At 46.2% G+C, this 57671-nt stretch carries 49 protein-coding genes, 2 tRNA genes and 1 other annotated feature (2 of these 52 cut by a window edge); of the genes, 14 read left to right on the top strand and 37 right to left on the bottom strand.

What is annotated here, in order from left to right:
• The 5 genes in view from QUB25_RS00435 to QUB25_RS00415 are tightly spaced (at most 57 nt apart) and all read right to left on the bottom strand, a layout consistent with a single transcriptional unit that may run on beyond the window.
• On the bottom strand, window positions 1–49 hold the start of the coding sequence (locus tag QUB25_RS00435) for an adenylate/guanylate cyclase domain-containing protein (protein ID WP_333181466.1). Its footprint begins 2774 nt before the window's first position; only the first 49 of its 2823 coding nucleotides appear in the window; its start codon is at window positions 47–49; its stop codon lies beyond the left edge, outside the window.
• A gap of 57 nt (window positions 50–106) precedes the next feature.
• Window positions 107–1663, bottom strand: coding sequence for a PAS domain-containing sensor histidine kinase (locus QUB25_RS00430; protein WP_333181464.1), 1557 nt, complete (start codon window positions 1661–1663; stop codon window positions 107–109).
• A complete protein-coding gene (locus QUB25_RS00425) occupies window positions 1660–2196 on the bottom strand; it encodes a Rab family GTPase (protein ID WP_333181462.1) in 537 nt (178 codons plus the stop codon). Before QUB25_RS00425 ends, QUB25_RS00430 begins: the two co-directional genes overlap by 4 nt.
• A gap of 2 nt (window positions 2197–2198) precedes the next feature.
• The gene (locus QUB25_RS00420; protein ID WP_333181461.1) at window positions 2199–4913 is read right to left on the bottom strand and encodes an OmpA family protein; all 2715 of its coding nucleotides are present in this window, start codon (window positions 4911–4913) and stop codon (window positions 2199–2201) included.
• A gap of 6 nt (window positions 4914–4919) precedes the next feature.
• Window positions 4920–5528: a hypothetical protein gene (locus tag QUB25_RS00415; protein WP_333062315.1), complete on the bottom strand. Its 609-nt coding sequence runs from the start codon at window positions 5526–5528 to the stop codon at window positions 4920–4922.
• A 1131-nt stretch (window positions 5529–6659) separates the two neighbouring features.
• On the opposite strand from QUB25_RS00415, the gene alaS reads away from it, so the two are divergent.
• On the top strand, window positions 6660–9311 hold the full coding sequence (gene alaS, locus QUB25_RS00410; protein WP_333181459.1) for an alanine--tRNA ligase: 2652 nt from the start codon (window positions 6660–6662) through the stop codon (window positions 9309–9311).
• 211 nt (window positions 9312–9522) lie between these two features.
• Here alaS and moeB read toward each other — a convergent pair whose 3' ends face one another.
• The 9 genes from moeB to QUB25_RS00365 form a co-directional block, all read right to left on the bottom strand.
• Entirely contained in the window at window positions 9523–10695 is a 1173-nt protein-coding gene (gene moeB / locus QUB25_RS00405; protein ID WP_333040839.1) for a molybdopterin-synthase adenylyltransferase MoeB, read from the bottom strand.
• A gap of 79 nt (window positions 10696–10774) precedes the next feature.
• Complete coding sequence (locus QUB25_RS00400) at window positions 10775–11254, bottom strand: M67 family metallopeptidase (protein WP_333181457.1); 480 nt, start codon at window positions 11252–11254, stop codon at window positions 10775–10777.
• Window positions 11255–11389: 135 nt separating this feature from the next.
• Window positions 11390–12001: a Uma2 family endonuclease gene (locus QUB25_RS00395; RefSeq protein WP_333181455.1), complete on the bottom strand. Its 612-nt coding sequence runs from the start codon at window positions 11999–12001 to the stop codon at window positions 11390–11392.
• A 148-nt stretch (window positions 12002–12149) separates the two neighbouring features.
• Window positions 12150–12377, bottom strand: a complete 228-nt coding sequence (locus QUB25_RS00390; protein ID WP_333054336.1) for a ferredoxin family protein — start codon at window positions 12375–12377, stop codon at window positions 12150–12152.
• A 144-nt stretch (window positions 12378–12521) separates the two neighbouring features.
• The gene (locus QUB25_RS00385) at window positions 12522–13757 is read right to left on the bottom strand and encodes an ATP phosphoribosyltransferase regulatory subunit (RefSeq protein ID WP_333181453.1); all 1236 of its coding nucleotides are present in this window, start codon (window positions 13755–13757) and stop codon (window positions 12522–12524) included.
• Window positions 13758–14215: 458 nt separating this feature from the next.
• Window positions 14216–15112 carry a DnaJ domain-containing protein gene (locus QUB25_RS00380; RefSeq protein WP_333040833.1) on the bottom strand — a complete coding sequence of 299 codons (897 nt, stop codon included), beginning with the start codon at window positions 15110–15112 and terminating at the stop codon, window positions 14216–14218.
• 101 nt (window positions 15113–15213) lie between these two features.
• Window positions 15214–16029: an inositol monophosphatase family protein gene (locus tag QUB25_RS00375; protein ID WP_333181451.1), complete on the bottom strand. Its 816-nt coding sequence runs from the start codon at window positions 16027–16029 to the stop codon at window positions 15214–15216.
• A 173-nt stretch (window positions 16030–16202) separates the two neighbouring features.
• A complete protein-coding gene (locus tag QUB25_RS00370) occupies window positions 16203–16718 on the bottom strand; it encodes a thermonuclease family protein (protein ID WP_333181449.1) in 516 nt (171 codons plus the stop codon).
• 34 nt (window positions 16719–16752) lie between these two features.
• The gene (locus tag QUB25_RS00365; protein ID WP_333040827.1) at window positions 16753–17121 is read right to left on the bottom strand and encodes a 2Fe-2S iron-sulfur cluster-binding protein; all 369 of its coding nucleotides are present in this window, start codon (window positions 17119–17121) and stop codon (window positions 16753–16755) included.
• Between the two features lie 213 nt (window positions 17122–17334).
• On the opposite strand from QUB25_RS00365, the gene QUB25_RS00360 reads away from it, so the two are divergent.
• A tRNA-Ser gene (locus QUB25_RS00360) sits at window positions 17335–17419 on the top strand.
• Between the two features lie 469 nt (window positions 17420–17888).
• Here QUB25_RS00360 and QUB25_RS00355 read toward each other — a convergent pair.
• The 3 genes from QUB25_RS00355 to QUB25_RS00345 all read right to left on the bottom strand — a co-directional run bounded on the left by QUB25_RS00355 (window position 17889) and on the right by QUB25_RS00345 (window position 19990).
• Complete coding sequence (locus QUB25_RS00355) at window positions 17889–18287, bottom strand: transcriptional regulator (protein WP_333181447.1); 399 nt, start codon at window positions 18285–18287, stop codon at window positions 17889–17891.
• Window positions 18271–19044, bottom strand: a complete 774-nt coding sequence (locus QUB25_RS00350) for a type II toxin-antitoxin system HigB family toxin (RefSeq protein ID WP_333181445.1) — start codon at window positions 19042–19044, stop codon at window positions 18271–18273. The genes QUB25_RS00355 and QUB25_RS00350 overlap by 17 nt, the downstream gene beginning before the upstream one ends.
• Window positions 19045–19126: 82 nt before the next feature.
• On the bottom strand, window positions 19127–19990 hold the full coding sequence (locus QUB25_RS00345) for a pentapeptide repeat-containing protein (protein WP_333181444.1): 864 nt from the start codon (window positions 19988–19990) through the stop codon (window positions 19127–19129).
• A 17-nt stretch (window positions 19991–20007) separates the two neighbouring features.
• On the opposite strand from QUB25_RS00345, the gene QUB25_RS00340 reads away from it, so the two are divergent.
• The 5 genes from QUB25_RS00340 (at window position 20008) to QUB25_RS00320 (ending at window position 25897) form a co-directional block, all read left to right on the top strand.
• Window positions 20008–20937 (top strand): phosphodiester glycosidase family protein, encoded by a 930-nt coding sequence (locus QUB25_RS00340; RefSeq protein WP_333181442.1) that lies wholly within the window; start codon window positions 20008–20010, stop codon window positions 20935–20937.
• Between the two features lie 153 nt (window positions 20938–21090).
• On the top strand, window positions 21091–21747 hold the full coding sequence (locus tag QUB25_RS00335) for a HEAT repeat domain-containing protein (protein ID WP_333181440.1): 657 nt from the start codon (window positions 21091–21093) through the stop codon (window positions 21745–21747).
• Between the two features lie 222 nt (window positions 21748–21969).
• Window positions 21970–22332: a hypothetical protein gene (locus QUB25_RS00330; protein WP_333181439.1), complete on the top strand. Its 363-nt coding sequence runs from the start codon at window positions 21970–21972 to the stop codon at window positions 22330–22332.
• 220 nt (window positions 22333–22552) lie between these two features.
• On the top strand, window positions 22553–24097 hold the full coding sequence (locus QUB25_RS00325; protein ID WP_333181437.1) for a ribbon-helix-helix protein, CopG family: 1545 nt from the start codon (window positions 22553–22555) through the stop codon (window positions 24095–24097).
• A gap of 183 nt (window positions 24098–24280) precedes the next feature.
• The gene (locus QUB25_RS00320; protein WP_333181435.1) at window positions 24281–25897 is read left to right on the top strand and encodes an FAD-dependent oxidoreductase; all 1617 of its coding nucleotides are present in this window, start codon (window positions 24281–24283) and stop codon (window positions 25895–25897) included.
• Window positions 25898–26048: 151 nt separating this feature from the next.
• On the opposite strand, the gene rplL is transcribed toward QUB25_RS00320, so the two are convergent.
• From rplL to rplS, 9 genes are all read right to left on the bottom strand, one after another.
• Window positions 26049–26441, bottom strand: coding sequence for a 50S ribosomal protein L7/L12 (rplL, locus tag QUB25_RS00315; RefSeq protein WP_333037133.1), 393 nt, complete (start codon window positions 26439–26441; stop codon window positions 26049–26051).
• Window positions 26442–26579: 138 nt separating this feature from the next.
• Window positions 26580–27188 carry a 50S ribosomal protein L10 gene (rplJ, locus tag QUB25_RS00310; protein ID WP_333065033.1) on the bottom strand — a complete coding sequence of 203 codons (609 nt, stop codon included), beginning with the start codon at window positions 27186–27188 and terminating at the stop codon, window positions 26580–26582.
• 29 nt (window positions 27189–27217) lie between these two features.
• Window positions 27218–27390, bottom strand: a sequence feature (ribosomal protein L10 leader region).
• 110 nt (window positions 27391–27500) lie between these two features.
• The gene (gene rplA, locus QUB25_RS00305) at window positions 27501–28214 is read right to left on the bottom strand and encodes a 50S ribosomal protein L1 (protein WP_190663916.1); all 714 of its coding nucleotides are present in this window, start codon (window positions 28212–28214) and stop codon (window positions 27501–27503) included.
• Window positions 28215–28413: 199 nt separating this feature from the next.
• Window positions 28414–28839 carry a 50S ribosomal protein L11 gene (gene rplK / locus QUB25_RS00300; RefSeq protein WP_006635588.1) on the bottom strand — a complete coding sequence of 142 codons (426 nt, stop codon included), beginning with the start codon at window positions 28837–28839 and terminating at the stop codon, window positions 28414–28416.
• Window positions 28840–28842: 3 nt separating this feature from the next.
• The gene (gene nusG / locus QUB25_RS00295) at window positions 28843–29481 is read right to left on the bottom strand and encodes a transcription termination/antitermination protein NusG (RefSeq protein WP_242721257.1); all 639 of its coding nucleotides are present in this window, start codon (window positions 29479–29481) and stop codon (window positions 28843–28845) included.
• Entirely contained in the window at window positions 29478–29711 is a 234-nt protein-coding gene (gene secE / locus QUB25_RS00290) for a preprotein translocase subunit SecE (RefSeq protein ID WP_172186534.1), read from the bottom strand. The genes nusG and secE overlap by 4 nt, the downstream gene beginning before the upstream one ends.
• A 143-nt stretch (window positions 29712–29854) precedes the next feature.
• A complete protein-coding gene (locus QUB25_RS00285) occupies window positions 29855–30064 on the bottom strand; it encodes a hypothetical protein (protein ID WP_333037135.1) in 210 nt (69 codons plus the stop codon).
• Window positions 30035–30107: transfer RNA gene (locus tag QUB25_RS00280), tRNA-Trp, on the bottom strand. The genes QUB25_RS00285 and QUB25_RS00280 overlap by 30 nt, the downstream gene beginning before the upstream one ends.
• Before the next feature lie 133 nt (window positions 30108–30240).
• Window positions 30241–30624, bottom strand: a complete 384-nt coding sequence (rplS, locus tag QUB25_RS00275; protein WP_333037136.1) for a 50S ribosomal protein L19 — start codon at window positions 30622–30624, stop codon at window positions 30241–30243.
• Window positions 30625–30691: 67 nt separating this feature from the next.
• On the opposite strand from rplS, the gene QUB25_RS00270 reads away from it, so the two are divergent.
• Entirely contained in the window at window positions 30692–32065 is a 1374-nt protein-coding gene (locus QUB25_RS00270) for an inorganic phosphate transporter (RefSeq protein WP_333181432.1), read from the top strand.
• Window positions 32066–32110: 45 nt separating this feature from the next.
• Here QUB25_RS00270 and QUB25_RS00265 read toward each other — a convergent pair whose 3' ends face one another.
• The 3 genes from QUB25_RS00265 to QUB25_RS00255 form a co-directional block, all read right to left on the bottom strand.
• Window positions 32111–32347, bottom strand: coding sequence for a hypothetical protein (locus QUB25_RS00265; RefSeq protein ID WP_333181431.1), 237 nt, complete (start codon window positions 32345–32347; stop codon window positions 32111–32113).
• Window positions 32348–32494: 147 nt separating this feature from the next.
• Entirely contained in the window at window positions 32495–36544 is a 4050-nt protein-coding gene (locus tag QUB25_RS00260; RefSeq protein ID WP_445251921.1) for a non-ribosomal peptide synthetase, read from the bottom strand.
• A gap of 151 nt (window positions 36545–36695) precedes the next feature.
• Window positions 36696–41684, bottom strand: a complete 4989-nt coding sequence (locus tag QUB25_RS00255; RefSeq protein ID WP_333181427.1) for an amino acid adenylation domain-containing protein — start codon at window positions 41682–41684, stop codon at window positions 36696–36698.
• Window positions 41685–41847: 163 nt separating this feature from the next.
• Between QUB25_RS00255 and QUB25_RS00250 the strand changes: the two genes are divergently transcribed.
• The gene (locus QUB25_RS00250) at window positions 41848–42948 is read left to right on the top strand and encodes an alpha/beta hydrolase (protein WP_333181426.1); all 1101 of its coding nucleotides are present in this window, start codon (window positions 41848–41850) and stop codon (window positions 42946–42948) included.
• A gap of 76 nt (window positions 42949–43024) precedes the next feature.
• Here the strand turns inward: QUB25_RS00250 and QUB25_RS00245 are convergent, their stop codons facing one another.
• Together QUB25_RS00245 and QUB25_RS00240 are read right to left on the bottom strand one after the other, a co-directional pair.
• A complete protein-coding gene (locus QUB25_RS00245; RefSeq protein WP_333181424.1) occupies window positions 43025–44122 on the bottom strand; it encodes a HAMP domain-containing sensor histidine kinase in 1098 nt (365 codons plus the stop codon).
• A 237-nt stretch (window positions 44123–44359) separates the two neighbouring features.
• Window positions 44360–47695 (bottom strand): non-ribosomal peptide synthetase, encoded by a 3336-nt coding sequence (locus tag QUB25_RS00240; protein WP_445251920.1) that lies wholly within the window; start codon window positions 47693–47695, stop codon window positions 44360–44362.
• 538 nt (window positions 47696–48233) lie between these two features.
• Here QUB25_RS00240 and QUB25_RS00235 point away from each other — a divergent pair.
• Both QUB25_RS00235 and QUB25_RS00230 read left to right on the top strand, forming a co-directional pair.
• Window positions 48234–50021 (top strand): EamA family transporter, encoded by a 1788-nt coding sequence (locus QUB25_RS00235; RefSeq protein WP_333063528.1) that lies wholly within the window; start codon window positions 48234–48236, stop codon window positions 50019–50021.
• A gap of 107 nt (window positions 50022–50128) precedes the next feature.
• Entirely contained in the window at window positions 50129–50689 is a 561-nt protein-coding gene (locus tag QUB25_RS00230; protein WP_333037147.1) for a Uma2 family endonuclease, read from the top strand.
• A 46-nt stretch (window positions 50690–50735) separates the two neighbouring features.
• Here the strand turns inward: QUB25_RS00230 and QUB25_RS00225 are convergent, their stop codons facing one another.
• The 4 genes from QUB25_RS00225 to QUB25_RS00210 all read right to left on the bottom strand — a co-directional run bounded on the left by QUB25_RS00225 (window position 50736) and on the right by QUB25_RS00210 (window position 54911).
• Complete coding sequence (locus tag QUB25_RS00225) at window positions 50736–52766, bottom strand: bifunctional serine/threonine-protein kinase/formylglycine-generating enzyme family protein (RefSeq protein ID WP_333181419.1); 2031 nt, start codon at window positions 52764–52766, stop codon at window positions 50736–50738.
• A gap of 409 nt (window positions 52767–53175) precedes the next feature.
• A complete protein-coding gene (locus tag QUB25_RS00220) occupies window positions 53176–53802 on the bottom strand; it encodes an FMN-binding negative transcriptional regulator (RefSeq protein WP_333181417.1) in 627 nt (208 codons plus the stop codon).
• A 236-nt stretch (window positions 53803–54038) separates the two neighbouring features.
• The gene (locus QUB25_RS00215; RefSeq protein ID WP_333181415.1) at window positions 54039–54473 is read right to left on the bottom strand and encodes an MAPEG family protein; all 435 of its coding nucleotides are present in this window, start codon (window positions 54471–54473) and stop codon (window positions 54039–54041) included.
• 9 nt (window positions 54474–54482) lie between these two features.
• Window positions 54483–54911 (bottom strand): DUF6220 domain-containing protein, encoded by a 429-nt coding sequence (locus tag QUB25_RS00210; protein WP_333181413.1) that lies wholly within the window; start codon window positions 54909–54911, stop codon window positions 54483–54485.
• A 92-nt stretch (window positions 54912–55003) separates the two neighbouring features.
• On the opposite strand from QUB25_RS00210, the gene QUB25_RS00205 reads away from it, so the two are divergent.
• The gene (locus QUB25_RS00205; RefSeq protein WP_333181411.1) at window positions 55004–55747 is read left to right on the top strand and encodes a LuxR C-terminal-related transcriptional regulator; all 744 of its coding nucleotides are present in this window, start codon (window positions 55004–55006) and stop codon (window positions 55745–55747) included.
• A 150-nt stretch (window positions 55748–55897) separates the two neighbouring features.
• Here QUB25_RS00205 and QUB25_RS00200 read toward each other — a convergent pair whose 3' ends face one another.
• Both QUB25_RS00200 and QUB25_RS00195 read right to left on the bottom strand, forming a co-directional pair.
• Window positions 55898–56221 (bottom strand): hypothetical protein, encoded by a 324-nt coding sequence (locus QUB25_RS00200; RefSeq protein WP_333181409.1) that lies wholly within the window; start codon window positions 56219–56221, stop codon window positions 55898–55900.
• A gap of 575 nt (window positions 56222–56796) precedes the next feature.
• Complete coding sequence (locus QUB25_RS00195; protein ID WP_333181407.1) at window positions 56797–57018, bottom strand: hypothetical protein; 222 nt, start codon at window positions 57016–57018, stop codon at window positions 56797–56799.
• A gap of 88 nt (window positions 57019–57106) precedes the next feature.
• Here QUB25_RS00195 and QUB25_RS00190 point away from each other — a divergent pair, with 88 nt between their 5' ends.
• Window positions 57107–57280: a hypothetical protein gene (locus tag QUB25_RS00190; RefSeq protein WP_333181405.1), complete on the top strand. Its 174-nt coding sequence runs from the start codon at window positions 57107–57109 to the stop codon at window positions 57278–57280.
• Window positions 57281–57454: 174 nt separating this feature from the next.
• Window positions 57455–57671, top strand: the beginning of a protein-coding gene (locus QUB25_RS00185; protein ID WP_333181404.1) for an AAA family ATPase. Its footprint extends 5492 nt past the window's final position; the window shows 217 of its 5709 coding nt (coding positions 1–217); its start codon is at window positions 57455–57457; its stop codon lies beyond the right edge, outside the window.

The raw sequence follows: 57671 nt of genomic DNA, 5'->3' as shown, positions 1-57671 counted from the left end.
GGTACTCCAAGTTGTGGGGAACTAACAGTTTTTTTAACAAGGTTTTCATGTGAGGTTTTTAGTATTGAAGGCGCCCTCTGGATCTAATTATATAAAATTAATTTATTTATCTCTGTTTCTCAAATGGAATTCTGACTATAAAGGTAGTGCCTAGCCCTATCTCACTCGAAAATTCGATTTGACCTCCGTGCAAGTCTACACACTGCTTGACTATGGATAAACCCAGTCCTGTACCGGGTATTTTTCCGACATTTTTGGCTCGATAATAAGATTCAAAGAGTTGTTCTTGGTCTTCGAGAGGAATGCCAATACCTGCGTCTTTAATTTTAAATGTAGCTTCTTCATTATTGTGACAATTTAATTCAAAATAAATATGGCTATTGAGGGGCGAATATTTGACAGCATTTGACAGCAAATTTGTCAAGATGTGCCGCAGCAATTTTGGATCTAGTGCGGGCCACTGTTGCGTTTCCTGCGAGTCGGTATCATTTTGTTTCGCGGGCGTAACTAATTCTTGATAAATAAAGTTAATTGTATGATTTTTTCCAGAACTAATTTTAATTGATTCTACTAACTCGCTGCAAAATTTTTTTAAGTCAACTGGTGCGGGATAAAATTCGAGTTTTCCTGCTTCGGCGCTGCTTAGCAACCGCACGTCATCTAATAGCTGAGCCATCTGTTGAGATGCTGATTTAACGTGTTGCAGGTATTGTTGTTTTTCCGCGTGGGTGATATCGTCGCCGTAGTCTTGGAGGATTTTAGTAGCAAATAATACTGTACTTAAAGGATTGCCGAATTCGTGAGCAATCATCGAGAAAAAACGAGATTTTACCTGTCTGAGTTCTTGCTCTTTTGCTAAAGAACGACGAATTTCTATTTCTTGTTGTTTGCGTTCTGTGATGTCCCTACCTATATAAATGAAATCGTAAAGTCCCTCTAGTTCTGTCTGAATTGCCGAACAGGAAAATTCTACCCAAATTTCTTCTCCTGCTTTTGTAGTGCAGACTATTTCTAGTTCTCTCCGCAGCTCTTTTTGAGACAAAATATAGCGGTGGCGAGCTTGGTAAATTAATGTTTCTTCTACTACTATTAAAGACAGGGGGTTGCCGATCAATTCTGCTTCGCTATACCCAAATAACCATTGTGCAGATTGATTGATTGTTTTGATAGTTCCTAATGTTGTTGTCACCAACAAAGCATCGCCCATCGAACGAATAACTTTATCTATATAATCTTTAGAAGCGGCTAAGGCACTAACCAAAAGATTAGCTTCATTCGCCCTCTGAATCAAGGATTGCTTCATTACCATCTTTTCGGTGGTATCTTCAATCAAAATTAGCAATTTACTTGGCACATCTTCTTGTTCTTCTTCATATTTGATAGCCAACATATCAAAGTATAAAGGGCGGTTCGGGTCGGCAAACCGAGCGATACCTTTGACTTCAAAACCCGGCAACCGTCCCATAATGATAGACATGAGGATATTTTCAATGCCAATCAGTTCGGGAAAACTTAGGCGCGCATCTGCACCGGGTATCGCCTCGCCCGGAGTATCGGCATAATGCTGCACTTCGGCGGAGGTTGCCTGAATGATAAAATGGTGATTAACTACAAAATACTGTGTTTGTCGCGGGCCTAACAGTTTTCTTAACAGTGGATTCATAATTGTTCTACCATTGTGTAAGCTAGTTTGTAGAAAATTTCATCAACGTCTTTGCCTGTTTTAGCAGATGTCGTGCACACTGCTATTACTTTGTCTTTACTTATGGAATGGGATATTTCCACTAGCAGCGCCAATTTTTCCTCGTCAATCAAGTCTACTTTGTTCAAAGCGACGATAATTGAGCCTTTAGGGTTGACTGAAGAAAAAAGCTGAATGTGTTCGGAGATTCGCTCAACTGTTTCGGATCGGCTGACATCGGCAACGATTAAAACGCCGCTAGCTCCCTGCAAGTAAGTCGGTGCTATTCCTTTGAATTTTGTATGGCCTTCTAAGTCCCAAATCAGCAACTGTGCAGTCACGTTTTCCCGCTGTTTTACGCCTTCTAATTCTACGTTTTTGCGAGAAATTTTTACTCCCACGGTGGAGAGGTATTGGTCGCTGAATTGCCGATCGACAAAACGGCGGATCAGGCTGGTTTTGCCCACGCCAAAATCGCCGATCATACACATTTTTTTAGCTATAGTAACTGACATAATTATTTAGTGTTTATGGTCTTAGTTATGGGTTCAAATAGCACGCACCTGCTTAAAATTCGCGGTTGATTAGGTTCCACGTCGGCAGGAGGATGGGGGATGCCAACCGTTTGGAGGCGCTTTGGATCAGCACCTTGCCGCACTAAAGCATCTCGCACGGCTGCGGCACGCCTGAGCGACAACTGTTGATTTGTAGCAAGTTCTCCTCTTCGATCGCTGTGCCCAATTATCTTAATCTGTTTTTGAGGATATTGATCCATGAATTTTTTGACACTGGCGATGATTTCTTCATCTGTTGAGTCTAATTTTGTCGTTCCTTGCTCGAAGTAGATGCGGGTTGTAATCTTCAGCGGCTCTAATTTAATCGTACTGATGACCGACTGAACACCGGGAATTTGCTTCAGGGACTGAGCTATTTTCTGTGCCTCTGCACCGTCTCTAACTCGGCCCTCTACTGTAAGTTTGCGATCGCCATACCGCGTAGAAATAGAAACGCCCTCTCTCTGGTTCAAAACGGCGGTAATCCGCTGCACCTCAGCCGCCGTCAAAACTGGATCTGGGGGGACATCTACAGCTATAATTCTATTATCTAATTGCAATTTTGGTGCAGTTGATGCGGCTATTTTTTCTGCTTGTGCCCGCAATTCTTGATTTGGCAACTTACCGCTTAGCTTTAAAGTTTTGCCATCAACTGCCACATCTAAGCGGTAAACTGCTAATTCGGGAGTGGATGCTAAAGCTGCGATGGCATTTGCTTCGAGGCGGCGCTCAACACTGCTGCGGTACTGATAAATTCCCCAAGGTACTAAGATTAAGCTCAAGGTGGCTAAACTGATAGCAGCTAGGGCGATCGGGGGTTTTGTTGATTTTTCCGTTTGTAGCGGGTCGAATAAAGTTTTTATACAGGGGTGCAGCGAGTCCGGTATAGTACCCGGATCGCCGTTAAACTCGTGAATTACTTGACCATAATTAAGGATGAGATTACTAACGGTTTGTCGTATTTTTTGGATGAACAAGTTTGGCGGTTCTCCTTTAATCACGACGGCTATGTAGCAATATCCCGCTACTTCTAGCAGAATTTTTGAGGCGCCGTATTCAATTTGATTTAGTTCGGAAGATTCTCCCGGCTGCACGATGCACTCGTTGACAAAGCTGCGAATAGCTGTGAGCATTCCTGCTACCATTTCTGATTCTAACTGGTAGCTTTCTGAGTTTTGAACTTCAGAAATTATTAAGCCTGATGCTTTTTGAATTAAGAATGCTGCTTGGACGGTGAAGGGTACTGATTCTTGGAGGATTAATTCAGCTTCGGAAACTCCTTGTACTTTGGAGCGAATTTTTCTTTTGAATCCTTCAACGCTGATGGCATTTGACACTTTTTCATTGATTGTCTTAATAGCTTCTGCCATGTATCGGGCAATTGTACTGCCAATTACGGGATAGAGCGCATCCACCATAGAGTCGCGTTCAAGTTTTATTTGGGCTGTAATCGCTTTGCCCATTTCGGGGGCGAGGGCTTGGGCGATCGACTCTTGGTCGAGGCGAATTTGCTCTTTAATCGCCAGACCGATTTCTGGGGCGATCGCCTTGGCAATTTCCGCTGGCGAATTCACTATTTGTTGAGCAAGTGCGTCGGGAAGCAGCTCAGCTATTGCCGCACTCATTGCCGACTTGTTTTCGTGAGTTTTTGCCCTAATCACTTCGTCAATAATTGGGACGATCGCCTTGACAACTTCTTCTCTGGAATCGGCAATTTTACGGCTGAGAATTTCTGCGATCCAAGGCAACATCAACTCAATCAACTCTTGGGGCTCGTAGATTTGGTGCTCCAATTTTCCTAATTTATCGTCGATTGTTGCCATCAGGTGGCGCACCCCCGGCAAATCGTTTTCTGCCAGCAGACTTTTTACTTGCTCGATATCCGAGATTTGCGCTCCGAACATCAGATTTTGCAGCCTTTCCATCGCGCTGTCGGCTTCATTTAAATCCTGTTTAATTTGGCCTAATATTTCTCCTGGCTGCGATATCGGTGTCGGCTGTTCTACCAAGTTTGGCATCGATTGAAGCGAAGCAACCACCGGATCTAAATCTGCAGTTTCGGGTGGCTCTGAGACTGTGGAAACTATGGGATTATCGGGAATTTCCGAGGATTTTGACTCGGTTTCGGGAGGGGAAATATCTTGTTGCCGATCGAACTTGTGGGATTCTTGAGCCTGTACTTCCTGTAGAGAATCTTTCATTGTCAAGTTAGACAATTCCTCGACAGGCTTTGATGCCTCCTCCAAATCCGGCTGGGCGATCGCGGAAACATCTATAGTTTTAGCTGAGGAATAGTCTTTTTCCAGTTCTGAAGTGTTGAGTTTGTGAGTAGCGAATAGCAAACTTTTGAACTCGTCTGCAACAGGCGGGGAATCGCCCGACTCAGGTGTGCGAGATCCAGTTTCGGTTACACTCGCTGCAACTTCCTCTGGCGCTTGTTCAGAAATACCTAACAAATCCATCAACCCGCCGAGGGCCCCAGCTTGATTATTTTCGCCACTGCTATCATCTTCGGGCTCTGCATTTTGCTGGTTGGAACCTGCAATAATTTTGAGATCGACTAACAGATTCAGCAAGGGTTCTAGCTGGGTTGCTGCATCGGCAGCAGACTCGTCAGGTTGAGAAACAAAACCCTCTAACTCATTTTCGTCAGCCGGATTTTCTTTCGGTAAAGCCATGCGTTATTATCCGTTATGGTGGCGCTCCGGCAACAGAAATTCGGTATTTAACTTATTATCCGCAACGCCTTTAAGTTCGGGTACAAATTCTGTTCCTTTGAGCCTCATACCGAGTTCAAACAGAATTTCTGCCATGTCGTCTCTAGAAACTTTAACATCTCTGAGCATAGAAAAGCGACGATCTAGTTCTTCAAAAACCTGTGTTTTCAAAGTGCGGGTTTCTTCAGATAGTCGCTCTCTGGTTTGGGAGAGTTCGTCGCGAAGCGAACGGGTTTGATTGTCAATAGCCTCGTCGAGGGCTTCAATGCTGCTGGAGAATTTTCGGTTAACGCGATCGACTTGCTGACGGATGTCTGCGCTTTCTTCTTGGGTGTTTGAGCTGAGCGATTTAACTTTCTTTTCTAACGAATCAACCGCAGCCCTCATTTCTCCTGAAAGAACTGTTTTTACTTGTTCGATGCGAGCTTGCATATCTTGCTGCATCATCGACAAGTCGGAATCTATTTTATCGAAGCGATTGTCGTATTCTCTAAGCTGCGCTCCAAAAATTATATCCCGGATCTGGTCAATATTTCCCAGCCGTTCGCGCATTTCTTCTTTAGTTATTTCGGCCATGCTTGTACCTAGAATTTCCGCAGATTGTGAGTTTAAGAAGTGTGCTAGTGATTTACTACCGTTGTTGGTGGCACTAGCTTTTTTGAGTGGGCGGGCTTTTATTTTTTGAACTCTTACCCCTGCCTCGGGGATGGGATTTTTTAGAGTCTTGACTCTAAATATCCTGAGATTCAAATTTTTGAGCCTGGTCTTGTCACCAAAAATGGCGGTTGGCTATCCTTGGCTTGCAGCAAGCTCAGAGAAGCGTAGATTTGCTGCTATACAGGACAGCGGGGTAGATTTTAATGTCTTGTACTGACATATTCAATCATATCGCATCTTGACCGTGCCTCATACCACAGCCCTTGATCCCAGGCAAAAAGCGGGCGGGGGCGGGCGCCCACGTCCTATTATATATAATATATAACTCAAAAGCTGCACCGATCGCTCGCCGATCGGCTCCCAGGGATTTAGCCTTTGAGCAGAAAGCACTTATACAGTCAAACTCTGCCCCTCTCTCTCACTCCCCCTCAAACCCTCTCCTCCTGCGATCGCCCAAAAATTCATAGGGCCCGATCGACAGCGATCAGACCCAATAATATGAGAACTTTGTTTTTTCTAACAAACGAGATGTGTTTCCGATTGAGAACTGTTACTTACTAGGGTTTACAACTTGTGCAGCTTTAGTTTTAATCAGCAACGACAACTAAGTCTTACTTGACTGCGGTTTGGCTTGACTGCTCGATCGGCAGTTCGCCACTATTCCAAGTTGTGTTCGGTTAATTTCTGCTGCGCCTGGGAATCTAGACCGGAGACACCATGCCTATATCCTTGAACTTTCTTTCTAAATATAGCGACCTCCTTTCTCTTTCTGTCCCGGTGTCTATTATTAAGTTAGCATGGCCTTTCGGAGGAGTAAAGCACTATTTGCAAAACTTGATAGGTCTTTACATTACTAAGTATAATGATATGAATCTCCAAATAGATGTAAGTTAGCACTCACGCACTCGTAACGAAGAAACCGGGTTTTTCTACCCAGATTGAGGATTTTAAGCAAGTATTTTGGTTGGAAAAGCGGGTTTCTGGACACCCGTGCGTAAGTCCTATAAATTCTATTGTTGCTACATCTTTACATACTTAAGTGTTTTTGTCATGTCTATTTCTCCTAAGTTTCTCAGTGGCAGCCAAATCCGCCAAACCTTCCTCGACTTTTATGCTCAGCGGGGACATAAGATATTGCCGAGTGCTTCTTTGGTGCCCGAAGATCCGACAGTGTTGCTGACGATCGCCGGAATGCTACAATTCAAGCCGATATTTCTCGGACAGCGCGCCGCCGAATCACCGCGCGCCACGACTTCTCAAAAGTGCATCCGCACCAACGACATCGAAAACGTCGGCCGCACCGCCCGCCACCACACGTTTTTTGAGATGTTGGGTAACTTCAGTTTCGGGGATTATTTCAAGAAACAGGCGATCGCCTGGGCGTGGGAACTTTCCACGGAAGTTTTCGGTTTACCAGCGTCGAATTTGGTTGTTAGCGTTTTCCGAGAAGATGACGAAGCTTTTGCGATTTGGCGCGATGAAATTGGCATTCCGGGCGATCGCATTCAGCGCATGGGAGAAGAGGACAATTTCTGGCAATCCGGCCCGACTGGCCCCTGCGGCCCGTGTTCGGAGATTTACTATGATTTCCACCCAGAGAGAGGTGACAATATTGACCTCGAAGATGATACCAGGTTTATTGAATTCTACAACCTGGTTTTCATGCAGTACAATAAAGATGCAGAGGGCAATTTAACACCGCTGCAAAATCAAAATATTGATACTGGCTTGGGACTGGAACGGATGGCGCAAATCCTCCAGAAAGTCCCCAATAATTACGAAACAGATTTGATTTTTCCGATCATTCAATCGGCCGCAGAAATTGCCGGAATTGATTACCACAATAGCGATGAAAAAGTCAAGGTTTCGCTGAAAGTAATTGGCGATCACATTCGGGCTGTGGTGCACATGATTGCGGACGAAATTCGCGCGTCGAATGTTGGTCGCGGTTACATTTTGCGCCGGTTGATTCGCCGGGTGGTACGCCACGGGCGACTGATTGGAATTCAGGGCGAATTTACGGTGCGGGTGGCTGAAAGTGCGATCGCCCTTTCGGAAGCTGCTTATCCGAACGTGCGGCAGCGGGAAGCTCAAATTAAGGCGGAATTGGCAAGGGAAGAGGCGCAGTTTCTCAAGACTTTGGAACGCGGAGAGAAGCTGCTGGAGGAAATTGTCGATCGCACAAAACAGCAAGCAAACCAACAAATCAGCGGTCAAGATGCTTTCACTCTTTACGATACCTACGGTTTCCCCTTAGAACTGACTCAAGAAATTGCTGAGGAACAGGGAATAACTGTGGATTTGGACGGCTTTGAAGCGGCGATGAAAGCACAGCAAACTCGCGCTAAAGATGCTCGCCAAACAATCGATTTAACCGTGCAGGGTTCTTTGGATAAGTTGGCTGAAACAATCCAAGGAACTGAGTTTGTCGGTTATGCTGAATTGTCGAGTTTAGCTGAGGTGGAAGTTATCTTGGTTGACGGCAAATCTGTGGAGGAAGCAGCCGCGGGTACCGAGGTACAAGTTGTTTTGAACCAAACGCCGTTTTATGCAGAATCCGGCGGACAAATTGGGGATAAAGGTTATTTGAAAAGTGGAGATAATGGTGATGGTTTGTTAGTAAGAGTTGATGATGTGAAGAAGGAATCGGATTTCTTCGTGCATTTCGGCTTTGTGGAACGGGGAACGCTGAGAGTTGGCGATAGTATTACGGCGAAGATTGACAATAGCGGTCGCCGCCGAATTCAGGCTAACCACACAGCAACTCACTTATTACAATCAGCTTTGCGGAAAATTGTGGACGATTCGATTTCGCAAGCTGGTTCGCTGGTATCGTCAGAGAGATTGCGGTTTGATTTCAATTCTCCGCGCGCTGTCACAGCAGAAGAGTTGCAGAAAATTGAGGATTTAGTTAATAGTTGGATTGCTGAGGCGCACGCTGCGGTCGTTGCAGAAATGCCGATCGCCGTTGCGAGGGAAAAAGGCGCGACTGCGATGTTTGGCGAGAAGTACGGCGACGTGGTGCGGGTGATCGATTTTCCCGGCGTTTCGATGGAATTGTGCGGGGGGACTCACGTCAGCAATACCGCAGAAATCGGGCTGTTTAAGATTGTTTCCGAAGCGGGCGTAGCGGCGGGAACTCGCCGGATTGAAGCGGTTTCGGGTCAAGCTGTTTTGGACTATTTGAACGTGCGGGATAAGGTAGTGCGCGATTTGGGCGATCGATTTAAGGCGAAGCCTGAAGAATTGCCGAACCGGATTACTAATTTGCAGAATGAGTTGAAGGATACTCAGAAACATTTGGCTGCTGTGAAGTCGGAATTGGCGATCGCGAAATCCGACCAGTTGCTGAGTGCCGCTGAGGATGTCGGCGAATTCAAAATCATTGTATCTCAATTGGGAGATGTGGATACAGAAGCGCTGAAAACTGCGGCGGAAAGATTGCAGCAGAAGTTAGGAAATGCTGCGGTTGTTTTGGCATCAATTCCTGAACCCGATAAGGTAAGTTTGGTGGCTGCTTTTAGTCCAGAAGTCAATAAAAAAGGATTGCAAGCTGGCAAGTTTATCGGGGGAATTGCTCAAATTTGCGGCGGAAAAGGCGGCGGGCGGCCTAATTTGGCGCAAGCTGGGGGACGCGATGCAAGTAAGTTGCAGGAAGCGTTGGAAAGTGCTCGGAATTTGTTAGTTGAAGGGTTGGGTTAATCTGCGTTTTTTGTAGGGACACGGCATTGCCGTGTCCTGCTTCACTACTAAAGGTCAAATTCCCCTTAAAAAAGGGGAATTTAGAGGTTTCTCGACTCGGCTGTGAACGAAAGATACAAAGGTTGTTCAGCGTAAGTTGACACTAATGACCACAGTTTACTCGCTTGTATCTCGTGATATTAGCTAAACCCGCCCCAGAAAAAGATTGAGCTTAATATTGAGGTACAGATGGGTCTACTTCTTCACTCCAAGCAGTAATCCCGCCCTTAACATTAATCCCCTCAATTCCCGCTTCCTTCAAAATCCCCAAAGCCTTCGCAGAACGTCCGCCCATTTTGCAGTGTGCAATCAAGCGGTGGCCGTTCAACAATTCCTTGACCTTGGCGACACCTGCGCCGTGTTCGATATCCGGCAAAGGAACCAAAACCGACCCAGGAATTTGACAAATTTGATACTCATTGGGATTGCGAACATCCAACAAGACAAAATCTTTCGCACCGCTGTCGATTAACTCCTTAAGTTGCGTGACAGTCATCTCAGGAATTTGCGTTTGCTGACTTGCTTCCTGCGCTTTTGCTTGAGGAATGCCACAGAATTGTTCGTAATCGATTAACTTTTCAATTACCGGGCGCACTGGATTCGGCCGCAGTTTCAATTGCCGGAAAGTCATATCTAGGGCATTGTAAAGCAACAATCTGCCGCTCAAAGTAGTGCCTTGACCCAAGATAATTTTGATAGCTTCCGTTGCTTGGATAGACCCGACAACTCCGCACAAAACGCCTAAAACGCCGCCTTCTGCACAAGAAGGAACCATCCCAGGAGGCGGGGGTTCTGGGTACAAATCGCGATAATTCGGGCCGCCTTCGTAGTTGAAAACTGTTGCTTGCCCTTCAAATCGGAAGATAGAACCGTAGACGTTGGGCTTGTTTAAAAGCACGCAAACGTCGTTCATCAAATAGCGAGTCGGGAAGTTGTCCGTACCGTCGATAATGATATCGTAAGGAGTGGCAATGTCGATCGCATTTTCCGAACTAACGCGAGTTTCGTACAAATCAACTTGACAAAAAGGATTAATTTCTAAAATCCGATTTTTAGCCGACTCAATCTTCGGTTTCCCAACCCAAGAAGTGCCGTGAATTACTTGCCGCTGCAAATTGGAATGGTCTACAACATCAAAGTCTACAATCCCAATGCGGCCAACACCGGCGGCGGCTAAATACAGCAGCAGCGGCGAACCGAGACCTCCCGTACCGATGCAGAGCACGCTGGCAGCTTTGAGACGCTTCTGCCCTTCCAATCCAACTTCTGGGAGGATGAGGTGGCGAGAGTAGCGTTCGTATTCTTGTTTGTTGAGCTGGATCTCGTCCAGATTAGGATTTAGCATGATATTGTGTGTAGCGCAGATTTTGAATTATATCCTATCTGAATCTTTCGCATTTTTACGTGTTTGTTATTTTTACTAATTATTTCTTAATCTCAGTCGGTTCCAGTGCGAGAATTTCCTCTGCTTGAAAGTTCCCCTCTCCGTCAAGACTCCAACTGCGGAGGTCTTCTGAACAGCCTTGTCGGACGGACACAATGATGTAAGAGTATTCGGCCCACGCCAATGTCCGATCGCACTCTGAGGGCACTGCGGGACAATCCGTGTGAGAATGATATATACCGATAATATCCAGAGTGCGATCGCGCCCATGTTTCATCGCCCGCAACATATCTTCGGGTCGGATAGCATATCTGCGTCTTTCTGTCAATCCTTTTTGTTCAGGCCAATTCTCCTCAGCTTCCGCACTCCAAGCATTGTCAGTTGGCCAAACTTCTACCACAGTTTTAACATCGCTAGTAACTCGACCGAGCAACAAACCGCAGCATTCTTCAGGATAAGCGCTTTCGGCGTGGGTACGCATGGATAAAATGTGAGAGTCGGAAAGTGCGATCAATGGCATAGGATTTTATTGTAGATTTTATTGTAGTTTTTTTTGTAAAGTGCGATTCCCTGCGGGATAGCTACGCTTCACGGGCTTTTTTTTAATTGTGGAACAGGCATCTTGCCTGTTCAATACTGGCTTTTCTAGAGCTCTCTATTGATTTGACATTCCTGTAGCTGTTTGCAAAACAGTTCTATAAGCAATAACAGCTTCAGTCTGGTTAACATATCCTACATATTGACTCAATACAGAAAAGTCTAACTCAGGCAAAAATTCACTCCTCGAAATTAACTCATAACCAGACTCCCGCAAGTGGTAAAGAGAAAATTGCTCGTTAGCCCAAAACCAGACTTCAGGAACCTGCAAACCGCGATACACATCCAGCTTGTCAATACCGCCGCTAGTTAGAGAAATTTCTATCACAATATCCGGGACTTCTGCAAGTAAACCTAAACAGTAACACTCATCTGGTTCAGCACCCCGTCTCACAGCTTCGCGGCGAAATGTAGCACTTCCGTAACCGTTGAGATTAATTAGCCTTTCAACCGCATAGGTTTCTATCAACCGGGCAATAATTTTTTTGAGCCTTTCGTGTTCTGGCGAAGTCGTCATGATAATTTCTAACGTTCCTTCCAAGTAAGTCATCCTGGGGAATTCATCGACAAACATATCAGAAAGCTGCTCGTATTGCTCCCAACTCACCTCATATAAAATAATGCGTTGTTCGATAGCAGGTTCGAGGGTTTTCGGATCTAAAAGTAACATAATTAATTACCTGCACTTAAATATCTAAAGGTTAGATTTGTAGGCTCTTTCTCACCCTTCTTCTCTGTGTCCTCTGTGCCCTCTGCGGTTCATAAAAAAATGTAGGGTGCGCCGCAGCGCACCTTACGGATGAAGTTAATTAATGCAATCAAGTCGGAGTTTGCTGCAACTCAGGTCGCTCATCTGGAACGATCGCACCTTCGACAGGACACACCTGCAAACAAATGCCACAGTCAATGCAGGTATCAAAATCAATCCAAAACCAATCAGTACCCTTGACATTTTTGCCAGGGCCGGGGTGAATGCAAGCAACCGGACAAGCGCCGACGCAATCAGCAATTCCTTCGCAAATATTCGTAACAATAGTGTGTGCCATAGTGTTCTCTCAAAACATTTTAGGTAGATAGGGAATTAGCAATTAGTAATTGGCAAAACCTTCTATCAATCAGCAGGATACATAATATCATATCGGGTGATTTTTAACCAATTACCAACTACTAATTACCAATTACCAATTAGCCTAATTTACCGTTTCAATTGTTGGCAATCCTTCGGCATTTACCCAAGCAATTTGAGCAATACGTCGATCGCGCGCGTATTCCCGCGCCGACTCTGCTGTCTCCCGACTCTCCAAATCTATTTCCACCCGAACTAGGTGAGTAGAGTCTCGGAGTTTGCGAGCGTAAGCAAACGCGGCTGCACTAGCTTCAGGAGTTTGAGCCACAACCAACCAGTCGCTAGCTGGCGTCTGGGTGGGCAATTGCCCCTCTGTCAGCAACACTTGATGCAAATCTTCAATATTCAGACAAAACCCGATGCCGGGGGAATTTTGCCCTTGCGGATCGAACAGTCCCAACAGTTGGTCGTAGCGTCCCCCTTGTCCTAAAACTCGCTGTCCTGTCTTGCTGCTGCTGACAACTTCAAACACAATTCCAGTGTAGTAGTCAAATGTTTGAATTAAACTCAAATCGAGGTGAATGTGGGATTTGAGATTGGGAATTTTTGACTGGCATTGGTGCAGCAATTCGATGGCCGATTTGAGATTATTTAACGCGGCTTGCTGTGGCAGATCTAAATCTAGTTTGGCAACAATTGGCAACACCTCTTCTGGGCGGCCGCGCAAGTCAAATAACAGCAGAGCTCTTTCTCGCAATTCGGTTGACAGCGGCAAAGTTTCCAAGGCAATTCGATCGAGATTGGCTATCGCCCCCCGAACTTTTTGGCGCACATTTGGCGGAAACGGTTCCAGCAATCTTGCAGTCAAGCCCGCTTCTCCCAAAACCAAATGCCAGTCATCAATTCCCAAGCTCTGCAAGCACTCAGACAGCAGCAGCAGCACTTCCGCATCCGCAACCGTCCCCCCCGCGCCGAGCAGCTCTACGCCAGCTTGATAGAACTCTTGTTGCCCGCCTGAGCCAGTATCTGGGCCTTTGCGGAAGACGTTAGCGTTGTAGTAGAGGCGCTGAGGCTGCCAACGAGTCCCGGCCATCCGCATCGCAGCCGCCCGGGCGATGGATGCTGTCAATTCCGGCCGCAAACCAAGTTCTCCATCCTCGGCGTCTTGCAATTGAATCAGAGTCGATCGGTTGATCGCGCCCCCAGCCATCAATGTCTCCAGCCTTTCTAGAGTAGAGGTAATAATCCGGTGGTAGCCCCAGCGGTGAAAAACTTGCTGTAAGCGCCGTTCGATCGAAATTTTTTGAGCAACGTCAAGGGGCAATAAATCTCTTGCGCCGGATGGGGGTTGGTGAACCATATCAATTTTAGATTTTAGACTTTAGAAGATTTTAGATTGGGCTTAGAAGCTTAGCTTTATGGACGGTGTTAAAGTCTAACGAGGCAAGCTTAACATTTGACTTTAACAAATTAAGGTGTCATATCAATTTTAGATTTTAGATTTTAGATTTTAGATTGGGCTTAGAAGCTTAGCTTTAGGGACGGTGTTAAAGTCGAAGCAGGCAAGCTTAATCTTCGACTTTAACAAATGAAGGCGTGATAGCGTTTTGGTTTGCATGGGAATAATCATTTTCCCGGTCAGTGCGATCGTCCCGCTCTTTCTGGATCACCCGATCTCGCGGGACGATCGCACTGACGGTATAATTCCGATGTCACCGGATTTGATCTCACCAAGTCTTGATTGTTTTGAGCGATCTCACTCCACTGCTGTGCAGTTCACCATTTTCTCAAAATTCAAGACTCACAAATCACAACTTCTCACTTCTTCTTCCCGCCAAACAAACTTGCAAAAAATCCTGGTTTCTCGTCACCTTTTTTTGCCTTTGCGGAAGCTTGTTCCAGCTTTTTCTTAACCTCCAAAGCCGTCGGTTCTTCAGGATTTGATGCCAAAGCTTTGTTCATCTCAAGTTTTGCCATTGTGGCTTGATTTTGTTCAACGTAACACATTGCTAACAAAGCGTGGGTCTTGCTGTGTTTCGGATCGCGTTTCACGCCTTCTTTCAACTCTATAATTGCTTTGGCGTAACTTTTGCTGTCCATGAATCCTTGAGCTCGGCGGCAATAGGCTTCGGCCGGCGAGCCTGTTGCCGGAGTTGGGGTTGGGGTTGGGGTTGGGGTTGGGGTTGGGGTTGGAGTTGGGGTTGGGGGGTCTGTTTTTTTTAGGTCGGTTGGGGCTTGGCGCTCTTTTCGCAGCAGGTAAACCATGTTGAGTTCGCTAATTTGATTAATCGCCTCTTGCGTTTCCTTAACTGATTCGTACTGCTTGAGAGCGAGTTTGCTAACTGCTGTTTTGTAAGCTTCTTCCCAATCTTTAGCGGTAGCTAACTGTTTGGCTGCTTCGCTTTCAATTTGCATTTTCGCCTGTTCTTTAACAACGCGCTTGCCGATGGCTCCTAATAGCAGGCTGTATTCTTTGCGATCGCTTTCCTTGGAGAATTTGTTGTAAGCCGGATTGACTACTTTTGACAAAAATTGGTTAGCCCAATCTTTATCGGCTTGGCTTTCAAAAGAGCAAGTATCCGAATGCAACCGGCGGGCGATTTTCATGTAGCGCTTGCGGATGTCGTTAAACTCGGCGTCTAAGGGAATTCCCAAAATTGCGTGCTGATCTGTAAAGTCATACTTGAACAGCCCTTTTGTCATTTCAAAAGACATAACTTTTACTCTTCCTTTCCTGGCTTTTCACTATTCTTTAATGTAGCTTGAGTCAAGGGGTTGTGACCCCCGTACTACCCCCGATCTATTGCTGGGAGGCGCTACTTCCAAGAAGATAAGGGAGGAACTGCTAGCAGTGCGCTGCTGAGTTCGGCGTGTATTTTGCCGTTTGTGGCCAAAATCCGACCCGAGTTCATCTCAAAGGCACTGCCGTCATAAGCTGTAATTTGACCTCCGGCTTCGGAGACGATGACTACACCGGCTGCTACGTCCCAAGGGGCGAGTCCCCGTTCCCAATATCCGTCCGATCGGCCCATTGCGAGGTGTGCCAGGTCTAGGGATGCCGAACCGCTGCGCCGGACGCCTTGGGTGAGGTGGGTGAGGTGACAGAATTCGGCATAATTATTGTCCGCTGTTTCGCGCCGATCATATGCAAAGCCACTGACTAGCAAGCTGGTTCTCAATTCTGGGATTTGAGAAACTTCGATCGGCGACCGGTTGCAAGTTGCTCCCAATCCTTTGCCTGCCCGAAACAATTCGTTATGCAAAGGGTCGTAAATTACTCCAATTTGTGGTATTCCGTCGATTAAAAGTCCGATCGACACGGCCCAAAAAGGATATTGGTGAGCAAAATTGGTTGTGCCGTCCAAAGGGTCGATCGCCCACAGGTATTTGCTGCTGGCATCCCCTAATTTGCCGGATTCTTCGGCGAGGATGGCGTGGTCGGGTACGTGGCGACTCAGAATTTCTAAGATGACGGCTTCTGAGGCTTTGTCGGCTTCTGTGACTAAATCGCCCGATCGACCTTTTTCTTGAATTTTTTCTAGTTTTCCGCAGAAAGATTGCAGGACCGAACCGGCGGCTAGGGCTGCTTCGGTGGCTATTTCTAAGAAGTTTTGCAGTTTATTGTCAGTCATTTGTTAGTTGTTATAGCAGAAGGAAGAAGGAAGAAGGAAGTACGAACCGCGAAGACGCTTATGACACGAAGGAAGAAGGAAGCAGGAAGAAGGAAGAATGAAATCATTGCTCATTAGTTGTTAGTTATAACTGAGGAGTTTTTATTCATTAACTAATGACTAATGACTACTGACTATTTCCGATTTTGCTGGCGAAATTCTGCAGGAGTTTGGCGCAAAGCTCGTTCTGGATTCCACAGACCTTTACCCATCAGTCTCGCCCATTCTTGAGCGTTGATGAGTCGCTGTTGATATTTGGTGTTGGGCGATCGCACTGAGGCCAGGGCATAACCTTCTTTGATTAGCTGTTCGTTGAGCAAATTTTTATCTTGCCACAAGTAAGCTAGTTTGCGATCGAACTGGTCTTTCTCTTCGATGTCGGATTCTAACAATACCTGTTTTCCCCCAATTAGCTGTTCTAGTCTTTGTTTGGCTGCTTCTCCCCAAGGCTGCTGTTTTAAATCCGGCGCATCAATGCCAATCAGCCTGATTTGTTCTAATAAGGCTATTTTGTCGGCTGTACTGATAACTTCGATTGTTTGGCCGCTGATGGCCCTTTCTACTTTGGCGATCGTACCTTGGGGCATTTCTGGTTTTTGGCAGCTAGCTAACAACAGACAAAGGGCGATCGCACATAACCGATAAAGCATGGATAATTGGTAGTTGATAATTTATCAAATTGCCTCACTCTTCATCCAACGGCAAACCGGCTTTAACTTTACCTTTGCCGAAGTAACGGCCGAATTGCAGTTCGTACACTTCGTCTTCGTCTTGCGTCTCTACCTCAATGTTGGAACGGGGATAGCTGACGCACAGCAGGGCATAACCTTCTTTTTGCAGTTCCACAGAAAGCCCCATTGCTTCTGGCTGGTGCAGTTCCCCCGAATTGACGCGCACCGCACAGGCTGTACAAGCGCCGTTGCGGCAGGAAAAGGGCAATTCTACTCCTTGGTTTTCGGCGCTTTGGAGGATGTAGCGGTCTTCGGGTACTCGCACGGTGTGGCGATCGCCTGTCTGTCTGTTATGAATTTTAATTGTGTAAGAGTTTGTCATGGAATTTTAGATTTTAGATTTTAGATTTTAGATTGGGGTTGGCGGGGCAAGATCCTTGAAATGAATGGGTTTGCGACCCGGGAGGAGAACCCAAGCCTGCCCGTTTCACACCCTACCCATATTAAACAGCAAATTTATGCCGTTACCCCTTCCCAAATCAGATTTGTTCTGCTAAGATAGTTTAGCTGTGGCTAAATGAATGAATTTAGCCCTGGAGAGGTGGCCGAGCGGTTGAAGGCGCACGCCTGGAAAGTGTGTTTAGGGCAACTTAACGAGGGTTCGAATCCCTCCCTCTCCGTTAAACAAGCTGTTTAGGCAAAAAAAACCAGCTTGCAACAAAAATCTCTGATATGAGATAAATACTTTGATGAGAGCGAGAGTCCTTGAATTCTTTTAGAAAAATCAAGGGCTCTAGCTTTTATATTTTTGAGTGTAAATTACGGGCGATCGCGCCTAGCATAAACGCCCCGATATAATGCCAATAGTAGAAAACCATAGTGACGCTCCTACACCAATGGCCAGTGATATGGTCTAAGAGCGTCACTTAATTGTTTTTTCCAAATTTATCTTAGAACTAATCATACCTTAATTCCGCAATGCCCATCGGTAACATTTAGGGACTGCCGGCCTAGAGTCAGATGCCTCTGAAATGGGCATCGGGCATCGGGCATGGGTAATAGTTAGTGGTTACTGGTTAGTAGTTTTTCTAATCACAAATAACCTATGCCCTATTCCCAATGCCCAATTTCCAATGCCCAATTTCCAAATTAAATGAACAAGCTAGGTGAGATTTTAAAATAATCGCCTAGTGCCTTAGCTTGTGCCTTGCTAATTGCTCTTTTCCCATTCACAACCTCAGACACCACACCGCTCGATCCAATAATACCTACCAAGTCCGCTTGACGGGTGCCGCTGGATTCCATGATGTGTTGCAAAATCTCATGAGGCTCCGATTTGTCCATCGGATAATTTTCTCTCTCGTAAACTTCAATCAGCGTGACTAACAACTTGTATAAAGCTCTCTCCTCTGGAGTGAGGTTTTTAGCGAACGTTAGCCGTTCTGCCACTGCCAGGAGGCGATCGTATTCCTCTTCGGTTTCGATCGCCCTAGGAGCGATTTCTGCAAGCAAGTTGCTATAAGTGGCTCGCTCAAAAGTAAGGATCATTTTTCCATTTGTCTTTGTCGTATTCAGCGTGGGTTAGGAAATATTTGTAGTAAATAGTTTGGTTCTCGTAGTTGATGCCGACAATCAGGCGATATTCGTTGCCCTTGATATTAAAGACTGTCAAGTCTCCTACTGCTTCGGCATCCCGGTAAATATTGCGAACCTCCTCCAGATTCTGCCATTCTGCTTTCTTTATAGTGTCGTTCCAGCTATCAATTTGATTTTTGACATCTGGGTACTGGGCAGCATCTTTACGGAGGTTCCGGATCGAGATTAAGTGCATGAGTTTTTCTTTGATTTGTTCTTTTGTTTTGCATAGTGATTTTCCGATTGATTGATTGACTACTATGTCTATACTCTCATTTCGAGAGGGAAATGTCAAGGCCCGAGCGAGTAAAAATTCTTTAACCCACTCCAAGTGGGTTTTGTCTGTGTAGGCGCGGTTGGAAACCGCAGGCTTTATCTTTAATCCCACTCTTCCTCCCCCGACTCGATCCTCATCGTGTAAAAAAGCTTCTAGCAGCGTGGTTTGAGCGAGATCCTCGCAAATCAGAGTCAGCGTTTTAGCAGAGGTTCTACGCACGATAGGGTTGCGGTGATGTGCTAGAGCTTCCAGCAAAAAAGGAGTTGCAGGTTTGCCCATTGAGCCGAGAGTTTCGGCTAAACTCAACCTCACCATTCCCTGCGAATCTCCCATACATTCGACCATCTTTTTGAGCAGTTCGCTGTCCTTGGGATTGAAAGTTGCCAGGGCCATTTGCTCCCTCACCGTTTGCAGCAAAGCGTCGCTTTCTGCTGGATCAATTGCTGTTTGAATATCAGTCGGGTAATTTTAGATTTTAAATATTAGATTTTAGATTGAGGTAATTTATATCGAACTTAGCATCAGCGAGATTTGCCCCTCTGAACGACGTACCCTCAGCATTTCCAATCTCTCGAACAATAGCCGAGAAAGACACAAACGCAAACCAAAGATACAGCAGCGACAGCAAACCGAAACACATACCCCAAAACAGTTTGTGAGTGCTCAGAAAAGCGCTCGCCGTTGCACTAAACAAAAAAGCCGCTGCGTAAGTCGCCACACTTCCAGCCGATGCGATCGCCACCTGGGCAAATTGGCCGCGAATCCGGGAACTCACAAAAAACATTAACACCCCGCCGATCGCCATTCCAGCAAGAGCAGCCTGGGAATTATTATTAGTTGCAGTGCCAGCATAGAAAAATCCCAACAAAGCTCCTGATAGAATAGCAGAAATTGTTTGTGCCAATCTACCCGCTTTTGAGGTTTTTGGCTGTTTGCTGGCGATCGCCGAAGCGAAACCAGCAGCGCTCAAAACCCCGTACAGCAACAGAACAAAAGGCCAACTGCGAGAGCCCGGTACTTGTCCTTGAGCTCCCAAAATCAGTCGAGTCAGAACATCGCCCACAACCAAACAAATCGCGATCGCCCCAGCACTCAAAACAACGATCTGTCGCCTAGAAAGCCCGATTTTCGCACCGAGAAAATTCGCACCCGCTAACTGAGCATTTCTAAAATTGCACCCTCGAACATCCGCACCGCTGAAATCAGCACCGTTAAGAACTTGTCCTTGGAACGATCGATTTCGTAAAATTTGATTGCTAAAATTATTGGAACCTGAATACTTCACATTAGTACAGGATGCTTGAAAATATATAAATCTGTCAGTGTTCCCGTCCCCCATCTCAAATCTAAAATGGTATGACTTATCGACCCACGAGCAAACAAATTTGGCATATTCTCGGTCTCGGAATATTGCTCGCACCAATACTACTTTACAACATTCCCTACTTTTTGCGTCCCCAACAAACAAACGAAGCCCGATCGCTATTTCAGGGAATAGCCTACCGCAGGGAATTTCGGACTAATCCGCGTCCCACCCTAATTCACATTGTTAGCATCGACCTAAAAGCGCCGGGAATAGGAATTTTTGTCACTCCCGGAAACCCAACACCCGATTTAACAGAAACCAATGCCCGCACGGCTACTGAATTCCTGAAAGAATTTAAATTGCAATTAGCAGTCAACGGCAATTTTTTTTATCCCTGCATCGAGCAAGCACCTTGGAATTACTATCCTCGCAGTGGCGATCGAGTAAATAACGTCGGACACGCCATTGCCAAAAGCCAAGCTTATTCTCAACCAGACCTAGCCTTTCCAGCCCTTTGTTTTGATGCCAAAAACCGCGCTCAAATAATCGAAAACGGCACTTGTCCTGCGGGAACAGCCTATGCAGTTGCCGGAGATACTTTGCTGGTGAAAAATGGCAAAACTGTAGCACAAAGTCAGGAAGAACGCAAACAGGATAAACCATATCCCCGTGCAGTCGCGGCGATCGATAAAACAGGCAACAAGTTCTGGTTAATTCTGGTAGACGGCAAGCAGAGGCTTTACAGTGAAGGGCTGAAATTGAGCGAAATAACTGATATTTCGATGCAGTTGGGAGCCGATACTGTACTAAATTTAGATGGTGGCGGGTCCGTAACTTTTGCAGTAGCATCGCCGTCAGGGCCGAAACTGTTGAATGCTCCGATTCAGAATAAAATCCCCATGCAGGAACGTCCACTTGCCAATCATTTGGGATTTTATGCGCGGGATAATAATGATGCCTCCGCATACTCAAATAAATAGGGTATTGATTGCCTTCATTACTAATACAAAAGTCCGCTTAAATACCCACAAAATTGCTTATTCAGCAGTGAGTTTTTTTTTAATCTGCCCAAAATCCGGGAATAATTGCTAAAATTGTAAATAAAAGTAACAAAAGTAAATTTTAATTGGCTTATGGAAATTAGCGAAATCCAAGCAGCGCTGCAAAGTTCGGATTCTCAAGAGAGGCTGCGGGGGGTAACGGCTCTGAGAAAGTGCGATTCTGCGGTGGCGCTGCCGATGTTGCTGAGCAAAGTGGACGATCGCGAGTTTATGGTACGATCGTTCGTGGCGATGGGATTGCGACAGATTCAAACTGCGGAAGCTTTTGCGGCGCTGTTAAAAATGATGCAGTTCGATCGCGATCCGAACGTGCGAGCAGAAGCCGCTAACTCTTTGTCAAGGTTTGGAACCGAGGCAATTTCTCATTTAGTGGAAGCTTTTCGCCGCGATGACAATTGGCTCGTCCGCCGCAGCATTATGGCTCCTCTGTATGAAATGCAGTGTCCTGATGCAGTATTTGAAATTTGTGCGATCGGTCTTGGCGACGAAGATTTACCTGTTCAGGAAGCAGCAATTGACGGATTTGGTGTGCTGGCAAATACCCAGAAGCAAGAAGAGGCATTGCAGCAATTATTACCTCTAGTAAGTTCGGATTACTGGGGAATTCGGCTGCGAGTTGCTCGCGCCCTGAGCAAGTTTGACAATCCTCAAGCTCGCGCTGCTGTGAGCTATTTGGCAAAAGATCGAGATCATCGGGTTGCAGGTGGGACTTTGGAAGCTTCGCTGTAAAACAAGGGCTTACAACCTCAAGCAGACCTTAAACTCTTAAACCCCCCCTAGATTAGCCCGATCGCCCTCCCCATATTACGGATTGTTACTTTGTTTATAATAAACGAGACAGGGGCGATCGGTATGCTTGACGCTCGCTCTTAGTTTTGCCATCAGAGTTAATTCGCCATGTACCAGCCTTTTTGGGAATACCTAGAGCAATAGCTGTTTCAAAGGTTTGATTTGCAAAGTCGGCCTATTCCTTCGGCGTTGGAAGTTAATGTCAGCCGTGGCAAAACCCCCGCTACTATCGGCAGTTGGTGTTACGACTGTCGGCAATTACGGAAAATCCGCTACACTTACATCGATGCGGGTGAATCTGCTCAACTTTTTAATGGCGTGATTTATCCGACTCACAATTACGATTTGCCGCTGTTGGGAATTCACCTCTTGTCTTTGGGCAAGAAGAAAATTTTGGTGCTTCTCGACTTTCAGCCGCTATTTAGAGATGAGGCTTATATAGCAAAATACTTTCTGGCGGCTTATTTGGATTTGGTCGATCGCGCCGAACCGGTGAAATCGGGCGCAAAGTTAGATAGTATCTAACAAGCTCAACTGTTATATCTGCGGTATCGTGCCGAAAAAAAAACCGTGCCAGGGAATCTTCACGGGGTTCTACGGCGAGGAATCGACCGAATGGTATATTCACGAATTTTTGTTCAATTGGGAACAGAAGCTGGCACAATTGGTAAGTAACAAGAATTAATTTTAATAGAAACTTCAGCCACTACACTTATTAGTGTAGGTTGGCATGAGGAAAATGCCAATGGTCAAAAAAAATCGCAATGTAGTTAGTTCCAATTCAGAAAGTAAAGTCAAAGTCGGACTTTCGCTGACTTCTTCTAGTGCCGATAGATTAAACGTGATCGCTCGCAAGCTCGGAATATCAAGGTCAGAACTCCTAGAACGCTTGGCACAAGGCGCTCTGGATATTTCTAAGGACAAGACGGAAGTTACTGTCACTTGGAAAAAAGGTGAAGAAACGGAGGTAGATGCCCCCGACTTGCAAGGGGAAACACCCGAAGAAAGCGAAATTAATGAGGCTGTAACGGCAGAAACTCTATCGGACTCGGTGAGTGTAAAGCCAAATCCGCTGCAAGAAAGTTACGAAACTTTACAGCAGCAGTTGACTGAACGCGAAAGTTTGATCGCTTCTTTGCAGCAGCAATTAGCTACCGAAAAGCAAAATCTCGAAAGCCAATTGCAAGAAACAGTAGCCAAGTCAAGTTACGAAAGTTTACAGCAGCAGTTGAGTGAACGTGAAAGTTCGCTCACTTCTTTGCAGCAGCAATTAGCTACCGAAAAGCAAAATCTCGAAAGCCAATTGCAAGAAACAGTAGCCAAGTCGAGTTACGAAAGTTTACAGCAGCAGTTGAGTGAACGCGAAAGTTCGCTCGCTTCTTTGCAGCAGCAATTCGCTACTGAAAAGCAAAATCTCGAAAGCCAGTTGCAGGAAACAGTAGCCAAGTCAAGTTACGAAAGTTTACAGCAGCAGTTGAGTGAGCGCGAAAGTTCGCTCGCTTCTTTGCAGCAGCAATTGGCCGAAAGAGAACACCGGGAACACGAGTTTCAGCAACAGCTAGGCGAAAAATCCAGTGTTCTGGAATCTCTGCAGCAACAGCTAGGCGAAAAAGAACACCGGGAACACGAGTTTCAGCAACAGCTAGGCGAAAAATCCAGTGCTCTGGAATCTTTGCAGCAACAGCTAGGCGAAAAATCCAGTGCTCTGGAATCTTTGCAGCAACAGCTAGGCGAAAGAGAACACCGGGAACACGAGTTTCAGCAACAGCTAGGCGAAAAATCCAGTGCTCTGGAATCTTTGCAGCAACAGCTAGGCGAAAAATCCAGTGCTCTGGAATCTTTGCAGCAACAGCTAGGCGAAAGAGAACACCGGGAACACGAGTTTCAGCAACAGCTAGGCGAAAAATCCAGTGCTTTGGAATCTTTGCAGCAGCAACTAGCCGAAAAATCCATTGCTCTGGAATCTTTGCAGCAGCAATTCGCCACCGAAAAGCAAAATCTTGAAAGCCAATTCCAGGAAACCGTGTCGAAGTCGAGTTACGAATCTTTGAAGCACGAGTTAGCAGAAAAGTCAAGTGCGATCGGCGACTTCCAAGTTAAACTGACCAAGTTGCAATATCTGGAAAATGAATTGAGCCAGAGTGCGGCGATACAGCGAAATTACGAGGCTTTGCAGCAACAGTCTCAAGAACAGCTAAGAACCATCAAAGCTTTACGGGAACAGCTAGCTCAAATGCAGGCTGTGGCGGGGATTGGCGAAGCTTATCTCAACAAGTGGCGGCGTCCCTGATTCTCCCATCGGCTACGGCAAAAACTCCGGTTGCTTTGGGCGATCCGGCTGCACCTTACCCCTGAAATGTCCTGTCAACTCGGACTCCTTCCTCTTGTAGCGATAGATTTAAAACTGTCGCCACAAGAGCTTTTTATTGCCAAATATGAGCATACTATTAAGAAATATTACAATAAATAAATTATGAGAGGCGATCGCACCCCTTTTGGCAAATCCAATCCAGCAGACACTAAGGGCCGCGTCACGGTAATTGGAGGCGGAATCGGCGGGCTGACAGCAGCAGCTCTGCTAGCCCGCAGAGGATACAAAGTGCTAGTCTTAGACCAGGCGATCGTCCCCGGAGGATGCGCTTCCACCTTCAAACGCAAAGGCTTTACCTTCGATGTCGGCGCCACGCAGGTTGCAGGATTGGAACCCGGAGGCATTCACCACCGAATTTTCTCAGAATTAGACATAGAACTCCCCGCAGCCACACCCTGCGATCCCGCTTGTGCGGTGTTTTTGCCGGGAGAAACCGCACCGATTAGCGTGTGGCGAGATCCGCAAAAGTGGCAGGAAGAAAGGCAGCGGCAGTTTCCTGGAAGCGAACCTTTTTGGCAATTATTGTCTGCATTGTTCAAAGCTAGCTGGAACTTTCAAGGGCGGGACCCAGTTTTACCGCCCAGAAACTTATGGGATTTCTGGCAATTAATTCAAGCTGTTCGCCCCGATACTCTAATTACTTTGCCTTTCACTTTTATGACAGTGGGAGATGCTTTGCGGCTTTGTGGGTTGGGCGACAATTTGCGCTTGAAAACTTTTCTGGATTTGCAGTTAAAATTGTATTCTCAAGTCGATACCGAAGAAACGGCGCTACTTTACGCGGCGACGGCTTTAGGAGTTTCGCAAGAGCCACAGGGATTGTATCATCTACAAGGAAGTATGCAGGTATTGAGCGATCGACTGGTAGAGGCGATCGAACGAGACGGCGGCAAAGTTTTGTTGCGGCACACAGTTGAAAGTATTGTCACAGCCAACGGCAAAGCCACCGGTACAGTGATTCGCAATCAAAAAACAGGCGAAGTTTGGACAGAAACTGCCGATCGCATTGTTGCCAACGTGACCGCGCAAAATTTAGTAAAATTGTTGTCAAGCGAGCCGATTGTCGAAAATTTAACAGATAATTTATCGGTTAAATCAGAGACTTCAGAGACAACAAATCAACTCCCAAATCAAATGGCAGGCTACAAATATCGAGTCGATAAACTGCCGCCCGCATCCGGTGCATTTGTCATATATTTGGGAGTGCATGAAAGCGCAATTCCGAAAAATTGTCCGCCGCACCTTCAATTTCTCTACGATTACGACGGCGAGATAGGGGAGAATAATTCCTTATTTGTTTCTGTCAGCCATCCGGGTGATGGCCGAGCACCGAAGGGCATGGCGACAATTATCGCTTCCTCATTTACTGATACTCGAATGTGGTGGAATTCTGTTGATTATGAAGGATTAAAGCAAAAATATACCGCAGGGGCGATCGCGCGTTTGAGCGAATATTTCAATTTGACGCCAGAGTCGATCGTACACCAAGAAGCCGCCACACCCCGCACCTTTGCCCACTACACAGCGAGAGATAGAGGCGTTGTAGGTGGCATCGGTCAGCGAATACCAACCTTCGGGCCCTTCGGATTTGCCAATCGCACACCCATTAAAAACTTGTGGTTAGTAGGCGACTCCACCCATCCCGGAGAAGGCACTGCCGGTGTTTCCTATTCTGCTTTAACAGTAGTGCGACAAATGGAAGCTGCCTCTAAAATCTAAGAGGACACGGCAATGCCGTTTCCCTACGCCAAAAATAATTAATCGCGCGAGAGATGTAACTATCGCGCGATTAATTTTAGGGAATAGTCAACAGTCAACAGTCAACCATCATTCCGGTGTCACCGGAATTGATATCAACTACATTCTCTGACTACTTGATAGAAATTTTTGCGCCCACAGCTTCAAGCTGTTTCTTCATTTCTTCAGCAGCTTCCTTAGCAATAGCTTCCTTAACTGCTTTCGGTGCGGCTTCTACCAAATCTTTTGCTTCCTTCAGGCCCAGACCGGTAATTGCGCGGACTTCCTTCAGAATGGCGATTTTCTTGTCAGCAGGAACTTCTTCCAGCATGACAGTAAATTCGGTTTGCTCTTCTACGGGTTCAGCAGCGGCTCCACCACCTGTACCGGGCATCATCATCATGCCGCCGACAGGAGCCGCAGCGCTGACGCCGAAAGCTTCTTCAATTTGCTTGACCAATTCAGAAGCTTCGAGCAAAGTCAGAGACTTAAGTTTTTCCAAGATTTCATCAGTTGCAGTAGACATTCGTTAAACTCCTAGTTCGATTGTAGGTTTGGGATTTGGAATTTGAGATTTGCTCATTCATCATTAGTTTTTCGTCTCCAGTCTTCTATCTATTGCTAAATACTAATGACTGAGGACTAATGACTAATTACTAATGACTTACACAGATGCGCTTTCTGCTTCTGCTTCTGGTTGCGCTTCTGCTTGTGCTTCTGGTTGTGCTTCTGCTGCTACTTCTGCTGAATCGCCGTCTTTTTCAGCATAAGCTTTAAGACCGCGAGCGATCGAAGTAGGAACTTGATTGATACCCACAGCCAACTTGGTTGCGACACCGTTGATAGCGCCAGCAATTTGAGCCATGAGTTGTTCTTTCGACGGCAGATCAGCTAATGCTTTAACATCAGCTTCTTTCAGTACCCGTCCTTCCATCACGCCGCCGCGAAGTTCAGTCTTCTTAGAGACTTTTTGGAATTCTTGGTAAGCTTTAATCGCGCCGCCAATATCTTCTTGCACGAACAGAAATGCCGACGTACCGGTCAGCAATTCCTGTATCGGCTGCCAGGTTTCGTTGCCTTCAACCGCAATTCGCATCAGCGTGTTTTTTGCCACTTGGCAACTGCTGCCTTTCGGACGCAAACGCCGACGCAAATCTGTAATTTCAGCAACAGTTAAGCCCGTGTAGTCGATCACGATCGCCAGTTGAGATTCGCTCAAGGTTTGCTTGAGGTCTGCAATAATCTCATTTTTTACTGCTAAAGTTTTGCCCATACTTATTTCACCTCCTTTTAGGATCGAAAACTGCCCACCAAAAACCCCGACCTTAGAGCCGGGGCAGAGAATTAAAAATTAACAAGTCAGAATTAAAAATAGAAAATTTCTAATCTTTGAGTCTTGAGTTTTTATTTCTTCAGCCTCGGCAGGAAATTAAGCGGTCGGCACCTGCGGTCTTCAGCTTATTGATTTTTGATTAGGCTATCATCAGAAGGCAGAGATTAGCAAGGGTCTGGCGTAAGTCTTGTGAGAGATTTACACAGACAGCCGAAGCTGTCTTTTACCTTCTGCCTTCTGCTTAATTCTGTACTAGGCAGCATCAAGTTTGGTATCGCGCAGAGCACTGATATCGACTTCGATCGACGGGCCCATTGTTGCGGATACGTACAAACTGCGCCAGTAGCGACCTTTAGCACCAGAAGGACGGTTGCGGTCAACAGTTTCTTGCAAAGCATGAAGGTTGACGAGCAAATCTTCCGCTGAGAAAGCTGCCTTGCCAAACATAACATGAACGATGCCAGTTCGATCGGCACGGAATTCTAGTTTACCACCTTTAAACTCGTTGATCGCCTGAGCAATGTCAGTCGTCACCGTGCCACCTTTCGGAGAAGGCATCAAACCGCGCGGGCCCAACAACCGACCCAATTTTGCCACCAACGGCATCACGTCTGGGGTAGCAATCAGGCAATCGAAGTCCATCATGCCCTTCTGAATTTCATCGATCAACTCTTCAGAACCAGCAATATCCGCGCCGGCATTCAGAGCTTCTTTAACTTTTTCGCCCTTAGCAATCACCGCAATTCTGACTACTTGACCAGTTCCTTTTGGTAGCGATACAGTTGTCCGCAACTGTTGGTCAGTATATTTCGGGTCAATTCCCAAACGGATGTGAGCTTCAGCAGCTTCGCCAAACTTAGCGGTTGCTGTTTCTTTCAAAAGTTGCAGAGCTTCCAGCGGTAGATAAGGTCTGTCTTCAACTTTCTTTTGAAGTTCTTGCAGTCTTCGGGATACTTTCTTTGCCATTGCTATCTCCTGGGGTCAGTTGATTTTAGAGTTTAGATTTTAGAATTGAGCCGTTTTGGCCATTTCAAATCTAAAACATTTGCGATTCTTAGCGAAGCTTTGCTTCTCCCCCTGAATCGACTTAGGACTTACGATTTGAGCTTGAAGATTTTAGCTTCAAAATCATGAATTACTGACAACTGCCAACTGGCAACTGACTTTAATCCGCGATCGCCACGCCCATATTTTTAGCCGTTCCTGCCACAATTTTCATAGCAGCCTCAACATCATTAGCATTGAGGTCAGGCATTTTGGTTTCAGCGATTTCTCGTAACTGAGCCTGTGTAATCGTCCCTACTTGCTTGCGGTTAGGTTCTCCCGAACCTTTAGCAATGCCAGCCGCTTTTTGAATCAAAACCGACGCCGGCGGGGTTTTGAGAATAAACGTAAAACTGCGGTCTTCAAAAACCGAAATTTCTACCGGAACCACCAGACCTGCTTGGTCTGCGGTTCTAGCATTGTACTCCTTGCAAAACATCATAATATTGACGCCGTGCTGACCCAGAGCTGGGCCGATCGGAGGAGCTGGGTTGGCTTTTCCCGCCGTAATCGCCAACTTAATTACTGCAACAACTTTCTTTGCCATTAGTTAGTTCTGTTTCTGAACCTGATTGAACTCCAATTCTACAGGCGTATCGCGCCCAAAAATCGAGAGTAAAACTTTGAGCTTGTTTCGTTCCGGGCTAACTTCAATCACATCACCTTCAAAATCCTTAAACGGCCCGGAAAGTACCACAACGTGGTCTCCAGTAGACATCGATACTTTGACAACTGGTTCTGATTCCTGAGCGTTTCTGAAGATCCGTTCTACTTCCGAATGACTCAGAGGTAGCGGTTTGACGTGACCCCTGCCGCGCCCGTAGCGGCGTTTCTGCTCTGCCCCGACAAAATTAATTACATTCGGGGTATTCTTGATCACCTGCCACGTATCCTCGTCCATAAACATACGGATGAGTACGTAGCCGGGAAAGATTTTTTCATCTGACTGCCGCCTGGAACCGTCTTTGCCGACTTTGATTGCCGGAGTTTGCGGAATTTCTACTTGAACGATGCGATCGGCAACATCCAAAGTTTGAATCCGCTGATCCAAGTTTGCCTTCACCCGCTTCTCGCAGCCAGAGGCAACTTGAACAGCATACCAGCGAGCATCAATCTCCGGCACATCTGGCGATGCTGCCTGTCCAGTCGCTTCTGTGGAATACTCAGATTCTTCTGATGCAAAAGTCATGGCCCAAACACCTTTCCCGCGCCCCAGTTAAAGAAGTTATCCACCAAATAGATCAGACTTGCTGAGAGGATTACCATCAAAAGCACGGCCAAAGACTCGCTGATTAGCTGCTGCCTGCTGGGCCAAACCACTTTGTCGAGTTCTTCTCTAGTTTCCTTAAAAAAACCCGCAGGGTTAAACCCAGGCGCCGTTATTTCTTGAGTTTCTTGAGCTTCGTCTTTTTTCGCCACGATTCAATCCCCCTTGCGATTTTAGATTTTAGATTTTAGCTGGTGTGAGTGGCTCGCGGCTCTCAGATTTTGTGACACTAACCACTTACGCCCAAGTCCCAAATCTCAAATCTAAAGCCACGACTTTTTACAAGCCCAACCAATCAACGGCGTAAATGCCGATCGCCGAAACCGATGATCGAGAAGCCACACCGAGCATTTGTTAATGGCATTTTTTGCGAACCGCCCACAAAAATTAATTCTACCCGAAAGTTTGCGGTTTTGACTGTTGCCAGCCAATAGTCCGGGCGCTTTCGGGCAGAATTTAATGTTTGGTGATTCAGCGCGCCCTGGAGGACTTGAACCCCCGACATCAGGTTTTGGAGACCTGCGTTCTACCAACTGAACTAAGAGCGCACAGGTGAGGTTGCTGAAATTCGCTTAACCTCTAGATTTCTATTTTAACACAGTGCGCTCGTAAATGGGAAACTTTTTTTGAAATTTTTTAATTTCCCATGAACCATGAACCAAATGGAAGCTGGGTGCATTCCTACAGGGAGCGATCGAACCGCTGTTTGACGCGAGTAGCTTTGCCCACCCGATCGCGCAGGTAGTAAAGTTTTGCTCTGCGAACTTTCCCGCGGCGCATCACTTGGATCGTAGCGATGCGGGGCGAGTGAATCAAAAACACCCGTTCCACGCCGACGCCCTGAAACACGCGGCGGACGGTGATTGTTTCATTAATCCCGCCGTTACGCATGGCAATCACAGTCCCTTCGTAGGGCTGAACCCGTTCTTTGTTACCCTCTCTAATTTTCACGCCGACTCGCACTGTGTCGCCAACGTAAATTTCGGGAACTTGTTTATTGAGTTCTTGCTTGACTCTATCTATTTCTGCCGTCTCGATAGAACGGATTATTTCTGCGCCTTTCATCGGATTTACCAAAACTCACAATCCCTTATCATATATCGAAATGCCCGTTTTATGTCAAAAAATTTCTATGTTAGATACCTCTGGGGTCGTATTTCTGCAACTAGGGGCAATGGCCGCACTCGCCTTGTACGTCGCCGCCAACTTGGGAGCCAACGATGTCGCTAACTCGATGGGAACATCCGTAGGCTCGAAGGCGCTAACGCTGCGACAGGCAATAATTGTTGCAGGCATACTGGAGTTTTCCGGCGCAGTGCTCTTCGGGCAAGGAGTTTCCGAAACTCTCGCAACAGGAGTTGTGAATGCACAAGCGTTCGCGGCCAAACCGCAAGTATTTTTGATCGGGATGGTGTCAGTGCTGATAGCTTGCGGGATATGGCTGCAAATCGCTACCAGTCGAGGTTTGCCGGTTTCTTCATCCCATGCAGTGGTGGGCGCGATCGCGGGTTTTAGCTGTGTTGCAGCCGGAATTAATGCGGTTGATTGGCGAACCATCGGCACAATCTCCCTAACTTGGGTGGCGACACCTGTTGCTAGCGGTGCTTTAGCCGCACTATTTTACAGTGTCGTGAAGTATTCGATTCTCGATCAGCCAGATCCTCTATCTCAAATGCGCGAGTGGATACCTTGGCTGAGTGCAGCAATGCTGAGCGTGTTTGGCGTAATTGTACTGCCGTCTGTTGTGAATGTCGCTTTGGTGCAGACAGGGGCGATCGCCCTAGCCCACGATCGATTCGGCTGGAATCTTCCAATTCACGATATTGTCATTGGCATCGGGGCAATAGCTGCGATCGGCTTGACACTCAATAGCTGGAAAAAATTAGAATCAGTTGAGAAGGAAGAAGAAAGAAGGAAGAAGGAAGAAGCAAAAGGGGATAAGGGATTCGGCCCAAGTACAAACTCCTCCCCCACTCCGACACTCCCTCACTCTCCCATCGAGCAACAAATGGCGAGATTTCAAGTCTTGAGCGCCTGTTTTGTAGCATTTTCCCACGGTTCCAACGACGTAGGAAATGCAGTTGCTCCCCTAGCTGCGATCGCCTACATCCGGCGCACAGGTTCCTTTCCCTCAGAAGATTTCAGCGTTCCCCTGTGGATTTTAGTCCTCGGAGGCGCAGGAATAGTCATCGGTTTAACCATCTGGGGCAAAAATGTAATTGCCACAGTCGGCGAAAAGATCATCGAACTCCAACCAAGCGGCGGATTTTGCGCGGAATTAGCCACAGCCACCACAGTCTTGCTAGCATCCCGCTTCGGTTTGCCAGTTTCCACATCCCACGCTTTAGTCGGTGCAGTTGTCGGAGTCGGGCTGATCAAAGCTTGGAAATCAGTACGCTTGCAAACTTTGCTGTCAATTGGTTCGGCTTGGCTGGTGACAATTCCGATCGCAGCAGGTTTGGCTGCTATCATCTTCAGCATCGCGCAATCCATTGGGCAATTTTAGATTTTAAATTTTAGATTGAGGCATTTCAGAAGAGTCAACAGTTAACTAATCCTTCTGATTGCCTCGGTTGGGATAAACTCGCGAAGGCAAAAGTTTCCAAGCCGCAGCATCTGCACCCCAGTTGCGAAAAATCTTTACAGACGCGAAAATTGTAGCGAAACGCCAATTATAGCAACGCTTCCAGTCTGGAGGCCACTGGGCGGTTTCGTCAGCGGCTTGCAAAGCTCTGACTTCAGCTTCGAGTGCTGTGGCGTGGCGCTGCATAATGATTTCTAGTTGCAAAAAGTGTTCTTCGGGCGATCGCAATTTTTTTACATCCTACAAACGTAATAACAGTGATTTTACCGGACATCAGATTGCCCACTTCTTCATAACTAATAATAATTTCCCATATCAAACCCGGTGGCGGCGCACAAGCACGCGGGTTCCTCAATCACTTAATTCCTTCTCCAAGCAATGCTTTAGCTGTTGAGCCAGCACCTCGACCCCTGGCTTTCTCAACATAGTAAGATGATTTCCAGGAACTCTAATCACCTCTACTTTTTGGGTCGTTAATTCGCTCCAGCCAAGAGTCGGATCTTGAGGACTCATGCTTAGCTGTTCCCTCGATCTAAACAGAGTAATTCGCTGCGGATAAATTTTCGGTACATAGCTGAGAGTTGCTTGACTATTAGCCTGAAATACAGTAAACATTGAGGGAATTGCCAGCTCACGCCAGCTCCGTTCTTTTGACTCCTGAGATAGGATGCTAACCATAACGGCCTGTTTCCAATTCCAGCGATGCAAAAAATTAGCTGCCAAATTAAGCATCTTATTTAATTTCGGAAACTTGGCAGCAATACCGCCACTTTGAACATTTTCCGCAGCAGCCACCAAGCGAAAATAATCTACTACAAAAGGCCAGATAGAGCGCGAAACAGTAGTCAGAATAAACTTGCAACCGTCCCAAAAAGAAGGTTTGTTAGCAGAAACCGGCGCTAAAGTATCCAGCACAGCAAGCAAAGCCACTTCATCCCCCGCTGCGAGCAACTGTTGAGCCATCTCAAAAGCAACCAAACCCCCAAAAGACCAACCTCCTAAAAAATAAGGCCCTTTTGGTTGAACTGTACGCAAGGCTGCGATGTAGTCAGTCGCCATGTCTTCAATCCTAGTTAACGGAGAACTTTCGCCGTCAATACCCTTTGGTTGCAGTCCGTAAAACGGTTGATTTTCTCCTAGCTGAAACGCTAACTCGACATAAGGAAATACCACGCCAAAGATGGGATGGACGCAGAAGAACGGGGGATTTTTACCGCGAGGCTTAATTGCAACTAAAGGCGACCATTCCAGAGAATTTGTTTCTGAATATAGCGAATCGGCTAAACCTTCAATTGTCGGATTTAAAAAAAGAGCAGACAGCGGCAATTCGCGCTCAAATTGCTGGTTAATCTCATTGATGAGGCGGATTGCCAGCAGGGAATCTCCACCCAAATCAAAGAAGTTGTCGCCAATGCCAACGCACTCTGCGTTGAGGATTTCGGCCCAAATTTTGGCGAGGGTTGACTCGGTTGGTGTGCGAGGTGCAATGCAGCTTTTATCTATTGAATTGCTAGTTAGAGTTCCCGGTACAGGTAGGCGCTGGCGGTCGATTTTGCCATTGGGAGTTAGGGGCAGAAAATCCATCGCCACAAAAGCATTGGGAATCATGTAATTGGGCAGTTGTTGTTTAAGGAAGTTGCGTAGTTCCCCGGGATTAAGCGTCTGATTGTGATTGGGGACGACATAAGCAACTAGGCGTTTGTTGCCAGACCAATCATCCACAGCAACCGCCGCTGTTTCTTTGACTGCTGGATGCTGAACCAGCAGCGCTTCAATTTCTCCCAATTCTATTCGATAACCGCGAAGTTTTACCTGTTCGTCAGTGCGGCCTAAAAACTCAATATTGCCGTCGGGAAAATAGCGAGCTAAGTCACCAGTTTTATAAATTCGTTCTCCTACTTTCTGGCTAAACGGATTAGCAATAAATCGCTGGGCGGTTAATTCGGGGCGGTTCAGGTAGCCTCGCGCCAATCCGCTGCCGCCGATGTACAATTCACCGGGAATTCCAACGGGTACAGGCTGTAAGTTTTCATCTAAAATATAGAGTTGAGTGTTGGCAATTGGGCGGCCTATGGGCGGTTTTTTGCAATCGCCAATTTCGGCCAAACTTGACCAGACAGTCGCTTCTGTAGGGCCGTAAGCGTTAAAAAATCTGCGCCCCGAAGCCCAGCGTTTAACAACATCGGGGGAACAGGATTCGCCCGCACAGATGATTGTTTGCAGTGCGGGAAGTTGGGCGTTTGGAAGGACAGCTAGCAGCGAGGGCGGGAGGGTAGCGTGAGTAATAGCATTGTCCTGCAAAAATTGGATTAATGTTTGTCCGGGCAACAAAGATTCTTTCTTGGCACAGTAAAGTGTTGCTCCGGTTCCCAAGGCCATGACAATCTCAAAGATTGAGGCATCAAAACTCAGGGAGGCAAATTGCAAAATGCGGTGATTTGAGTTTAAGTTAAAAGCTTCTTTTTGAGCCAGGGCTAAGTTGTATAGTCCGCGATGTTCGATTAAAACGCCTTTGGGTTTTCCGGTTGAACCAGATGTGTAAATGACGTATGCTAGGTTTTCTGGTATGATATTTGTAGTTGGATTTTTAGAGCTTTGTCTGGCGATAATTTCTCTGTCGGAGTCCAAACACACTACTGAAAAAACTCCGTAATTTTCCGGCTGCGTCAAGTTTTTTGCTAAGTGCTGCTGAGTTACCAAAATCGACACCTGAGCATCTTCTAACATGAAATTAAGGCGCTCTTGAGGATAAGTTGGATCTAAAGGCAGGTAGGCTGCGCCTGCCTTGATAATGCCTAGCGATCCGACGATCGCATCTAAAGAACGTTCTACACAAAGCCCCACTAAAACTTCTGGTGCTGCTCCCAATTGCTGCAAGTAATGTGCAAGTTGGTTGGCTCGGCTGTTGAGTTGGCGGTAGGTTAACTGCTGGTTTTCAAAGACGGCGGCGACAGCATCGGGCGATCGCGCGACTCGATCTTCAAATAGCTGATGGAAACACTGGTTTTGCGGATAATCTCTCTGAGTGTCATTCCAATCGATTAATAATTGCTGGTATTCTGGCGCTGTCAGCAAAGCCAAGTCGCTGAGGTGCTGTTTGGAATTGGCAACAATGGCTTCGAGCAGCGTTTGGAAATGTCCCGCCATGCGCGCAATTGTGGCGCTATCAAATAAGTCTGTGCTGTAGACCAATTGCCCTTGAATACTTCCTGCATTTTCCCACAAGTGGCACTCTAAATCGAGCTTGGCGGTTCCCGCGTCAAAGTCGATCGCCTCTCCAACGATTCCCGGCAATTCTAGCGCTGCTACAGGAGTGTTTTGCAGGCTAAAACTAACTTGAAATAGGGGGTTGCGGCTCAACTCGCGATCGGGGTGCAATTCCTCAACCAACTTCTCGAAGGGCAAATCTTGGTGAGCGTAGGCTGCCATTGCGACGTTTTTTACCCGATGCAATAGTTCCCGAAAAGTTGGGTTTCCTGATAAATCTGCACGCAGCACCAAACTGTTGACAAAAAAACCGATTAATGGTTCTATTTCGCTCTGGTTGCGATTGGCGATCGGCGTTCCTACTGCAATATCTACTTGTCCTGTATAGCGGTACAGCAAAGTTTGAAAAGCGGCTAGTAGAGTAATAAATAAAGTCGCCCTTTCTTGCTGGCTCAATGACTTTAGCGCCTCGCTCAAAGCAGGTGATAGCGTTATAAATTGTTTAGCGCCGCGGTAGGATGGAACGGCAGGTCTTTGCCTGTCTGTTGGTAGATTGAGTGCGGTAATTCCGTTTAACTGCTGCCGCCAATAAGCTAACTGCGTTTCTAATACTTCGCCCTGCAACCATTGGTGCTGCCATTCTGCAAAGTCAGCGTACTGCACGGGCAGTGCTGGTAAGTGCGAGATCGCATTTTTTACAAAGGCTGTGTAAAGCGTTCCCAGCTCTCGAATTAGCACTCCAATCGACCAACCATCAGCCACAATATGATGTAAATTCAGCAACAATATATGTTCTGTTTCACTGAGCTGTAACAGCGTTACTTTAAATAACGGCCCAGCGGCTAAATCGAAAGGACATTGCGCTGCATCGGTTGCGAGTTGCAGCGCTGCGGTTTCCTGCTGAGTTGGCGAAAGATTTTGTAAGTCGATTGTGGGGAGAGATACGGTTAAAATGGGAGCAATAACTTGTACGAGTTCCCCTTCCAAAAGCGTAAAAGTAGTGCGTAAAGTTTCGTGCCGCTGCACAATTTCGTTGAAGGTTTGCTCTAAGGATTTGAAGTTGAGCGAACCAGTTAAGCGGAGCGCTGTTGAGACATTATAGAAAGGATTGCCCGGTGCTAATTGATTGAGGAACCAAAGCCGCTGCTGAGCAAACGATGCTGGAAATACAAAAACTTCTGTTTCTTGCTGCATATTTATCGAAATTGCATCCTGTTCAACAGCCACCCTTTTTATTTACTTTCTCCCTTCAACATCTTGCCAAAGTCAAAAACCCTCTTAAAATTATCTGCGTTTATCAGCGTTAATCTGCCCTTCATCTGCGGTTGCTCTATCAATCAAAAAATTATGCAATAGGTCCATTAAAAGACGATAACTTTCGCCGCCGACTATCGCGCGAAATCGGCACTAAAGCCGGAGCATCACTTTTAGCATTCTTATCTTTCAAACCCTCAACAATCTTAGATAATTCTGCAATTGTCGGCGCTTCAAAAACCCGGCGCAAAGGCAACTCTACCCCAAAAGCATCTCGCACTCTAGAAACAAGCTGAGTCGCCAGCAGCGAATGACCTCCTAATTCAAAGAAATTGTCCCGGATACCCACTCGCTTTATCCCCAAAACCTCAGCCCAAATTTTCACTAAAACTTCCTCAATAGAAGTATGAGGCGCAACATAACCGCCAGCCCATTCTAACTTAATCGGCTCCGGTGCAGGCAAAGCAAGGCGATCGACCTTTCCGTTAGCCGTCACAGGTAGCGACTCCAGCACCACAAAAGCCGACGGAACCATATATTCCGGCAGTTTTTCTGCTAGAAAAGCCTGCAACTGCGACACTAATTTACGCGCTGCTTTAGCTTGTAAGGGGTTGTTAGCATAAGAGCGCCAAGGACGCAAGTTATCGCTTCTGGTTTCTCGCACAAAATCTCTGGTTTCGCCCCGTGTAAACACTACATCGTAGCGCCCTTGACTGTCGGAATTAGACCAACTAATATTAACATTATACGGAACTTCCAAAGCATACCACGCTTCGGGATCGACTCCTAAATCCTCGATTTTTTCCACGGCTTTCTGCAACTGACCTGCTGTTGGAAATTTATCGACAACAGACAGCAATTCTGCCGCCTTAACTGCTGCCGTTACCCGTGCATTAGGCACATTAGCAATTCTTAAAACATCGAGTTGATTTTGCAATAATATTTGTTGCACCTTGGTAACAGTCAGCTTCTGATTTTTATCCAACCAATCCAGCCGTTTTTCTGCGCCCCGCTCCCCTTTCGGCAATGATTTGGGGCGTGCTGTTTCCGACGCAATATGCAAAATAGCATTGTACCGAAAATCAGTTAACTCATTGCGATCGCTACCGCGAATTAATTGAATCTCTACGCCACCAATCTGCGGAAAGCGGTGCTTTAATGCGCCAAAAAAATTTGGATCAATAACTAACTCTGTTTCTTGAAAAATTTGCATTTGTACTCGCTGCTGCAACTGTTCGCCCGCGAGAGAAGGTTCGGCTTGATACAGTTGTACCGAAGCGTGAAAAGCTGCCAGCAACGGCAAGCTGCGGACATCTCCGATGAATATAAAGCCGCCGGGGGCAGTTGCTTTCACCGCACCTTCTAGCACCTGCACCAGATAGTCGATAGTGGGGAAATATTGCACGACTGAGTTGAGAATTACTGCGTCAAAAGCTGCTGTCTCTACTCCTTCAAAATCGGTCGCCATTTTCTGAAGCAGCGTTACATTAGCTAACTGTTGATTTGCCAAGTGCTGCCGAATATAGTTGAGCGAAATAGGTGAAAAGTCTGTGCCGCAATATTGAGTGCAGCGAGGGGCAATTTTGAACAGCAATAAACCTGTGCCACAGCCAATTTCTAACACTCGGCTAGGCTGCAAAGCTAAAATTTGGGCGGCTTGATTGTTCGCCCAGTCGCGCATCTGTTCTGCTGGGATTGGCTGATTAGTATAACTGCTATTCCAGCCGACAATATTAAATGTTGGCTCTGACTCAACGGCAGGTTGATTGTAAGTTTCATTGTAGAGCATTTGCCACTGCAAAACCTGTTCGTCCTGCAATTGCATTATTTGGTTTTTTTCGCGGGCAACGCTATATTCTGCATTCAGGGCAATATAAGCTACTAAACGTTTATCTCCTTGTCCATCTTCGGAAGCTATTGCTACAGTTTGCTGCACGGCCGGGTGTTGAGTTAATAGTGTCTCGATTTCTCCTAATTCGATGCGGAAACCGCGAATTTTTACTTGTTCGTCGATGCGTCCTAAAAATTCCAGGTTGCGATCGCCTCTGTAGCGCACTAAGTCGCCGGTTTTGTAAATTCGCTCTCCTGAATTTGGTTTAAACTCAGATGTTGCACTATTATCCAGAACAGGCATCTTGCCTGTTCCACAAAGAGTGGGGTGGGCACTATTATCCAGAACAGGCAAGATGCCTGTTTCACAAGAGATGTATTTTATTGTGGAACAGGTATCTTGCCTGTTCCTAAACAAGTCATTGAGAATGGTGCCTGAATTTGGTTTAAAAGGATTGGGAATAAAGCTTTGTGCGGTTAAATCTGGGCGGTTGAGGTAGCCACGAGCGAGTCCGTTTCCGCCGATGTACAATTCGCCAACAACGCCCACGGGTACGGGCTGCAAATATTTGTCTAATATGTAGATTTGAGTGTTAGCAATGGGGCGGCCAATTGTCGGGGGGATGTCTGTTTGCTCTGTTACAGGAATATAACCGGAAGTTGTGACGACGGTGTTTTCGGTTGGGCCGTAATTATTTACTAGCTTAAATGGATGGGATTTTAAAGGATGTTGTTGCAGTTTTTCGCCGCCTGTGAGCAAGATTCGCAACGCTGTTGTTTGAGGCCAATCTAATAGCAAAACTTTCTCGGCTAAAGGTGTTGGCAAAAAGCTAATGGTGATGGCTTTTGATACTAACCACTTTTGCAGTTTTTCCGGATCTCGCCTGATGTCATCTTCTGGAAAGTAGATGCTAGATCCCGCGGCGAGATAAGGCCAAATTTCCCACCCGCAAGCATCAAAGCCGATCGCTGCAATTTGCGTTGCTCGATCGCCCGCTGACACCCCAAACTCTCTTTGATGCCAAAAAACGAGATTCACCAAGCTCCCGTGCTCAATTTCAACTCCTTTCGGCTTTCCCGTGGACCCGGAGGTGTAAATCGCGTAAACCAGATTTCCGGCTGTGGCTGCGCTGGTGGGATTGTCGGCGATTTCTTGGGAAATCATCTCCCAGTCTGTGTCTAAACAAACTATCTGTAAATTGGGCGCTCGCAAATTCTCTACCCATTGCTGCTGAGTTAAGACAACAGATAATTGAGCATCTTTTAGGATAAAGCTCGATCGCTCAGCAGGATAGCTCGGATCTAAAATTAAGTAAGCTCCTCCCGCTTTCAGGATACCCAACATCCCCACAATCAGATCGAGCGATCGCCCGCAGCAAAGCCCGACTAAAACTTCCGCCCCAACCCCAATTTTTTGCAGGTAACGTGCTAGTTGGTTGCTGCGGAGATTGAGCTGCTGATAGGTAACTCGCTCCTCTCCAAATACCAGCGCCACCGCCTCCGGTGTCCGAGCGGCCTGCATTTCAAATAGCTGATGAATGCACAAATCTTGCGGATAATCTGCCTGAGTATTGTTGCATTCAACTAACAAATGATAGCGCTCTTGGGCGCTCAAATATTGTAAGTTTGCTATGCGCTGTTCGGGATTTGTCACAATGCTTTCTAACAAGGTTTGAAAATGCCAGATCAGGCGGGTAATCGTAGCTTCATCAAATAAATCAGCACTGTAAATAACCATGCCGCTGATGCCCTCGGAGCTATCAACCCACAGCTTATTGCTGGGCGATTGGTTGCTTTCCGAGCTGTTGGGCGATCGCTCCCACAAATGAAACTCCAAATCAAACCGCGCTGTACCCACATCTAACTGCTGCGGGCTGAGTGTTAATTCTGGCAATTCTAACCGATTCCCCGGCGCGTTTTGCAGCGCAAACGCCACCTGAAATAAGGGATTTTGGTTCAACGCGCGATCGGGGTGCAGTTCTTCTACTAACTTCTCAAACGGCAAATCTTGGTGAGCGTAAGCTCCTAATGCTACCTCTTTGACTCGGTTTAAAAGTTCCCGAAAAGTTGGATTTCCCGACAAATCTGTACGCAGCACCAAACTGTTGACAAAAAACCCGATTAATGCTTCAATTTCACTGCGGTTGCGATTGGCGATCGGCGAACCTACAACAATATCTTCTTGCTGCGCGTAATGGTAAAGCAACGTTTTAAAAGCTGCCAGCACAGTCATAAACAGCGTCACTCCTTCGCGCTGGCTCAACGTTTCTAAAGCCTCGCTCAGTTGTTTTGGCAGTTGCAAAAATTGCCTTTTGCCTCGGTAACTTTGAATTGGTGGCCTCGGTCGATCCGCAGGCAAATTTAGCATAGAAATGCCGTTTAACTGCTGTCTCCAGTAAGCAAGCTGCGTTTCTAAAACTTCCCCTTGCAGCCATTCGCGCTGCCATTTGGCAAAATCAGCATACTGGACCGACAAAGCCGGTAAAGGCGAAGGTTTTTCGCTAGCAAATGCCGTGTAAAGTGCGCCTAATTCCTGAACAAGCACTCCGATAGACCAACCATCGGAGACAATGTGGTGCATATTCAGCATTAGTAAATATTCGGCATCATCTAACTGCAATAATGTGACTCGCAGCAACAAGTCCTCGGACAAATTGAAAGAGCGTTGAGCTTCCTGGGCGGTGAGCCTGTTTGCTTCAGTTTGTCGAGATTCCTTTGGCAAATTTCGCAAGTCCACTACATTAATCGGAAGGTGGAAAGCAGCAGCTATTCTCTGAACGGGTTGCCCCGAAACTACTGCTAAAGTCGTGCGTAAAGCTTCGTGGCGGCGCACAATTTCATTGAAGGTTTGTTGCAGCGCCGCAAAATTGAGCGAACCTGTCAAACGCAAGGCTGCGGGAACATTATAAAAGGGATTGTTCGGGACTAATTGGTCGAGAAACCACAAGCGCTGCTGTGCAAAGGAAAGCGGTAGATTTCCGTCCCGCCCCATCGGAATAATCGGTGTAGGAGTGAAACTAGAAGTACGATTAGCTGCTTTTAAAAATGAAACAATCTCGGCTTTTCTCTGAGAAATTTCGGCGCGCAGTTCTGGTGTAAGAATTCCTTCGGGAGCGTTGCAGCGCAGGCGAGAGTCCTCAACAAAAATATTAATATCTAGACTGCGAAGGTAAGATAAAAACTCAACTAACTCCACCCTGACAGAATCTCTCGCATTTGGCGATGAACTCGCTATTTTTGGATCGGGCATTTTGAGTCATCCTGTCATTACTTGGGCAAATCAATCAAACAAATTCCACCAGCGCACAAATTAAGAGCTTAACTTATCGCTTGCTTACTGTGGCCTAACCTGAGTATGATTCTGTTTGAATCCGCAACCAAAATCCTACCCAAGGTTTCAGCTTATGCCGTTCATGCCGTTCAATTTCCTGTTTCTATGGCTGGTGGGACTGCTGTCCATCGGGGTACTAGGCGGAGGTATATACATTATTTACGAATGGTCCATCGGCGAACTTGTAGGGATTTCCTACTTAGTCAGCGGAGTCTTAATGCTTCTTTGGTCTGTTGGCGGCCGCTTTATCAGTTTGCCGCTGTTCCGCCGCCCCGGTGCTGACGAACCCAAGCCGACGCGGACGGGTACGGTTCAGCGAGTAGAGAGACCTGATGGCACTATTTTACAAGTAGAATTCTACGGCCCAGAGGACGGACAGCCGATTATCCTCTCCCATGGTTGGGGGCCGAATAGTATGGTTTGGTATTACGCGAAACGGCAACTAACCGATCGCTTCCGAGTGATTGTTTGGGATCTTTCAGGTTTGGGAAAATCCACTCGACCAAAAAACAGCGACTACTCCCTAGAAAAATTTGCCCGCGATCTCGAAGCCGTCATTGCCATAGCAGGAACTAAACCTGTTATCCTACTCGGACACAGCATGGGCGGCATGATTTCTCTAACATTCAGTCGGCTGTTTCCAGAACTTCTCGGTAGTCGAGTAGCTGGTTTAATTCTGGTAGATACCACTTATACTAATCCCGTCAAAACCGCTATTTTTAGCGGTTTATTACGCGCTTTGCAGAAGCCACTGCTTCAACCTATCCTCTATCTCACAATAGCTCTTGAACCGATTATGTGGGGAATGACTTGGCTGAGCTATCTCAATGGTTCACTGCACATCAGTGTAGAATTATCGGGATTTAAAGGCACTGAAACGCGCGGTCAATTAGAGTTTTCCGCTTTCTTATCAGCCTTGGGTTCTCCCGGCGTTCTCGCTCGCGGCACATTGGGAATGCTCAAATTTGACGAAACAAAAACTTTGCGATCGATTGACATTCCTGTGTTGGTGATATGCGGCGATTCAGATATTGCCACTACCCCCCCAGCTAGCCTGCGAATGAAAGCAGAATTACCTCAAGCAGAGCTAGTTACTATACAGAAAGGAGGACACATGGCATTAATGGAACATAACCAGCAGTTTGCCGAAGCTGTCAGGGCATTCTGCACTGAAATTTCGTGACTAAAAATGTGAGTTAAAATCCTGTAGGTTCTGGCTGGGGATACCCTATTTTTCTTCTTAGTCTTAATGTCCCGAACTAAAGAAGAATATTTGATAAAGTGATAATAAAGCTTGTCCCCTTGCCCTCTACACTTTCAACCGTAAGTGTCCCTTTATGGGCTTCAATAATACTCTTTGCTAAAAATAATCCTAATCCCCAGCCAGTTTGCTCCTCAGCACAAATGGTTCGACGAAATTGTTGAAAGAGGATGGATTGAGCGTCTAGGGCGATCGGATCGCCTTCATTATGGATAGTAAGGCTGATCTGCGTTTCAGTTTGCTGGAGCGTGAGTGTAATAGGCGTACTAGGCGCACCATATTTCACAGCGTTAATTGCTAAATTTTCAATCACCCGCCGTATTTCTTTACGGCTGCAAAAAGTCCTCATTTCAGAATTAGAGACTACAACAAACCGCTCTCCATACGCGAAGCTCAAATCTTCTACCACCTCTTGGACTAGCATCACAAAATCGCATTCTTCAAATTCAATCTTTAAGCTCTGCCCTGCCCGCAGCCGACTCGCATCAAGCAGATTTTGAATCATCGAATCCAGCCGATTGATCGCATTGAGCATCCTTGCGGCCACATCCGTGTTGGTATCTCCTCGTTCCAGCCGCCGCAGAGTTAGTTGAGTTCCCATTTTTACGACATTGATCGGATTTCTGAGGTCGTGAGTTAACGTCACCATAAATAGTTCTTGAATATCTCGCAGCGTTTCGGAGAATTGAGTAGCCGCGTCATTAACGGCTTGCTCAATGGAGCCGATAATAATGTCTCTATCTTGCACTTCCAAAGGTGCTTCTTCTTCTAAAACTTGAAATATTACTTGACGGAGGAGGTGATACTCGAAAATGAGGTGACTCATGGAGTAGTCCGCATACCCCGCCCGTTCATGCCCATGCAGCTTGCCAATCCGCGTACTTTCTACCTCGTCGGCTGTAATTCGGGCAGATGTCCTGACAATTCTGTTTGAGAGTTCATCTACCAGTTGGTTTAAGTAGAGAGGTAGGGAATCTTGCAAGACAAGAGAATCTTGATGCGTTGATGCGCTGACTTCCTCACGCGCCCGCTTCTCCCACATCCGCATAATTTTTTCAGCATTTTGTTTAAGACGGTCAGACGCTTGGTTGGACATCGTTTCGGATTTTCTTGATGACTGGCTGTTGAGAAAACATTTTCTCCCTTATTTTTAATGCCCTGCAAGCAATTTTGCAAGTATATAGGCAGCCTCAGCTTTTAGGAGGTTAGCAAGTAACAGGTCTACATCTCCTCGTGAAGCAGACTTGAATATCAGTTCCCATTGCGGTAATTTCTACCGACAGGCAAATGCCAATTCCACAAAACAATCAAAATCATCCAATTATGTAAGCCCTTAAAATTCCACATCTTCGCGCTCATTTTCGTCTGTTCTGGGAGTATCCAAACCAGTCGCTGCCCAGCGCATTGTTTCAATGTATTTTGCCAGACTCGCCACAGTCGGAGCCTCAAAAAAATTGCTGACCGATAACTCGACTTGCAAAGCGTCTCGGATGCGAGAAATCAACTGAGTTGCTAGCAGGGAATGCCCGCCTAGTTCAAAGAAATTATCATAGATACTAACCTGCTGTTTTCCCAAAACCTTAGCCCAAATATTCCCGATCGCCTTTTCGATATCGGTCCGAGGCGCTACATAGTTTTCTGTTAGACCCTCGCTATCTGTGTCTATATCGGGCAAGGCGCGGCGGTCTACTTTGCCATTAGGCGTCAGTGGCATATTCTCCAATACTGCATAAGTTGCAGGAACCATATATCCTGGTAACTTTTCTTTCAAAAATTGGCGCAATTCACTGGACTTGAGATGGGAAATTTCTAATTTTTCATTAATACCGTCAGGAACAACATAAGCTACTAAATGTTTATCGTCTGGGATGTCTTCCCTCACAATTACTACTGCTTCGCGCACTTGTGGATGCTGGCACAAAGCCGCTTCAATTTCTCCCAATTCGATGCGGTAGCCTCGAATTTTTACTTGGTCGTCAACGCGGCCTAAAAACTCGATGTTGCCGTCAACCAGATAGCGACCTAAATCACCTGTTTTATAAAGGCTAGAACCAGATTTATTGCTAAAAGGGTTAGGAATGAATGCAGCATCAGTTAAATCAGGCTGGTTGAGGTAGCCTTTCGCCAGTCCGTCACCGCCGAGGTATAATTGACCTATAACACCGATCGCCACCGGCTGCAAATCCGCATCGAGGAGATAAATTTGCGTGTTGGCGATCGGGCGGCCGATGGGGATAGATGTTGCGGTTTCGGGTACGTCTTGCACGCAATAATAAGCCGAAAATGTGGTGTTTTCTGTAGGCCCGTAAACGTGAATTAATTGAGTTGTTGGCTTTTGTTGGAGAACTTTTTTAACCCATCTCATATCGACCGCTTCTCCGCCAAACAGCAAGCAGCGCAGCGAATTAAAAGCTTGCGGTAAAACTCTAGCAATTTGTTGAAATAAGGCAGTTGTTAAAAACAAAACTTTGATTCCTTGTTGGCGCAGTTCTAAGGCTAAATCGTGAGGCGAAAGGGTAATATTTGTGCTAATTCCCACGAGTTGAGCGCCGTTAAGCAAGGCTCCCCAAATCTCGAAGGTGGCTGCATCGAATGAAGCGTTTGATGCTTGGGCAATTTTATCGGTAGGTTCTATTTTTATATAGTTGGTGTTGAGTACCAGCCGATTTACTGCTTTGTGGGTGACAGCGACTCCCTTGGGTTTTCCTGTTGAACCAGATGTGTAAATAACGTAAGCTAGGTTGTCTGCTGTTGCGGTGTTGGCGGGATTTTCGGCGCTTTCTTTGGCTATGTCTTCCCAGTCGCGATCGAAGTAAATCACCGAGTTTGAGAAGTCTCGGAAATTCTCAATCAATTTATCTTGAATTAGCAAGACTTTAACTTGAGCATCTTCCAGCATCAAGTTTAGCCGATCGCGCGGATAGCTCGGATCTAACGGTAGGTAAGCTCCTCCCGCTTTCAGTATAGCCAACATCCCGACAATTAGGTCGATCGAGCGCTCTGCACAAAGCCCCACTAAAACCTCCGCCCCCACGCCCAGTTTTTGCAGGTAGCGCGCCAGTTGGTTGCTGCGACTGTTGAGTTCTCTGTAAGTGAGGTGCTGGCTGTCGAAAGTTAGGGCGACATCCTCCAGATGCTGCTGGACTCGCTCCTCAAATAACTGATGAATGCACTTATTTTGAGGATAATCTGTCCGAGTATCGTTCCATTCTCTGAATAATTGATTCACTTCATCCTCGCTCAATAAAGGTAAGTTAGCGATTCTTTGTTCTGGATTAGCCACAATGCTTTCCAGCAGCGTTTTAAAATGCCTCAGCATTCGGGCGATCGTAACTTCATCAAATAAATCCGTATTGTACACAGCTAAGCCTCTGAGTCCTTCCGAATCTTCCCAATGTTCGCCGTATCTGCTCCTAAAGTTATCGGAAGCTTCCCACAAATACAGCTCTAAATCAAAGCGCGTTGTTTGAGTCTCCAAAGGAAAAGAACTCAACTTTAATCCTGGCAATTCTAGCTCGTCCAGCGGCGCATTTTGCAGTCCGAATACCACCTGAAACAGCGGGTGGCGGTTCAACGATCGCTCTGGGTGCAATTCCTCGACGAGCTTCTCAAAAGGCAAATCTTGGTGAGCGTAAGCTCCCAGGGTTACTTCCCGCACCCGGCCCAAAAAATCTCGAAATGTCGGGTTTCCCGAGCAGTCTGTTCGCAGCACTAAAGTATTGACAAAAAAACCGATTAATGCTTCAATTTCGCTGCGGTTGCGATTGGCGATCGGCGAACCGACAACAATATCTTCTTGTTGCGAGTAACGGTAAAGCAAAGTTTGAAATGCAGCAAGCACTGTCATAAATAAAGTCGCTCCTTCTCGCTGCGAGAGCGCTAAAAGTGCGTTTTTTAGCTTTTTAGGCAGTTCTAAATATTGAGTTTTTCCCCGATAATTTTGCATAGCTGGTGCAGGGCGATCTGTGGGCAAATTTAACACAGAAATCCAGTGCAATTGCTGCCGCCAATAAGCTAGCTGAGTTTCTAAGACTTCACCTTGCAGCCATTCGCGCTGCCACTCTGCAAAATCGGCATATTGAAGTGATAATTCTGGGAGGGGAGATGGCTGTTGATTTATCAAAGCTGTATAGATAGCCTCCAGTTCTCGAATTAACACACCGATCGACCAATCATCGGAGGCTATGTGGTGCATATTTAGCAAGAGAATATGCTCGGTTTCTTTCAGCCGCAGGATGGTGACTCGCATCAGCGGCCCGGTGGATAAATTGAAAGGGCGAAGAGATTCGGCTGCAGAGAGTTTCTTTGCTTCTGTTTGCCGTTGTTCGGGTGGCAAATCTTGCAAGTCTAATACTTTTAAATTAGTCTTGAAAGCAGGAGAGATTATCTGCACTGGTTGCCCTGATACCGTGGCAAAAGTGGTTCGCAAAGTTTCGTGGCGCTGCACTATTTCGTTGAAGGTTTGCTCTAAGGCTGTTAAGTTGAGGGAACCAGTTAAGCGCAGTGCTGTTACTACATTGTAGAAAGGGTTTTCCGGTGCGAATTGGTCGAGGAACCACAAGCGCTGCTGGGCAAATGAGGCGGGAAAGACAAAGACTTCGCCTTCGGAGGAAATATTCAGTTTTTCTATATCCTTTGTAAAGGAATTGTCATATATTTCGGAGGCCATATCTGTTGCTCTTGGGGGATGGGATGTGTTAATTTTTGGATGGCGCGGGGGTGGCTTTTTCAGGGTGCGATCGCCTCTTAAAACTTTCGCGAGCAAAAGATCGGAACTGTTAAAATCATAAACCTGGGTGCGGGAGTGCGGGAGAAAGGCGGGCAAAAGAAACCGGATTTCTGGCCGCAGCATCAAGTTATCCATTGAGGGGCTAGGAGTGCGACCCCCCAATCAAATTTAGTCGCGGAAGGGCCTCTTAGGCTTGTGATTCGGGTGCAATCGGGTGAGTTAGATGCGAGAATTACCGGGAGCAATCGGTGGAGAGGTCAAGCTGTAGTATGATTTCTAATTGCACAAAGTGTTCTTGGGGCGATTCCCTGCCGGATAGCTTTGCTTCACGCAATTTTCTCACATTTGTAGCTTAGCGACTACTATTGATTCAACAGTGTCCGCAATCTTTTAGAGCCACTCACTAGAACTTGCGACCTGATTTGTCACAATACTTAAGAACACTGAACGTGCAGTTTAAATTAGAGGTTATAGGCTAATGGCGCAGCGGAACGTATACTCGTCAAAGGGCGAGCCAGAGGATGCACAATCAGCAGAAGAAGTCCTCCACTCAGTAATGCAAGAACTGGACGCTTTGCATGAAAATGTCAAAGGCCAGTTAAATCAAGACATTACTCGGCTGCAAACTGAAAAAAATCACCTGATTGAAGATATTGAAGACCTCCGGGAGCAATATCGCAAATTGCAGTCTCAGCAAATGGAATCTCTGTCGGGGCGATACATTCAGCAGCAGCAATTGTGGCTGAAGCAGTTGGCTCAAGTTTTGGCTCACAATTTGCAGGATTTGTTGGTGCAGCGGTTCAACGAACTCAGCGCTAACTCGGGAAATTCTCTCAGCAGCCCGATTCCCAGCGGCGAGTTCCCGATACCCCTGCCGCCGAGCAACTACGACGAACGAGCCTCGCAGTTGCTGGCGGCGCTGGATGAAAGGATCGATCGCAGTTTCCAGATGCTGGAACAAGATTTAACGAGTTACGAAAGCGAGCTTTCCGTGCGGCTCAATAACATGAAAACCCTGGAACTGCAAGGGGAAGAGCTGTTACAAAATCTCGTAAACCGCATCAGGGAAGAACTCGAATCAGAAGAAGAATATCTTGAGAATCCTTTCGATGCTCAAGATTCCTATGTCGAGGAATCAACTAATTCTGTTAATTCTGTTAATTCTGTCCGCCCGCAACTTCTGCCGCCAACACCTGTGGAAACGCCGCGAGAACCCGTTCCACAGCCTTCTTCAGCGCCACCGACGGCACCCGCTAAAGTAGCTTCTCAAGTGCAGACAGGTTTGGTGCTGGCTTTGTCTTCGGCGGTGGTATTGTCACTGTTTAATGTTTGTTTGAGAATTCTGATTAAAGGCAAAAATCCTCGGGTGGTTTTTGGCTTGTTTGAATTTCCGGGGGTGGTGACTCCGGGTTTTGGAAATTCTTTGTTGATTTTGTTGATGAGGCTGATCGTGGTGATGGCTTTGATGCCGATATTGGCGACATTTCTGTATCCTTCTGTGTGGAAAGATATTAGACGGTTGTTCCAGTCGGGCGATCGAGCTTTGTGGAGTAAAGTTTTAGGAAGCGCATTTTTTCTGTTTTTGTCTCAGGTTTTGATTTATTTGGCGATCGGCAATATTCCAGCGGGGATTGCGATTACGATTTTCTTTATTTATCCGATCGTCACCGTACTAGGTTCTTGGATATTGTTTGGTTCTCGCCCCAGCACAGTCGGCTTTTTGGCGATAGTCGGGATTACCGCAGGTCTGATTTTAGCTGGGTGGCCGAGTTTTGCGGCCCCAGCTCCGGGCGGCGGCAATGTCGGGGTGGGAGTCACGGCTGCACTAGCTTCTGGGATTACCTTTGCAGGTTACGTATTGCTGACGCAAATGGCCGCGGGCAAGTTGCACCCAATTCCTTTTAGTTTAGTTAATTTCGCCGCGATTTTTGTATTTTCCGCCCTTAGTTTGTGGGTGCCGCTGTCGGACAATTTTGCTCCTAAAATCGACCAAAATGTTTGGCCGGGTTTGATTTTGGGAGGTGTTGTTTTAGGGGTGCTGACGCTGTTTAGCTATCTTTTGAATAATTTTGCCATCCGCTTTGCGGGGGCAGCCTTAGCGTCAGTAATTGGCACTTTGGGGCCGGCAATGACCGCACTCTTCGGTTTTCTAATTATCAATGAGAAGTTACAGCCTGTGGCAATTCTCGGCATGGCTGTGGTGACGTTGAGCGTGGCTGCTATGAGTGTGGAACGCATAGTCGCTCCTCAAAAGAAGGCTAGTTAAGGCAAGAATTTGTCCTTCATAATAGATATCAGAACCCCGACTGTTTAAAAGTCGGGGTTCTGATATCTATCCCATTTAAAATCTAAAATCTAAAATCTACTTTACCTATGACTACAGTCATTAAAATAACGCCCAACTTAGAGGAGTTCCTCAAACTTCCAGAAACGGAGCCAGCTTGCGAATATATCAACAAAGAAATCATTCAAAAACCCATGCCTCAAGGTGAACATAGCAGATTGCAAGGTAAGCTTTGCAATGTCATCAACCAAATAGTCGAAACACCAAAGATTGCTTATGCTTTTCCAGAGTTGCGTTGCACTTTCGGCGGTGTATCACTCGTCCCAGATGTAGCAGTATTCCGGTGGGAAAGAATTCCCTTTCTACCATCGGGTAGAATTGCTAACCGCTTTGAAATTTATCCAGACTGGGCGATTGAAATTCTTTCTCCCGAACAAAGCCAAACAAAAGTGCTTGCTAAATTACTTGCTTGTTCGCAACAAGGCACTGAATTGGGGTGGTTAATGATTCCAGAAGAAGAAAGTATTTTAGCGGTATTTTCCGGCCAAAGAGTGGAGTTGTATGAAGGTGCAACTGATTTGCCAATACTTAATGGGATTGAGTTAGAATTGACTGTTGAAACAGTTTTTAGCTGGTTGAGTTTTAGTTAAGTTAAAAAGTTTGTGAAGCGGAACTATCCCAAGGGAATCGCCATTCTTAAACAACAGAAACAACCACTCGAAAACCAACAATACTAGCCTTGCAATCGGGCTGATATCTGAGGCGACACGCGCTGCGACAATTCGGAGGATGATCGTTCCAAGAACCCCCCCGCAACAACCTCAGCGAAGAGTCCCCGTCAGACTCCCAAACGCTACCATCCGCAGGCGCACCGTTATAATTATTGTGCCAAGAATCCGCGCACCATTCCCAAACATTTCCGTGGAAATCGTACAATCCGAAAGCATTAGGTTTAAAACTGCCCACATCTGTCGTTTGAAAGCGATAAACTCCCTTCGGCGCGTCAGCGTAATGAGAATTTCCGTTGTAATTGGCTAAGTCGCTGGTAATCGTTTCCCCAAAGTGAAACGGCCCCGTAGTTTGCCCCCGGCAAGCATATTCCCATTGGGCTTCGCTAGGCAAGCGATAATTCTTACCCGTTTTGCGAGAAAGTCGATCGCAAAACTCCACTGCCTCGTACCAAGATACATTTTCTACAGGTCGATTTCCCCCTTTAAAACGGGCAGCATCGGGATTGAGAAATATTTTAATTTCCGGCAGCGCCGCAACTGCTTTCCACTGGGCCTGAGTGACTGGAAATTTGCTAATATAGAAAGATCCTAAAGTTACTGGGTGCTGCGGTTTTTCGTCGCTGTCACCCCGATTTTTTGGAGAACCCATGAGGAAAGTACCGCCAGGAACAGATACCATTTCCAGCAGTGTACTGCTACCAAGATGTTCTTCAAAAAAACCCGCTTGCCCGCTGTTAACATTAGTTTGCTTCCCGCGCTTGTCTACTGTCACCACCTGAAATTTAAAAGTGCTTTTGACAGCGGGCATTCTCTGCGATGCCTGGTTCGGAGGCGGATTGGTGCGGGATTTTACCCTGCTATTGACAGAGATATTGCTATTGATTTGCCCGCTTTGATTGAGCGGAGTATGGATAGCAAGGGGCCCTCCCTTGGTCACAGAAGAATTTAAAGCAAGTGGGCCTCCCTTGATCACAGAAGAATTTAAAGAAAGTGGCCCTCCCTTCACAAAAGGGGGTTGGGGAGGTAAACAATAGAGATTTAAAGCTTTAATTACTTCATCAGCAGATTGATATCTATTTTTGAGATAATCTTCAATTAACTTATCTAAAATTTTTGTCAACTCGCTGCTGACTTTTGTGCCTGCTGGCAACCGTTCTCTCCACATCCAGCCGCCGTTTATCGGGTCATAAAGGTCATCGGAACCGTCAACTTTTGGCAAACATTGAGTTAGCAGTCTCAGGCAAGTTATTCCCAAACTGTACAAATCGCTGCCGGGGAAAACTTGACCGCGCATTTGTTCTACAGGGGAATATCCGGGCGTTCCTACCGTCGTGCCTACTTTGCTCATTAGGGAGCCCGTCACTAGTTTGGAAATGCCGAAATCTATCAAAACTAACTCTCCCCGCCCTCCCCTTCGGAAAGCTGAATTCCGAAAATTTCCCGCCTTTAGCAGGGAGGAGCTAACAGAGGTGCGGCGCCGCATGATATTCTCAAGTTTGATGTCTCGGTGAATGACATGGCGATCGTGCACAAATTTCAAAATCGGCAGTACATCTGCCAACAACTGCCAAATTTTTTCTTCGCTAAAAACACCCTGCTGAGTTAATTCAGCTAGTAAAGTTTGCCCCTCAATCAACTCTTGTACTAAATAAAGTCGCTTGTCTTGTTCAAAATAAGCAATTAATCGAGGAATTTGGGGATGTTCGCCGAGTTCGTAAAGTCGTTTCGCTTCTTCTTTAAACAATTGTGAGGCTTTTTCAAGTGCTGAGGTTCCTTGAAATTGGGGTACAAACTGCTTAATTACGCAGGGATCGTCCATGCGATCCGTATCTACCGCTTCATAAGTTCTCCCAAATCCCCCTTCGCCCAACAGTCGAATCACGCGGTAGCGGTTTCTGAAGAGAGGCGTGAGGTCGGACTGGCCGCAACTTTGACAAAATTTAGAGTTGTCGGGATTGAAAGGATGAGAACACCTGGGATTAGAACAGTAGAACATATCTGGGAAGAAATGATCCGGTTAAGGTTATGATATACCTTTTATGTCGGTCTGCCTCCTCAGGGAGTTATAAAAATTAGAAATAGATTTGAAGAAAAAAAATCATATCCCGATCAACTAATTTTCGCAACCCTCTCACCGCCGATAGTCCTCGTCGCAGTCCCCAATCGACTTATACAAATCTCTAGATTTCTCAGCAATAGGGCCGAACCGAGCGACATCCGTAGTATTTAGTATCAAATTAAACACTCTAGAATTATCTGCCTAATGTTCGGATACTTCCAGCCTAAGACCAAGGATTGAGCCCCACAGCAGGTGGGTCTAAAACATCATTAAAATTAGTCAAAGCTAAATGTTTAATTTTCCCTTCATCCTAAATTTAAGCAGCAGCAATTGTGCGCTCCACAGTCTAATTCGATTCCAGGTTCTGTTTCATCTCGACACCCACCGCACGAGCGGCCGGATCTAAACTCTGTAGTAGTGTGTTTGACACAGTTTCTCGATCGACTTGGCTGCGGTTTTGACTGAGCTTGTACTTTCCTTCCAGTCGAGTTACAGTCATCTCAAATCCTACAATACCATCCATCATCCCTTCACGGAATTGATTTGATAAACCGTCCCAATGCGATTGGTAGTCAACCTCGTAGGCGTCTATCATCTGATTTATCATCTTGTTCATGGCTTTTGGTGAGTCATTGAGCATGATGATTTTGGGAACACCATACGCATGAACAGCAATATAGTTCCATGTTGGTACGCTCTCGTGTTTTTCATACTGTGTAGGGGAGATGTAAGCGTGCGGCCCGGTAAAGATAGCCAATGACTCAGCAGATCCGAAGGCTTGCCATTGAGGATTTTGCTTCGAGAGATGACCGCTCAATTTTACGACCTGCCCTTGCATTGCGATGACGAGAGGAATATGTGAAGCACAAGGTACAGCCTCTACGCTAGATACCAATGTTGCAAAACTATTGGCTCTCATGAAAGCAACCAGTTTATCAAGATTGTCTTCTTGAAAAGCAGTTGGTCTATACATGGAAATTTAATCGGGAGTTCAATCTCTCGTCCATTATACTACTCGCACAGAATTGAAGAGCGATCGCTCTACTGGTAATTTTAAAGTATTGGGTATTGCGATCACGATCTAACGACTCGGTTCAGTGGCAGACCGCCCCGCCAGACCCCAAACACACACGCAGAAACAGGGTGGAGTTTCCGCTGCACCCTCATTGTTCGGCGCCTGTTGATAACTTCTACCTCCTTTGAACGAGGTTAATTGATTGTGCCAAAGTGGATAAGTGCTGCGCGGATCGCGATGAACCACACCGCGAGTGTGGCAAATAGGTAGAGGTAGAACCGAAGTATGATGAGATTGAATGTGCAATGAACAGCACTATGCAATGTACGAAATACAACGAATACCCACGCGGCGTTCACATACACTGTATCCACCTGCTTTGTGAAGAACAGGTATAGGACAAGCGCATAGAAAAGTACCGGAATCTCGAACAGGTTTTTTAGGTTATCCGATGGATTGGATACGCTTTGTGGCGAAATTTGTGCCAGTGCGCCCGGTACAGCAAGTTCATTCGGAGCGAGCTTTAGACTGGTGATAAAACTGATACGGCGGATGTACATATAGACCCAAACTAAGAGTGTTAGAAACACTGTTGCAAAGAAGGGACTAAAAATTGTATTTTGCGTCATTTATACCTCTCAAATTTGATGATTATGATTGTTGGTGGGCGAGAAAGTGCGCCCTAGGGAATGTACAAGGCTTGAAGAAACATAGAGTAATGTAAATCCAATTAGAGGATGGAGTATTTCCAGGTGAAGAGGACTTTTGAGATGAATGCTGGAAAATTGTAGCCCAAGCAGCACGGGCAAACTTGCGGCGAGATTTCGTATTCTGCGTGAGAAGGGCGCGATTAACGACCATCCCAGTAATACTAATGACAGCCCACTGTACCCTCGCACGAACCAAACATGAATATTCCACCATGCAGGATTATTGAAGTAGGCAACTCCAACCGTTAATAACTGAGCAATCAAGCAGACATTAAAGATGATTGAAGTCACATAAAAGCTGATGAGTATCACACGTGTGGGAGTGCGATCAGGCTCGATTTCCGAACTGGTTGTCATGTCAAGTTGCTTTGGAGTTTACAAGGATAATATAATTCGAGTATTGCAATGCTTCTAGACCTCGATCGGGTACTCTTTTTGACACCATGACCATGAACAGTCCCTTGCAGCTTTTATTTGAAGCGCTCGACCAGGTAAAGGACGAACAAGATTTGCGATCGCAAGTCCTGCCCAAAATTGGTGAGTATTTTGCAGCTAAACGATCGGGAATCTTTTTCTTCGATCAACTGCCCTTGGTAGATAGTAATCTTCAGAAAATACTGAAAGTTGGGCTATCGATCGAACACAATCCTGTTGTGCGTTATTTAGCGGAGCGCCACGCTCCTGTCCATGAAGCATTGGTGGCATCTCCCAAGGTTTGGACAATAATTTGTCCCCGACCCGATCATTGGCACGTGATGGCGGGACCGATTGTCAGTCGCGGTCAATTAATGGGTGTAGTGGGTTGCACCCGCGAACAGTCAATGCCCGCTTTCGATACAGAAAATCTAGCGGATTTGAGTGCGATCTGTTTGCATTTGTCTGTTTGGACTGCAACAGTGCGGGAAGCGAAGCTATTCCGTAGGGAATCGCAACACCAACCTTTCAAGAGCTCACGCCTAACGCCTCGTGAATTGCAAATTGCCGAATTGGTTGCTTTGGGGCGAACCAACGCAGAAATCGGGAGGGAACTTTGGATTACTGAGAATTCAGTGAAGCAAGCTTTGAAGCGAATGTTCCGTAAGCTTGAGGTTTCGTCTCGTGCAGAAATGGTTGCACAGCTTTCCGCGACAAAACACCATTTGCCAAGTGTAAAAAGCTCTCCATCCCACTTGATGCAGAACATCCACCAATAAACTTAACGCTAGAAACCCCAAGAGCGATCCTCTTCGAGGGCTTCGCTAACGCACTTAATTGAAGAGCTATCTCTCTACTGATAATTTTGAAGTATGGGGTATTGCGATCGAGTGTGGGAAAATACAATTCATCAAATGAATGATTAGATATTACTGTGTAGTTTGGGGCAACAATTGATTTAGTGCACCACACAAGTATCCCTTTACGGTGTCTTTACTTGCACCCACCCCACTGGGAAGGGTAAATATCATCTCAACATTTAATAGATTGCCGTCCATTGAGGCAAATACATCAATTGGCAAAGCACGCTGAAATGCTGTGGCGGGATTTTCTGCTTTCATTACACCTAAGTTCAGATCCGTGCTGAGAGTCTTGATGCCTTCGCGGGCCAAAATGGGTCGTAATTGGGAAAATGCTCTCTCTATCGATAACCCCTCAACCTGAACACGTGCAGAAAAGGCGGCACCATTCAAAAAGTCCCCCTTTTTTTGAAAGCTTTCCTCGCAGGTTGTGGCAACAGCGGGGGTGGCTAAACATATGAGAGCTAGAGTCAAGACAAGCGATCGCATATTAGCTTAGTTATAAAAATGAAACGAAACAATCATCAAGATTATGATGACCCATTATAGGATTGTTTGGCAAGTGATGCAAATACCTTCGATGGTTTTTAGCATGAGTTGCAGTCCGGTTAGCATTCGCTGCTATCCTCCCAACTAGAGAAACTAGGATAATTAAGGGTAAAGACTAAAAGAGCGATCATACTTAAGTGAACCTCGTAGTGAATAGAAGGTCGATTTAATGCTCGATTCTCATCTTCCAACCACATTTTACTCGTTTCACGTAAGTTCGCTTGTATGTCGTCTAAAGTTTCTCCTTGAGAATGCGCTCTCTTAGAAACCGGAAACATAGAGTACATATAAATCAGGGTCAGAGTCTTTCGGAACCACCCCAGTGAACGTTCTTATGAATTCCAACTCTAACAGCTTGACTTTCAAGCAAAATCCAATAAAATTAAGTTTAGCCTATCTATCACCTACCATACGTGAAATTACTTAGAGAGACGCTCAATGACACTACCTACAGATGCAGCAAGTTTATATCCAATAGGGATACCCAAAAGTCTAGCATTTGGATGTTTCGCACTCAGGTAATCAGCAGCGTGTAAACCATTTTCATCAAGTTTAGAGTCGCCTGTTTCTATATCAAGGATGACCATCTTGCCAATATTATCTTCTAACTCAATTTTTGGGGGTATGCTGCTCTCATACAAATGTTTCGCACGACGCGAACACTAGCGCTCGGTCGCAGTGCTGCAAATATGTGGTAGTAGGATGTATAATAGTAAGTTTGAATAATTCATGCTGAAACAGGTAAGCTACTGGGATGTAAAAAACCTGAGTTCGGAAAACTTTAATCATCTGTGCGAAGTACAGCGAGAGACGTTTAAACAGATGATTGAGGTAGTGCGATCGGATAATTTATGTGAATGCGCCTTCTTAGTTGTCCAACTCCAGCAGAAGTATTATAGATAAATATCCGACCCTGATGCACTTTAGCATTGAATGAGCGGATAAAATATTGCCACTTGCTAATAAGCTGATTCCCTGCTCGTTTAATTTTTCCCAACAGGCGATCGAACATCGCCGTCTCCGATTTCCCTCTATCAATTCCAGGCCAGAATAATCGTACTCATGGAAAAAACTAATATGAAAACCACGCTGCCCGGTTACAAACTATTATCGTTGCCGCTTCATGAAGGTGTCAATACAGTTATTTATCGGGGGGTTCGGGAGTCGGAGCCAACTCAGGTTATAGTAAAAACCCTCAAAGCCGAGTATCCCACAATAGAAGAAATCGCGCGGTTGAGACATGAATATAAAATCCTCAAAACTCTGGACATGACAGGGATTGTCAAAGCTCACT

Source organism: Microcoleus sp. B3-D7, assembly GCF_036705305.1.
Classification (GTDB): domain Bacteria; phylum Cyanobacteriota; class Cyanobacteriia; order Cyanobacteriales; family Microcoleaceae; genus Microcoleus.
Note: the sequence above shows the minus strand (reverse complement) of the source record. Positions and strands in the feature narration are given on the sequence as shown.

Bases quoted from the DNA above. Each gene is read 5' to 3' on its own strand.
- QUB25_RS00400 (WP_333181457.1), bottom strand. From the start codon at position 11,254: ATGCCATTGATCGCACTTTCCGACTCTCACATTTTATCCATGCGTACC.
- rplA (WP_190663916.1), bottom strand. From the start codon at position 28,214: ATGGCAAAGAAAGTATCCCGAAGACTGCAAGAACTTCAAAAGAAAGTT.
- QUB25_RS00235 (WP_333063528.1), top strand. From the start codon at position 48,234: ATGGCGCAGCGGAACGTATACTCGTCAAAGGGCGAGCCAGAGGATGCA.
- nusG (WP_242721257.1), bottom strand. From the start codon at position 29,481: ATGACTTTTGCATCAGAAGAATCTGAGTATTCCACAGAAGCGACTGGA.
- QUB25_RS00190 (WP_333181405.1), top strand. From the start codon at position 57,107: ATGCTGAAACAGGTAAGCTACTGGGATGTAAAAAACCTGAGTTCGGAA.
- QUB25_RS00285 (WP_333037135.1), bottom strand. From the start codon at position 30,064: ATGTCGGGGGTTCAAGTCCTCCAGGGCGCGCTGAATCACCAAACATTA.
- rplL (WP_333037133.1), bottom strand. From the start codon at position 26,441: ATGTCTACTGCAACTGATGAAATCTTGGAAAAACTTAAGTCTCTGACT.
- QUB25_RS00420 (WP_333181461.1), bottom strand. From the start codon at position 4,913: ATGGCTTTACCGAAAGAAAATCCGGCTGACGAAAATGAGTTAGAGGGT.
- rplS (WP_333037136.1), bottom strand. From the start codon at position 30,624: ATGAAAGGCGCAGAAATAATCCGTTCTATCGAGACGGCAGAAATAGAT.
- QUB25_RS00415 (WP_333062315.1), bottom strand. From the start codon at position 5,528: ATGGCCGAAATAACTAAAGAAGAAATGCGCGAACGGCTGGGAAATATT.
- QUB25_RS00390 (WP_333054336.1), bottom strand. From the start codon at position 12,377: ATGGCACACACTATTGTTACGAATATTTGCGAAGGAATTGCTGATTGC.
- moeB (WP_333040839.1), bottom strand. From the start codon at position 10,695: ATGCTAAATCCTAATCTGGACGAGATCCAGCTCAACAAACAAGAATAC.
- QUB25_RS00370 (WP_333181449.1), bottom strand. From the start codon at position 16,718: ATGCTTTATCGGTTATGTGCGATCGCCCTTTGTCTGTTGTTAGCTAGC.
- QUB25_RS00340 (WP_333181442.1), top strand. From the start codon at position 20,008: ATGACTTATCGACCCACGAGCAAACAAATTTGGCATATTCTCGGTCTC.
- QUB25_RS00245 (WP_333181424.1), bottom strand. From the start codon at position 44,122: ATGTCCAACCAAGCGTCTGACCGTCTTAAACAAAATGCTGAAAAAATT.
- alaS (WP_333181459.1), top strand. From the start codon at position 6,660: ATGTCTATTTCTCCTAAGTTTCTCAGTGGCAGCCAAATCCGCCAAACC.
- QUB25_RS00325 (WP_333181437.1), top strand. From the start codon at position 22,553: ATGGTCAAAAAAAATCGCAATGTAGTTAGTTCCAATTCAGAAAGTAAA.
- QUB25_RS00255 (WP_333181427.1), bottom strand. From the start codon at position 41,684: ATGCCCGATCCAAAAATAGCGAGTTCATCGCCAAATGCGAGAGATTCT.
- QUB25_RS00395 (WP_333181455.1), bottom strand. From the start codon at position 12,001: ATGTTACTTTTAGATCCGAAAACCCTCGAACCTGCTATCGAACAACGC.
- QUB25_RS00350 (WP_333181445.1), bottom strand. From the start codon at position 19,044: ATGGCCCTGGCAACTTTCAATCCCAAGGACAGCGAACTGCTCAAAAAG.
- QUB25_RS00270 (WP_333181432.1), top strand. From the start codon at position 30,692: ATGTTAGATACCTCTGGGGTCGTATTTCTGCAACTAGGGGCAATGGCC.
- QUB25_RS00385 (WP_333181453.1), bottom strand. From the start codon at position 13,757: ATGGTTCACCAACCCCCATCCGGCGCAAGAGATTTATTGCCCCTTGAC.
- QUB25_RS00345 (WP_333181444.1), bottom strand. From the start codon at position 19,990: ATGGGGGACGGGAACACTGACAGATTTATATATTTTCAAGCATCCTGT.
- QUB25_RS00210 (WP_333181413.1), bottom strand. From the start codon at position 54,911: ATGACAACCAGTTCGGAAATCGAGCCTGATCGCACTCCCACACGTGTG.
- QUB25_RS00205 (WP_333181411.1), top strand. From the start codon at position 55,004: ATGAACAGTCCCTTGCAGCTTTTATTTGAAGCGCTCGACCAGGTAAAG.
- QUB25_RS00230 (WP_333037147.1), top strand. From the start codon at position 50,129: ATGACTACAGTCATTAAAATAACGCCCAACTTAGAGGAGTTCCTCAAA.
- QUB25_RS00365 (WP_333040827.1), bottom strand. From the start codon at position 17,121: ATGACAAACTCTTACACAATTAAAATTCATAACAGACAGACAGGCGAT.
- QUB25_RS00375 (WP_333181451.1), bottom strand. From the start codon at position 16,029: ATGACTGACAATAAACTGCAAAACTTCTTAGAAATAGCCACCGAAGCA.
- QUB25_RS00250 (WP_333181426.1), top strand. From the start codon at position 41,848: ATGCCGTTCAATTTCCTGTTTCTATGGCTGGTGGGACTGCTGTCCATC.
- QUB25_RS00260 (WP_445251921.1), bottom strand. From the start codon at position 36,544: ATGCAGCAAGAAACAGAAGTTTTTGTATTTCCAGCATCGTTTGCTCAG.
- QUB25_RS00355 (WP_333181447.1), bottom strand. From the start codon at position 18,287: ATGATCCTTACTTTTGAGCGAGCCACTTATAGCAACTTGCTTGCAGAA.
- QUB25_RS00430 (WP_333181464.1), bottom strand. From the start codon at position 1,663: ATGAATCCACTGTTAAGAAAACTGTTAGGCCCGCGACAAACACAGTAT.
- QUB25_RS00240 (WP_445251920.1), bottom strand. From the start codon at position 47,695: ATGGCCTCCGAAATATATGACAATTCCTTTACAAAGGATATAGAAAAA.
- rplJ (WP_333065033.1), bottom strand. From the start codon at position 27,188: ATGGGCAAAACTTTAGCAGTAAAAAATGAGATTATTGCAGACCTCAAG.
- QUB25_RS00335 (WP_333181440.1), top strand. From the start codon at position 21,091: ATGGAAATTAGCGAAATCCAAGCAGCGCTGCAAAGTTCGGATTCTCAA.
- QUB25_RS00215 (WP_333181415.1), bottom strand. From the start codon at position 54,473: ATGACGCAAAATACAATTTTTAGTCCCTTCTTTGCAACAGTGTTTCTA.
- QUB25_RS00320 (WP_333181435.1), top strand. From the start codon at position 24,281: ATGAGAGGCGATCGCACCCCTTTTGGCAAATCCAATCCAGCAGACACT.
- QUB25_RS00425 (WP_333181462.1), bottom strand. From the start codon at position 2,196: ATGTCAGTTACTATAGCTAAAAAAATGTGTATGATCGGCGATTTTGGC.
- QUB25_RS00380 (WP_333040833.1), bottom strand. From the start codon at position 15,112: ATGTCTTTTGAAATGACAAAAGGGCTGTTCAAGTATGACTTTACAGAT.
- QUB25_RS00220 (WP_333181417.1), bottom strand. From the start codon at position 53,802: ATGTATAGACCAACTGCTTTTCAAGAAGACAATCTTGATAAACTGGTT.
- rplK (WP_006635588.1), bottom strand. From the start codon at position 28,839: ATGGCAAAGAAAGTTGTTGCAGTAATTAAGTTGGCGATTACGGCGGGA.
- QUB25_RS00225 (WP_333181419.1), bottom strand. From the start codon at position 52,766: ATGTTCTACTGTTCTAATCCCAGGTGTTCTCATCCTTTCAATCCCGAC.